This is a genomic window from Chryseobacterium antibioticum (genome assembly GCF_012927325.1).
Taxonomy (GTDB): domain Bacteria; phylum Bacteroidota; class Bacteroidia; order Flavobacteriales; family Weeksellaceae; genus Chryseobacterium; species Chryseobacterium antibioticum.
In genome coordinates, this window is record NZ_JABBGI010000035.1 from 1 (window position 1) to 42,972 (window position 42,972).

Consider the following 42,972-nt stretch of genomic DNA (forward strand, 5'->3'; position numbering starts at 1 on the left):
TTTTCTTCTCGATTTAACTGCTTGATTCACTGTTAAATATACAAAAAACAAACCAAAAAAACAATTAAAATAACTGATAATCAACGTATTAAATCCATAACTTAATGACATTGGGCTTTAGCCCGTTTTTTAATGATAATCAATCAAATGTGGCTTTAGCCAAAGCCTATAAAACATTTATTCCCATATTTTTTGGCTAAACCTTCCTGTTTTTTTACCTTTATACACTGGTTTAATAACCTTTTAAATTATGGAAAACATTATCGAAATATTAAAATCCGGTGGAACGATTCTTTACCCTACAGATACCATTTGGGGACTCGGATGCGATGCCACCAACATAGAAGCTGTTAACAAGATTTTTGACATCAAAAAAAGAGAAAAAAACAAATCAATGATCATTCTTGTAGAATCTGAAAAGAGACTTCAGGATTTGGTTGATGTTCCGGAAATGGCTTGGGAAATTATTGACCTTAGCGAAAAACCTGTAACTATTGTTTATGAAAATCCCCGCGGACTTCCAAAAGAACTTCTTGCGGAAGACGGAAGCATAGGAATCAGACTGATAAAAACGGATTTTTGCAGAAAGTTGATTACAAAACTTAACAGACCTCTTGTTTCTACCTCTGCCAACTTTAGTGGTGATAAGAGCCCATTGAAGTTTTCGGATATTTCACCGGAAATGATAAAGCTGGTAGATTATGCGGTAGAAGAAGACAGAGATAAAGTTTCAAAATATTCAGGTTCTTCAGTAATAAAAATATGGAGCGACAATAGGATTAAAGTTCTTCGTGAATAAAATCCTAAATAATTCCTTCATTTTAAAATCTTGTCAATGCATATCGGCAGGATTTCTTTTTTTTAATTTCTATCTTTGCACTATTCAACTGATAAAAGACATGCCATGAACCACCAAAAGTTTGCTGAAAAATGGATGAATGCCTGGAATTCTCATGATCTTGAAGATATATTATCCCATTACGCCGAAAATATCGAGGTGACAACACCAATGATTGCCTTGGCTACAGATGGAAAAGAGAGCACTTTGAAAGGAAAAGAAGCAGTCCGTGAATATTGGGAAAAAGCACTCAATAAATTCCCTGATTTGCATTTTGAACTGATCAGATCAACGGAGGGGGTAGATTCTGTGGCTTTATTTTATAAATCCATAATGGATAAATATGCTGTGGAAGTCATGTTTTTTGATGATGAAGGAAAAATTAATAAAATGTATGCCCATTATGATTAATGGAAAAAATATATTGCTACAAAAAAGACGATCTATTTATTAACGATGAAAATTAATCTTACCCAAAATAAAAATTTAAAACTATTCAAAATCATTGCAGATGCTGCGGAAAAAAATAACCAGTCGGTATACATTGTCGGTGGCTATGTCCGTGACCTTCTGATGAAGAGAACAGCGTCTACCGATATCGATTTTGTTACTGAACAAAGCGGTATTGAGCTTGCAGAAACGGTTGCGAAAGATATTGATCCTAAATTAAAAGTTTCTGTCTTCAAAACGTACGGAACAGCGATGATCAAATATAAAGATCTTGAGCTAGAATTTGTTGGAGCCAGAAAAGAAAGTTACACCGAAAACAGCCGCAAACCTGAAGTAGAAGGCGGAACATTGGAAGATGACCAGAAAAGAAGAGATTTTACCATCAACGCCATGGCAATTTCTTTAAATAAAGCTAACTTCGGGGAGCTTATAGACCCTTTCAATGGAGTTGAAGATCTTGAAAAAGGAATTTTAAGAACCCCTTTAGAACCGGCCCAAACGTATTCTGATGATCCATTAAGAATGATGAGAGCCGTTCGTTTTGCTTCAACATTAAATTTTGTGATTGAAGAGAAATCCCGGAATGCAATTAGGCAGGAAGCGGAAAGGATCAAGATCGTTTCTATGGAAAGAATCATGGTGGAGTTCAACAAGATCATGATGTCCAAAAAACCTTCCGTAGGACTTGGATTAATGGAAGAAACCGGACTTTTAAAACTGATCATTCCTGAGCTGATAGAACTGAAAGGCGTAGAAGAAGTAGAAGGACAAACTCATAAAGATAATTTCTACCATACATTGGAAGTAGTAGACAATATTTCCGAAAATACAGACAATCTGTGGCTGCGTTGGTCAGCATTACTGCACGATATTGGTAAGGCACCAACCAAAAAATTCGTAGAAGGAGCAGGCTGGACTTTCCATGGACATGAATTTTTAGGTTCAAAGATGGTAAAGACCCTTTTCCACAGACTGAAACAGCCGCTGGGAAGTGATATGAAGTATGTTCAGAAAATGGTAAAGCTTTCTTCACGACCGATTGCTCTGATCACTGATGACGCCTCAGATTCTGCACTGAGAAGACTTTTATTTGATGCCGGAGAAAATCTGGAGGATCTTTTTACCTTATGTAAAGCAGATATTACGACCAAGAATTCCAAAAAGCAGGAAAGATTCAAAAAGAATTTTGAATATGTGGCAGTGAAAATCAAAGAAGTGGAGGAAAAGGATCAGGTCCGTAATTTCCAGCCGCCAATCACTGGGGAGGAAATTATGAAGATGTTTGATCTAAAGCCCGGAAAAGAAATTGGAATCCTGAAAGAAAAAGTGAAAGAAGCCATCCTGGAAGGTGAGATCCTGAATGATAAGGAAGAAGCTGAAAAGTTTGTGATCGCTGAAGCTGAAAAATTGGGATTAAAATACAATTAAGCTTAAACTATATAATAATAGCTTCGGCGGGACAAAGTCCCGCCGAAGCTATTTTATGAAATCAGTGAAACAAAATCAGGCCGCTTCGAAGAAGCGGCCCGAAAAAAAACACAAATGATGAAAAAAAATAAAATTTATAGATAATACCGAAGTATTAATGTCTTAGTTTGGATACACTGAGTTTGAGCCTATACCTGTAGTAAATGCTCTGATGATAGCGCCTGAAGTATTGTAAACTACAATTTTACTCGCCTGGGTAAATCCATTTGAATCAGAAGTGAAAATTTTGTCATTAATTACACTGAATCCGTATAGAGCAGAGAAATTATCAACACTGTTCGCTACCGTGAATAGAGGCGACGTAGGTGCTGTTGTAGCACTCATATCCATTGTGTAAACGTTTTTTCCTGATGAGAAATAAAATTTACCATTTGAAATCTCAAGATTGGTAGCATTGGCGATACCGGTTAAAGTCGTTGTCTTTGTGATGTTTCCTGTACTTGAAATCTGATAAATATAAGAATCAGCAGTTCCGGCAGCAATAGCATAAACATTTTGGTTGCTTGAAATGATTTTGTTGATGTTTCCACTTGGCAACGTGATGGTAGACTGAACCTCGTTCGTAGAAGTATTGATATAAGAAATCTTATTCCCGTAACCGAATGAAGCATTCTGTACGAAGATGTTATTTCCAGCTTCCACAATTCTCTCAGCAGCATCTGTGAAAGTGATTTTTTTGATGAAAGAACCGTCTGAAACCTTATAAATACTTACAAATTTATCGCCGTTATATTTATCGTTTGTTACATACATATTGTTGTTGGCAAAAGCCATGTAACGAGGGTTATTAAGTTCAGCTGTAATTTGGCCAACCGCTTTAAAATTATAACGGTTTGCGATTTGGATTTTATTGGAATTATTCAGTAGCAAATAAGCATTTTCACCTTTGAAAGCAACCATCTGTAAAACATCACCTAATTTCGCTCCTCCGTTATTCAGTGCGAAAACATTGTCCTGTTTAAGGTTTAAGTCTGCACTTACAAACGTTACGTCTCCTTCAGGTTTTCCATAGGTACCTTCATTAGCAATTAAAAAACCATTGCCATAGAATATTTCCTGCTCATCATTATTATCATTGTTACACGATACAATGCCCATAAGAAGTGCAAAAGCAAAAAGATAATGTAGAAATTTGTTCAGTTTCATAATATTTTTAAGTTTAAAAATTAATAGTTGCATACATACTGTAATTTCTCTTAGGCATCGGATAAAGAGATACCGTCTGATAAACCGTATTGGTCACGTTGTTCACTTTAAATCCTAAAGTGTACTTCTTGAAAAGTGCGGCATAAATTCCTGTATTCAAAATAAAATAGGGATCAATGGCTGTCGACCTTTGCTGGTCGGTAGTAGTATAGGTAAGGCCATTGAAAAGCCCTTGAGCATACACCTTTAAGAAAGAATATCCATACTCTATATTTCCGACAGCTTTGTGAATGGGAACATACATCCGCTGCAGTTGAGTGTCTTTATTGACTGATTTTGAATAGGAATAGCCTGCATCCAGTTTCAAAGCATGTTGTCCAAAGGTTTTATTCCAGCTAACCTGCGATTCCAAACCATAAGACTCTACTCTGGTCGTATTGAACGGTGCCCAATATCCGAAAGAGGTCGGAAGCCAGTTGATAAGATTTTTGATGTCCATGTAATAAGGACTTAATGTCACTTTAAAATCTCCAAAACTGAATTCATGGTTCATGTCAATATTGGTGGAAGTTTCAGGAAGTAAATCCAGATTTCCTCCCGGTTGCCAGTAGAGATCATTAAACGAGGGGAATCTGAAGTTTCTTGAAAAGTTGGCCCCGACATGATACCATTTTAAAGCATTCCACTTTCCTGAAAAAGAATAAAGAAGGGGAGAAGATATACCTTCTACAAAATCCTTCTTAATTCCGGCTTCAAAACGAAGATCTTTTGTGGCAAAATACCTGATTAAACCAGCTAAGGAACCCACATTTCTGCTGATTACTCCCAATCCGGATTGATTGTCTTTTTCCTGTTGATAACCTTCACCCTTATTCACCTGAAATTCTCCAATGGCGTTAACATTGATCTTTGGCGTGATGAAATAATTGAAATCATTTTTAAAAATATAATTCTTTCCCTCTGCACCACTTGCTTTAGGAAGATTAAGATTTGAAAAATACTGAAAATTATCCTCCGTATAAGCTGCTTTTAAGCTGTTTGAAAGATTGTTTTTTTGAATATCCCATGCGATCAGACTTCTTAAAGTCTGCGCGTTGTATTTAGTCCTGTTACCGTTGTCCTCAAAAATAGGATAGTGCTGTGATGCATCAAAGATCTGATTCTGCCAGGAAATGGTCTGGTGATCAGCAATTTTATAAGAAGCCCCAATGTTCACTGAAGTATTGAAATATCTTCCGTTAACATTATTGAATCCCGTATTCCCTACAACAAACTCAGGAACTTTATAATCATTTTGGCTCGTTAAATAGCTGCCTGAAACCTTCACACTTAACTTTTCATTACTGAAAGAAGCCTGTGCAAAATTATTATACGTATCAAAAGAAGCCACTTCCGAATAAACAGAACCTTTAAAACCCCTGTTGAAATCTAAAATATTGTTTAAATGAATACTTCCTCCGATAGCCCCACTACCATAAACAACACTTCCGCCACCAGCTTTTACATCGATCTGATCATATCCGAATACCGGAATATTATTCACATCTCCCTGTCCCAAAAAACTTGAATTAATGTTGATTCCGTTCCATACAAAAGCCGTTTGCTGGGCAGTTGTTCCACGGAATGATGGAGAAGAAACAGCACCACGGCCGTTTTCTTTGATGTAAATGGAAGACTGATAGCGTAAAAGTTCAGAAAGGTTCGTTGAGTTTTTCTCCATATCTTTTGGAGTAATCGTACGTACCGGATGAAAAAGTTTTACTTTGCTCATCTGGCTGTCGAAAATATAAATAGTGTCAACGGCCTTCTCCTGTCCCAAAAGAAAGCTGCCATAAGACGTACAAAGCAGTAATAAAGATCTTTTTATATCCATACAATTTTACTTTTCCTCCGAAAGCAATGTGTTTTTAGTTATAATTTTGGCAGGTCTCCTGACTTTCGCGTTCTGCACCTTCCCGTATGAACAGTGGTTTTTTTGCAGAAACTCTTAATGCGATTTACAGTTGCGGGGACAGTTTGGGTATCTCACCCAATTCCCTATTATTTCCAATACACTGGAAACCAAAATTTTTGCAAAGATAACTTTTTAAATGTATTGCGCAAAAATGACAAAAAGTAAATAATGAATGGTGAATTCCGCTTAGCAAGGAATTTTTTTAAACGTATAATTATCAGTAACGGAAATGATACTATAAAAATTAAAAAATAGTTCTTTAAATTAACTATTCATCTGCAAAGCAAAATTGATAAAAAGCCTAAAAGTGAATAGGGAATCGTCAATTTTGCTTCGCAATTGAATGGTAAGGATAAACACCTTTAAAATTCATTTTTGACTTGCGAAGCAAAATTCACCATTGACAAAGCAGGCTCACTTTTCTCGGCTATAAAAACGTCGAATCAAAATAAAACGGTAGCAAATCCTTGATAGAATGTACCTTTACCACTTCATCATTCATACTTGAAAAATAAAGATCTATATTTTCGTTCTGTTTTGTTTCATATTCTATTAAACTCTGTCGGCAGGCTCCGCAAGGTGGAATTGGAGGGTTTTTCTCGTGAAATTCCTTAGGACCTCCCACAACAAAGATCTTTTTTACTCTTACATCCGGAAAGTTGGCTGCCACCCAGAAAAGAGTCGTCCTTTCTGCACACAATCCTGACGGATAAGCTGCGTTCTCCTGGTTGTTACCGGAATAAATTTCACCGTTTTCCAGCAAAACGGAACATCCCACAAGGAAATTAGAGTAGGGCGCATAAGCATTTTCACGGGCTTGTTTTGCTCTCTCAAATAATGTTTTTTCTATATCGTTCAGTTCACTGCTGTTTTTAAAGTGCTCGTAACTGATCTGTATGTCTTTTTTCATATATTAGTCAGGCTAAAAAGGGGGCCAAATTTACTTCTTTTTCATCAGTTGGACAATGTTTTTTTTGTTCACTATTAAATTGAAATTCAAAAAAATAAAATGCTATATACATCAATACAATTCCGAAATATAGAACTAAAAAACAGATGGGTAATGTCTCCCATGTGTATGTATTCATGCGAAAACGGGATCGCAAATGATTTCCATTTTGTACATTACGGAAGTAGAGCACAGGGCGGGACAGGTTTAATAATGGTAGAAGCTACCGGAGTAGAACCAAGAGGAAGAATTACCAATCACTGCATGGGAATCTGGAATGATCAGCAGGCAGAAGAGCTTAGAAAAATTGTTGATTTTGTCCATTCCCGTTCAGAAAGTAAGATCGGAATTCAGCTGGCCCATGCCGGAAGAAAAGGTTCCACCTGGAATAATCTGCAGATTCCTCTTGAGGAAGGCTGGGAAACCATTGCTCCGAGTGCTATTCCTTATCATCCATCTGAGAGAATTCCACACGTTCTTACCGTGGAAGAAATCAAAGAACAGGTACAGAATTTTAAAGAAGCAGCAAAAAGAGCCGTAAAAGCAGGTTTTGATATCATCGAAATTCATGGGGCGCATGGATATCTGATTCACCAGTTTTTATCACCACTTTCCAATATACGGACAGACGAGTACGGCGGAAGCTTTGAAAACAGAATCCGGTTCCTGCTGGAGATTGTAGATGGTGTCAACGAAGAACTTGATGAAAATACAGCCCTTTTTGTACGGATTTCCGGAACCGAATACGCTGAAAACGGATGGAATATCAATGACAGTGTTGAACTGGCCAAAGTTTTAAAAGAACATTCTGTAGATCTCGTAGATGTTTCAAGCGGAGGAAATATTCACGGAGCAAAAATATCCGTATTTGATGGTTATCAGGTTCCTTTTTCCTCTCAGGTCAGAAACGAAGCTGAAGTGAAAACCGGATCCGTAGGATTGATTACTACAACGGAACAGGCAGAAGAGATCCTGCAGAAAGGAGATGCAGATCTGATATTTGTAGCAAGAGCGATCTTAAGAAACCCATATATGGCTGTTCAGGGGTCATTTGAGATGAAAGAAGAATGCTTTTTTCCTCATCAGTATACAAGAGCTAAAATTTCGTCATAAAGATCCGGGATGAAAATCGAAGACTTTATGCTGACTTGTCCCAGTAAGAAATTTCTGGGAGTTGAGTGCTTAGGATGCGGTGCCCAAAGAGCCATTATGCTCGTTTTTGAAGGGAAATTTTCAGAAGCTTTTCATTTGTATCCGGCTGTTTATACCGTGTTGCTGTTTTTTTTTACATTAGGTTTGAGTTTTGTAGATCAAAAAAGGAAGTACGGGCGTATGCTGATGATTATGGTGGTTGTAAATCTGATCATTATGATAATATCTTACTATTATAAACATTTTTACATTCATTCTCATTGAAAAAGCAGAACCGAAACTATGTATTTTTTTAATGTTTATTTAAAATTAATAGAACAAAAGTCGTAGAATTACTACAAAATATGAATCTGTTAGATAAAAACTTTTTAAATTAGAGCTTGAAGTCTATCTTTGTTAGACAAACTTTGTGAAAAGTATAATCATTAATGATTAAAATGTAAGAATATGGCAGGAAATTCAAGAGGAATCTTAAAATTCAATGGAGGTGAAGGACAAAAACTATTAAAGCTTAATTACAGCGTATCAAGATCTACAGATATTTCAGGACGTGTAGCGTCCGATCCATCAAACGCTTTGATTAAAGTAACAATCGAAGCCACTGAAAAATCTGATATTCTGGAAAGTTTATTGAATGGCAAATACAAGCCCACAAGCGGTGAAGTTACTTTTAATAAATCTCATGAAGAAGGAACACTTATCACCCTAAAATGGGAAAACGGATATGTGATCCACCATGAAATGGATTTTGATGCCATCGACAGCAATAATATGCTGGTAAGTTTCGTAATAAGTGCAGAAAGTATAGCTTACGGAAATTCAATCTATGACGGATTCTGGCCATTAAGCTAAGTCTTGAGTAGTACAAATACAAAGAGACTGTCCATCAAGACGGTCTTTTTTTACCTGTTGTGAATGCTATTTTCTGGCAAGGAATATTTGTTTATTTTCAAAAATTCCCGATTGGATGAATAATAGATACACTTTTTTTTAACACACAAATCACTTTATAAAATATGTCTACTACACCTGAAAAATCAAAGGGAGCGGCTTTTCGCCCAGCACAGAATGCAGATGGGGTGTCCGAAAATCATCATACCGGCATCAACCGTCTCGTAAAGCTTTCCTTAGTCATAGAAGGAAAAATCATCAAATTTTATAAGCATTTTAAACTTAAACAGAGCACCCAGCGTCATCATGAATTCACGCTTACCCTGGCTCATGATACTTTGGGAGACCGCCAGACCCATTCGCTGGAAGAGGCCAATAAATTTCTCGGTAAGCGTCTTACGGCAGTCATTGCCTATAAAGATATTGAAAACAGCCCCGAAAGAACCTTTGTAGGAATTATCACGGGAGTCGCATTCAGCCAGGAAAAAATGAGCCTCGGAAATATTGTGCTTACCGGATGCAGTCCTACGATTCTGCTGGATGGTGCTTCCCATATCCAGAGTTTTGGAGGAGGCCAGCCTGTAAATATCGGGATCATTGCTGAAGAAGTAATCAAACAGGGAATCGATAAAGGCCGTTTTGATATCAGGGTGGATGCCAATAATTTTTCCCAGATCATTTACAGCAGTCAGTACGACGAAACGCATTACAACTACTTGGCCAGGATGGCTGAAGCATATGGCGAACAGTTCTTTTATGATGGAGAAGTCCTTCATTTTGGAAAACTGCCACCTCAGAACAAACCTATTACCCTGACCTACGGAAGCAGCGCCAATGATATAAAAGTGGAACTGAAAGCCGTGCATACGAAACCCCAGTTTTACGGATACAACAGCAACAAAAATGAAAAGCTGACGTCAGGATTTACTCCTATTCAGCATGTAAGTGACATTGCCAAAACAGCGTACGAGCACAACAATAATATTTATAAAACCCCTGCGCTTCAGGTAGCGCCTATCAAAGCATCAACCCATCTTGACGTTGAATATTCACAGAAAAGTGCTTCAGGAAGCGAGGCCGTCAATGTATTTTCCATCTCAGGAAATACCACAGTTCCCTTTCTTCATCCGGGATGTATAGCCGATGTTCAGATGAGAAAACCAGACTCGAATGAGACTTCATACTTCACAAGAATTATGATTACAGAGGCTGAGCATGAAATCGATACGATAGGCCATTACAAAGGAAGCTTTACAGGAATAGCAGCAGATACAGGATTTATCCCAAGACCAGAGTATAAGATTCCTAAAGCTGAACCTCAGACTGCGGTCGTCATATCCAATACAGATCCGGAAGGACAGGGTAGAATACAGGTACAGTTTGACTGGCAGACGAGCGATACAACACATTTTATCAGGATGATGAGTCCTGACGCGGGAGGAACCGATCAGATCACACAAAACAGAGGATATGTAGCCATTCCGGAAGTCGGAGATCAGGTGATGGTCAATTTTGTTCACAGTCACCCGGACAGACCTTTCGTCATGGGAGGAATGTTCCACGGAGGAATTGCTTTGGGAGGAGGAATCAATAATCACCTGAAATCTATCCAGACCAGAAGCGGGATCAGGATTTTGATGAATGATGAAGAAGGAAGTGTAAAAATTATGGACCCCAGCGGAAATATCTATTTTATGGATGGTGCAGGCAATATCAGTATGAAAGCGCCAAAGAATTTCACCCTGAATGCGGGAGATAATATCAACATCACTGCTGGAAAAGAAATTTCTGTCAGTGCAGGAGCAGGAATCAACACTTCTGCCAATGACAGTATTATCTCCACAGCCGGAAAAGATATCGTTCAGACTGCTTCCGGTGATATCCGGGAGTCTTCTGATACCAGAACGGAAATGGTGGAAAAAGAATTCAAAAGACAGTCTGAAACCTCTAATGAAATAGCCGGAGAAATATCCATGTTCAGCGAGCTGGAAAACATGACGATGCAAAGCGGCAAGATTGTAGAATTCAACAGTGCTGAAAAATCAAAACTTTTCTGATATGGCCATCATCAAAACAGCTAAAAATATACACATAAAAGTCACAGACTCTTATCATTTGAATGTCGGCAAAAAGGTTGAGAAAATTGCACAGAAAATTAATGTAGAAGCCCAGAAAAACAACCTTGTTTTGGCAAGCAATAAGAAAATAATGTCCCATGGAAACAAATAAATTAAGAATTCTGATTCTTTTTATTGTAGGTAGTTTCTCATTAATCGATTGTCAAAATAAAAAAATGGAAGAAAAATACAGCTGGTTAGGAACCCTCTCGGCACCGCAGGAATATCCGATGGAAATTTACAAAGGAGCCATTATTGCGGATGATTTTACCTACGGCTTTGATGCTATCTGGGGAACGCAGAATACAGGTTGGGGAAATGAAGGCGGAACAATGAGTGTAGAAACCCGACAGATGAACATTCCTTCTCAACTGGAATTTACCTGGTACTCTCTGGTAGAAAATAAATTTTATACCGGAAAATGGGACCTGGATAAAGAGAAAATAAAAAGTCTTTTTGCAAAAGGATTTATAGATCAGGACAATGGAAAGAAAACCACGTACACCAATTTTATTGTAGGACTAGCTCCAAAAGGACGCGTGGTTTTATGGATTAATGCTCCGGGTAACCAGAAAGAAGTAGGCGTTTTTCAAGCTAAGGATACCCTGATTACCAAAGAAAAAGCATACGAAAATGCACAGTATATGTTGAAAGAAGGTTTTGCAGACAGGATGCTTAAAGATCCGTCTTATGAAACATTTAAACCGGAAATCAGAGCTAAAATAGAAAAGGAAGGTTATCCTGATGCAGGTATTTATGATGTATACAGAGAAAGGTATAGCTGGAAACCCTCAGTGATCCTTCCGGAAGGTAGCGAATGGGTCGATTTCGGATTGACCAACTATAATGGCGAGCAGGAAAATCTTTTCGGTGAAAGCTTAGCCGCTGATACCTATACAAAAAGAGCGGTTCCAAAGTTCTGTGGTTTTTACTGGAAAGACAAAAATAAGAACAGATACGGAGTATGGATAGATTTTTTTGACGAGAAAGAAATTTTTGAATTGTTCCAAAAGTTCGGAAAGGAAAAGAATATAGATTTTACAATCAAGGTTAATGCCGATAATACAGGCGCCGTTGTATCATTAAAGAGCGAAAATGAAGAACTGCCCGTTACAAAAGCAAAAATCAGATTATCCCGTAAAATAGACTAATTATATTTTATTGTTATTCTGTCACTCAAATTAAAATAAGAACGATGCACAATAATAAATTTGGAGAGTACACACCGGAAATAACCAAAGAGGAAGTATTAGACATTACTCTTGGGATGTTTTTTGACGGAACTTTGAATAATAAAACCAATACTACCGAAAGAATAGGGAAGACTCCTGAATATAAGAAAAATGGAGGCTCACCCACAGATAATAACAGTTATAATAACGACTGGAGCAACGTAGCCCGTTTGTGGAACAATTACGATAAAAACTTTGGCATCTACATAGAAGGGATAGGAACTGAAGATAAAGAAAAAGATTCTATGCTGGGATATGCTTTTGGAACAGGGGCTACCGGGATCCGGAGTAAAGTGAGAAAAGGATGCGAAGAGATCGTAAAAAAAGTAAAAAATATCAAGAACGCCAAAAAAGCAGATAAGATTGCAGTTCTTACTTTCGATGTTTTCGGTTTTAGCCGTGGTGCAGCAGCAGCCCGTAATTTCGTTCATGAAATAGGAAAATCAAAATATAAAGCAACCACCACTACCGTTTCACATGAAGGGATGACGGTAACCTCCCGCTATGACAGTGATGGTACCGGAGTAGAAGGTGAAGAACTTCCGAAATGGGGACATTTGGGTCTGAAACTGCAGGAAGCCGGAATTACAGTGGACGTAATAAAGGTGAGATTTCTGGGTATTTATGATACTGTTTCCTCTTATTCGAAAAACTTTTCTGCCACACCAAACTTTCACAATGATGTAGAAGAATTGAGTCTGAATGATATCGGAAGAGCACAAACCGTTATTCATTTTGTAGCAGAAAATGAGCATAGAGAAAATTTTGACCTTACGAATGTGCATGTGGGAATAGAGAAAATATTTCCAGGCGTCCATTGTGATGTAGGAGGAGCTTATGAAGATGGCGTAGAGACCTGGGAGGAGATTGAAACATCTTGGACCACCAGTGCAAAATTAAAAGCATTAAGAAGCCAGCTTATAGCAGATGCCTGGTACAAAGAAGATCAGCTTACCATTAACCCGGGCTTTTATCTCTCCTTAAAAGGAACCCGTAAATTGGTAAAAAGATACAGCTATGTTCCTTTGCATTTTATGGCAGAATATAGTGTTCAGAAAACAGTACCTCTGACGATAAAAAAACTTACAGACGAAACCTATTCTATTTCAGGAGATCCTTTGCTGGTAAGGGTAAAAGACAGGCTGAGATCTTATGCAATGGCAGACGGGAAACAATATGTTTTTAAAAGGTATAAAGATGTTGAGACTGCATACGGAGGAGCATCAATACCAGAACAGAAATATGCAGACTACCAGAAAGAAATGAAAGAACAGGACGACCTGAGAATCCTCAGAAACGAATACCTGCACTGGTCGGCAAGAAGAGAAGGAATAGGAATGGATCCTACGTCAGACAGAGTAAGAGTCCTCCATTAATCCTTTATCCAATGAATAAACATCTGACATTAAGAATCGGAATTTTAGTAGCAGGATTTATACTGATTTACGTGTGTGATCACTGGGATTCATGGTTCCATCCGGTTCAGTCAATAGGGGGAAACAGTGGCATGTCAATTCCTATGAATCTTGTTTTGAATGTCTGCTGGATGGTTTTATGGTGTTTATGGCTTTTGATAGAGATTGTGGTAAGTTTTTTTAGCAAAAATAAAAAGAATAGAAGTACAAATTTAATATTGATACTGTCGGGGATCACTTTGCTGGTCATTTATATCCTGAATATTAAGTAAGATAGACAGACAGAGAATCGTGATGCCGGATCATTTTTATGCAGAAATTTAACATACATACCATTCAGAAAGGAGAAAGCTTGAAAAATATAGCTTCACTGTACAGTTTAGATACAGATGCTTTAAAGTCATTTCATAACAATCATTGTGACGTAAAGGATATGATCCTGATTGATCTTACCGGTCAAAAGGAACTATTTCTTCCCAGAACAGCGGTCACGGATAAAAAGAGGCTGGTACAGTTCGGGAGAGGAAACAGTCTCGTTTTCCAACCTGAGCATTCATTTTACAGATATGGAGTTGCCATTAATATCGAAAATGATAATCATAAAAATGAACTGAAATATGAAACTTCTGTACGCTGGCTGAAAACAGAGAATAAACTTCATTTTTTTGAAATAGACAGAACATCAAACCTTTATCTGAACGAAGAAGAAGTCAATGAAATTGCCGATCTGCTGGCGTATAAGACCTCTAAGGTTTTGTATCCGCTACAGGTCAGTGTAGATGAAGAAGGAAAATTCAATGCTGTAGAAAATCTTTCGGTGTTTAAAGAAAGATGGCCTGCGGTAAAGGAGGAGGTTTATAAAGAATTTGAAGGAGAAACGGTAGACAGCTACTGTGAAAAAATAGAAAAAGTAATATACGAAACTGATGCAATGAGTCTTTATCTAAAAAATGATTATTTCATCAGGACCTTATTTTTCGGGATTTATCATCGTTTCGGACCTCATTATGAAACCAGTATAGCGGAAAGTTTTCCTATTGTAAATAATCCTGTGGAACCGAAATATGAAGTAAAACTGGAAATCGACCCGCTAAAAGATGAATATGACCTGGTGAATATAAAAGGAGAAGGAATCTTAAACGACGAAAGAAGCGTCTATGATTTTATCAATGGAGCTCCTTTTTCATTTATTATTGAAGATCATCCGGAAATGAATCATGAGGGAAGTTTCAGATTGGCATATTATCTGAACGGAGAAACTTTGCTGTCAGAATCATTGTATTTGGAATGCAGTATAGACCTTGAAAAAGAAAAGAAAATATCAGTAGTCATTGCGGCTCTGACAGACTAATTGATAAAAACGTAACAACATGAAAATTAAAACCAATCACAAATTATCCATATTGATCTTTCTATTAAGCTTTAGCCTGTATTTCGGGCAAAAAGTGGAGTTTAATGTTCCGAAAGACATCCAAACCTTACAGAATTCCATTTTTGATTTTAAAAATGATTTCACAAAAGATGAAGCTAAAGCCGCTGCCGCATCAGACACGGACTTCTCAACGACTGTTGAGCTTTATGATTTGAAATATGAAGGAACCCAAAAAAATCCTTATCTGGATTTAGCGTTGAAAACCGGAGCAAAGCCTAAACAATTTATCCAGCAGGCAGTTTGGAACGTCAATATGAAAAAGGTTTCTTCTAAAAGCACGAAAGTCACTGTTTTTCTTGAAAAAGTTGTACTGGACAGTTGGTCTAAAAAAGAAGTGGATACAAAACTCACCAAATCCACAGGCAAACTTGAGAAAGAGATCAAAGAATTTCTATTAAACCACAAGCCCGCAGAACATTCAAATGACCTAGTAGCTGTTGAAGCTTCGTCCACAGATGAGGAAACCGAAGCACAGGCAACGGCTCAGGTAGCCGCCTTTGAAGCAAAAACCACTCAAAAAAAGACCGTATCTAAAAAGTTGCAAAGTCTATTTAGTAAAAAACAATTTGTTGCATTACCTGCCACATCAGGAACTTTTACAAAACTTTTACAGACAAGTTCAAGTGAATTGGAATGCAAAGATTGCAAAGGTGGGAAATATTCCAACTGGGATTTTGAAGATTTTAATATGATTTATGCCAATATGAATGGTGGAGAAGAGTACTATGCCATTCAGTATTACGGGGAGAACAGTGTTTCAGGATTACCATTTGGCTTAGTATTCAATGACAGCTCACCCTCTGAGTGTAAGCAAAAGTTTGCACGGTACAATGCACAGCTTTACCAGACAACCGTTGATACAGATGAGAATTCATCAAAAGCGTTAACAGTGGTTACTTTCAAGATGAACTCCTCTTTTGTTCGTCTGGAATTTGGGAATGAATATTTAAGCAGACTCGTAATTTCAAATAAAGAATTTTAGCCATGGCAGAAAAACATATTGTAGTACAGGGTGCTATGTGCAAATGCCAGTTCGGACAGCTTCCGGACAAGCTTAAAGTACTCTCGCACCAGAAAGAATACGCAAATGATAAAAATGCTTCACAAAAATTAATTGTGACCACAAAGGAAATTGGAGCGGCTACATTTGAGAAGAATACATTCGGTAACTGTACGAAATTTGTACCGCCGCCACCCTGCAAAATCATGGTGACCGAGTGGAAAGATTTTTATGAAAAAGTTCAGCTTAATAACGGAGGATATATTATTCTGGAAACCAGCAAGGCCATCTGTGCCATTGCCGGAACACCGTGTATTGAAATCATAGACCACGGGCAAAGGACGGAAGGCAGTGCACAGAATTTTAAAAATGCTGATCAGGATGTGCAGCAACAGATCAATCCGCTTGTAAGTTCTGAGGAAATGTACAAAGAGCAGCCCACACATGAAGGTTTAGAAGCCGGAGAATCCCCAAAATTGTAAGTTATGCCAAAAGGAATAAAAAAAATAAAATTTGTATCCATAGCCAACGAAGCTAATAATTCAAATTCCAAATTTAGTCCGGATAGATGGGCGTGCGTTCCAGCCAATAAAAAAGCACATTTTCATATTAAGGATTGGCATAATGAAACAACGGATGCCCAGAAGAAAGGAAAGATTTACTGGATTGTTTTAGACAAGGATAGAAAAAATATTGTTGACCGTCTTCAATGTATGACGGATAAACTGTTCTCTTATAAGATCCCTAAAAACCTTTGTGGTTACCCTTACTACATCGAAGCAAGTATGACAGGAAAACCAGACTCCAACTTTACAGGGCTGTTCTTAAGCGGATACTGTGATCCGCTTATTGTTTCCAGTGCGTGGAGCAGAACCAGAGGAGGCAAAACCATTAAAAATAAAAATAGCCAAAACTTCGGTTTATCATATGGAGAGGTCGTACATTTTCATGCCAGAACAGAAGGTATTAATGGAGAAATAGTGATCATAGAAGTTCACAATGAAATGTGGAACGGAGACTACAAGGTGCGTACATTATATAATGTAGAAGTGAAGGACGGGCAGATCAATCTTGAAATTCCAAATACTTCACAGTGGAAAGCCCATATAAAACAGATTCAGGATAATGAAGAGTTTTATGTGAAAATTAAAAGAAAAAACGGGCCTTATCTTAAAGACAAGGAAGGAAATGAAAGACATGGTCAGTATCTGAACATCAAAAATCAACTTAAGGCAGTCAATAAAACAAAACCTTCCAATCAGACTCCTCTGATCATAGGACAACCGAAGAATAATATTGCAAGAGTAGGATCCTGTACATTTAAACAGATCAAGATTACTGAAACCGATGAATTTCCTGTTTTTGTTGATGGGAAAACTAAGGTTAAGCCTATTTCTACCACACCATTAGAAGAAAAACATTTTGTCCATTTTGATTTTGGTAAACCCGGATTGAGAGGAGATGCACAAAGTGTATTGAATCCTTTAATTTCCTTACTGAAAGCCAATCAGCATTCCAGAATAATAATAGACGGACATGCGGATGAAAGAGGCCCCGGAAATTATAATCTGAAACTGTCCCAGGATAGATCAGAAGCCATTATGAACTTTCTGAAAAGTAACGGACTGGGAAGCTCAAAATTTGAATGCCACGGACATGGAGAAAGCCAGTTGAAACATAAAGGAGCAAACCTCACTGAAGCCCAGCATCAGGAGAACAGACGCGCCTCAATTCGATTCAATTACTATGAAAATACCTTTTCACCTATTGTTTTTGAAACGATTGCCCCATTTGACGGGAAAACAAAGAAATTGACAGTAAGTGCAGTAGGCAAAGAAAGAAAAGGTTGCCGCGGCAGTCATAAAGATGAAATAAAAGTATTGGATGGAACTATTTCCAAAACAGAGCCGAAAAACACGATCACTTATCCTGTAAGTGCCAATATCGGAGATGATTTTATCAAAAATTATGTACTTTATTTTGGAAAATACATCAACTACTTTTCCTCTATACACAAAAGCTATTATTTCTATATCAACAGTTGTACCTATTATCCACAAAAGGATAAACCGACAATCCACCTAAAAACTTATCCCGACATTGTCTGGCTGGCTCACGGAAAATATGATTATGAAGAAGATTATTTCTTCCATAATCACAGTCTGACCCTGCAAAAAGGCCTCGCGCCGGAATTTGAATCCTTGATAGATAGTATCTATAAATGGACTTCACTGAGTATGGTGGATTATATGGCCAAAAGAGTCCTGCTGGATTATATAAAAGCAGAAGCTCAGAAAATTGAGATAGGGCTGCATGCCATTCACAACCGTACCCAGGAAAAGAAAGGTGCAGCTTTAAGTCTTACAGGAACTACCGTAGATTTTATTGCTCAGACAAAATATACAAAATATGCCACAAGTGCAGCCATGTATGGTTTTGTCTGCCTTCAGATTGTAGTGGAAATCCTTATTCTGATTCTTACCAGAGGAAGAAGTGGAATCAGCAAGCTGAAGAAAATCAAGAAGATAGCTAAAGAATTGAAAAAAGTCAAGAAGCTAATGGACAGCCTGCCTGAGGATGTGGAAATATTAGGCCCCTCTATGGCATACAGAAGCGGTCTCTACTATTATAAACAGGCAGACGGAAGAATTGCCCTGATATGGGAAGCTGATCTGAAAATAGAACCTGTGGTGGCGGTAGAGTATAAAAAGGAATTTGACCTTTTAGATTATATTACCGACAAGACTGTAAAAGATAAGATTACCGGTAAACAAAAACAAAAAGACTTTGAAGATATACGGGATAAAGCAAAGGGAACCTACGAGGATAAGCTCAATAATATTGCGGCTTCCATATCGATTGTGGGAGGGATAAGCATAGAACAAAACATAAAATATAATTTCCTCACGAAGTCTTATGGTTTTTCAAAACAAGCCGGAAATTTTTATGATGAAGCGAGGGGAGTTGTTGCCTATGGCCAGTATGTAAAGTTAGCAGCGGAAGTAAAACTGAAAATGGCATATGAAGATTTCATTTTTGGTCTAATTTATCATAAATTTGAAGGAAATCTTGAATTTAAAGGCAGTGCTTTAATTGGTTTGTATCAATCATATGGTAAGGATAAAGAGGGTTTTTACATAGAGAATTATATCTCTTTTTCAGGACTTAAGGTAACTTTGAGTGCAAAAGCGAAATTGATGATTATTAAATACACAATTTTTGACGTTAGTACAGACGATGAAAAAGGTAAACCCAAAGAATATGAACTGCTAGCTCCGGATAGAGTTAGATTATTTAAAATTTATTTATTGAAAATATAATGTTATGAAAAGATATATTTTATTATTAACCATCTTATTAACAACTTTAAGCTGCTCTCAAACTTCTAACAATCAATTAAATATGAAACAGAATTCAGAAATTAATTCTAAAAATATAATAGAAAAAACCCTTCAGAATATAAAGCACTACCCAAAAGAGCCTAAATATGTTATTTACCATACGAATGGGATGTGCAATTTTGAAATTTTTATAAATGATATTAAAGTTACAAAAAGCTTTAATAATGAATCATTTAGTACAGGAAATGAGATCAATCCATATCTTACTGGAAATACCAACACATTAAAGGTCGTTCTTTATCCACGGGAAGATTTAGAAAAATTAGACGGTCAGACAGAGTTTGATGTAAAAGTGGAGTCTTATGAAAATACGGACAAGCTTTCAGCTGAAAAACAGCAGGATAACTTATTTGTCTATAATGCACCAAAGGATAAGGATAAATTATTTAAAGATGCAGGAAAAGACCGTTTTGAAGAAACAAAAACATTTAAGCTGTCCAATGTACCTTATACCATAGAGGGCTGGAAAGACAGCCAGGATCTGAGAAATCTTGACAAAAAAATATTGGAAGCCAAGGTACTTGAAGCGTATAAAATGATTGAGGCTGCTTTTAAAGCAAAGGATATGGATAAAATTGCACAGTTTTCTTACAATAAAATAAAAGACCAGGCAGTTTCCCAGTATTTTGATAAAGATGAAGTGCAGGAAGGCTGGGATGAATTGATCTCTATTGCAAAAGCCGAAAATTTAGAATTTATGCCGTTGAGTAACTACGAATTGGTTTTCTATGGAGATGGAAAGCTGGTAGGATTAAAAAGCATCAAGAAAGAGAAAGGCTTCAGAGGTGCTTCTGCTTTACTGTGCAAATTTAAGAAAGATGGAAGTTGGACCGGAGCTGAATTAGATTATTTATTACATATCCCAAAGGGAAAAACAGAATTTGAGATCTATTAATGTTTAAATATTTTTTAATCTACGAAGAAAACTGTGAGACCACTCTTTCTGAAGAGGAGTTTTATAAGCGGTTTACATACATGAGCTACCGATACATCAATATGAGAAGAGAAGGTGGGATCAGGTATGTGTCATTTCATTTTAAAAATAATGGGTTTTCCAAGTCTCTTTTTTACCTGTCCACAAAAATATCTTTTATTCCATCAGGGAACAGGTCAAAAGTAACTATTCGTTATGAACCTAACTATTTTTCGATAGCTTTATGCCTTGCGGTTGCATTGGGGATAAGCATATTGCCTGCTCTATTTGTTGAGGTAATAAAAATTGATCATAAGCCCCATATCGTTGGTTTTACAGATAGACTTCTGATCGCTTCCATTTCAATAATACCATTAGGCTTTTTAGTAGCTGATATATTCAACTATCATAAAGCTAAGAATTGGATGAGAAAAGAGCTGTCGTTGCACTGTCATTGAAGATGCTCATTTGTTTTAAAATAATAATAAGAAATACAATGAAACATATTTTAATTATTTTAGGCTGTTTTCTTGCGTTGAGCTGTCATTCACAAAAAAAGAAAGATCCCCAACTTATAGGGAAATGGGAAGGCGCGCTGAAAGATTCAAAAACGGGAAGTTCAATAGACAAGATTGTTCTGGAATTCACAAAAGAAGGTAAATTTCGTCAATACCTTGGAGAAGGTAAAATGCAGAATACAATAGAATCAACCTTTGAAGTTCAAAATGATAAAATAATCACCGTGGATCAGGACACGAAGGAGAAATCTGAAAGTAAATACACCATTAAAAACGATACATTAACCATTCTCTATGAAGGAATGGAAAATAAATATATAAAACTTAAATAGGGAATGGACGTAAGCACCTTTCCCTATAAAAAGATCCACGCATGACTTTTTTTGGATACTTTGTTCTGATAGTTGGCCTATTATCAGTGTATTTAGCCTACAGAATATTTGATAAAATACGGAAAAAGAAAAGCTCGGTAAAGGGAAAAGAAGGTTTTGTGGAAAAAGGATTTGTCTTTCTTTTTATCTGTCTTTTAATGATTTCCATCAACTCATTAACGATGATCCTGTCCTACACTTTCTTTTGGGAAAAAGCATACAGAAGTGTAAGTGAAAACCAGTATGAAGCAGTAGTAATCGGTTATAAAAAAGAGATCACAAGAACTCAAAATTTCAGAAGCTCATCCTATCATAATACGGCAATCTACTTTCCCAAAGTGAAATATGTGAATTCAGAAGGAAAGGAAGTGATAAAAGTAGTGAATATGACGAGCAATCATCCTCCTTCTCTCGGACAAACGCTGAACGTTACAGATAGCACAACCAGAGGAAGTGCCAATAATACCGACATAAATGGGCTCGTGTTTATTGTCGGTTGTATTTTCACCGGAGTTGCCGCATTTTTTGCCGTTTTAATAGCTACTTACGCCACAGAATATTCCCTGAAAAAAAGAATGACTGTATCTGCATATAGTGCAATTATCTTGTGTGTGATTAATGGGGTAGGTGTACTTCTGATTTATCTCAGACAGTGAAGGTAAAAAAAGTTTTTGATTTCTGTAAAAAGCATGTTGTAAATACTGACCTCATTCTAAAATAAAATGTATTTTTGAATGTATAACTACGAAATCTTAAACTAGCACACAAAATACATGGAGAATAAAAATAGAGCATCGAAAGCAGTTTACGTCTTTTTAGGAGTTGTATTATTCTGTTTTCTCTATTTTATCTTATGGCTCATTTTCAAAGAAAAAATGCCTCTGCACCTGTATTTGTATGAAATTTCTAAAAATTACGACCGCTATGCAGAACGCGCTTTTGTTATCCTGCCTTTAATGTTTTTTGTAGCTGTAGTGATACAGTTGCTCCGGCCTACGTCGGCTAAACGTTTTCTGAGACTTCAGTCGGCAATTCCTACCTCAAAAATAAAATCTCTGGCCAAAGGATTAGTAGAGATCGAAGGAGCCCTGATCATCAGGCAGCCCCTCATCTCACCTGTAGACCATGAAGAATGCATCGGGTACTATTATACCATTGAAAATATCAGTCAGGATTCTGACGGCAAAAATTCATATTCTACCATTCATAGAGAAACCCAATGCAATGCTTTTCAGATCAAAGATGATACAGGAATTATAGATGTAATACCCGAAGGGATTGAACTGGTACTTTTGAACGAAACAAACGTAAGAAGCAGTGGTCATAAACGCTATACAGAAACCCTCTTAAAAAACGGACAAAAAATGCTTCTCGTAGGATATGCAGATTCAGATAACGGAGTTCCATTCATCAGAAAGGATGATCATTACAAGGTTTTAGGCATTACTTCCGCATCGGGAATTTCTGTCTGGAACAATTATCAGCCGCTTTTACGGTCATTCATGTTTACCTGTTCAGCAATTATTATAATCATTATATACATACTTATACAATAATGAATCAGACTACTGCAATGGCATTAGCCGTACTGCTCGCTGTAGCCGTAATCAGCTTTTTCATCAACCTGTATAACAAGTTGGTGATGATGAAATTCAACGTGGAAAAGGCCTACAGCAATATAGATGTTGTTCTTAAACAAAGGGCAGATGAAATTCCCAACCTTGTAAGTGTCGCCAAACATTTCATGAATTACGAAAAAGAAATCCTCACCCGCCTTACGGAGCTGAGGGCTTCTTACCATAATGCATCCGGTTCCAATCAAAAAACAGGGCTTGCCAATGAAACCTCAAGAGCTCTGAAATCATTCTTTGCCGTATCAGAGAATTATCCGGAACTGAAGTCTAACAATAACTTTATGGAACTTCAGAAAAGAATTTCTGAGCTGGAAAATAAAATAGCAGACCGGAGAGAATTCTTTAACGAAAGCGTCAATCTTTATAATATTGGTATTCATGAATTTCCCAACGTGATTTTTGCCAAAATGTTCGGGTATAAAGACAAAACCTTACTGGAAATCCCCAGCTCAGAAAAACAGTATGATGGAGTTCAATTTTAATACCTTTTTCGGATTCGAGCACGATCTTACAGCTCATCCCGAAGCTGCCATATTCGGAGCCATGTTTGCACCGATAGTACTCCTGATTCCAATATCGGTCATAGGCTGGATATTCAGAAAACTCAAACTTAATATGTACATCATCCATGCCCTTTTGTATACGCTCATGTTTACATTTGTACTCGGATCTTTTTCTATGCTTATCCTTTTCTTTATAACGGATAAAGATGGAATTAAACTGGCCTACTGCTGGCTGGCCATTCTTGCAGGGATGTTCTTTTTTAGTTTGATGAACGCGAATACCATCACCAAAATGTTCACAGACTGGCTAAAAGTCACCAAGGAAAAGGACAATTCACACAGTTAATTTTGAAAAATTTACGTCAAAAAAAATAAAAAAAGCCGGTTCAACAATATTGAACCGGCTATACATTATAGTTGAAAATTAATTATTTCACAATAAACTTCAGCGTAGACTGGTCAAGCTTTAAAATATAAATTCCCTGCTCAAGATTTTTGATCTTCATGGAATTTCCATTTTTAAAAGGACTGTTAATCGTCTGAAGAGTTTTCCCCTGAAGATTATAGATCTCCGCCTTTTTGATATGCTGGGTATCGCCTTTTACAAAAATTTCCTGTCCTGAAATCGGGTTAGGGTAGACCTGAAGCTCCTGAACAGGACTTTCGTCAACTGCTACTTTTTGAGCCTGTCTGGCAGTTCCCGAATAACATGTCCATTTAAGATCATCAATAGCCACTCTGTTGCTGGATGAACTGTTAACAAGACTTACCGTAACATTTCCTGAAATATTGATATTATTAATGGTTGTAGTGGCCACAGTAGCGCTGTAAGGTACGGTACCTACCGTTGTACCATTTACTTGTACATCAAAAGTTCCGCTGGTTCCCGAAAACTTAAGCTGGGTAGTCACCGTCAGTGATCCGATACCGTTGGCCGAGCTTCCCGAAGTTAAAGAACCGTTTCTTACTGTAATAGACTGGCTGTTGATGGTCTGGTCAGTTCTTGAGTCTGTGGCCGTCCATGAAATACCGCTGCCCGTCCAGGTTCTTGTCAGATAAGAAGCACTGCTGGCAGTAGGAATTGTTCCGAATGTTTCATGGATACATTCTGTTCCTGGAGTAGGAGTTCCGGGATCAGTGGTTCCAGGATTGGAACCCCAGATCTGACCTACATAACTTGGATTGTCAATAAACGGATTTCTATTGCCCTGATAAGTGTAAGAGGTATTATTTCTATTAATTTCAGCTTGTGAAACAGGATCTTGGCTGTGCCATGCCAGAAGGACATTCAGTTCCCAGGTCTGTAATCCTGGAAATGTTGAATTCCCCAGCATATTACCTGAAGAAAAAGATGAAAGTTTGCTTTGATAACGCGTTACAAAATAGAAGATCATTCTTGCCACATCTCCTTTAAACTCGTCAATAGGTTCAAAAACAGTCCCTGCATATCCTGAAGAAATAGAGCTGCCCAGCTTGGAGCCATTTAGAGAGGTAAATGTTGCTGTACCTACTTTTCCAAAAGGATAATTGCTTCTCATTCCATTCACTTTCCCATCTGTAGCTCTGATGAAATGAATATCCGAGACCATAGGTGCAGCCTCACTGAATAAGCTTTGAGGAACAATATGCTCCCTGTTATAGCAGTTGCCCTCCGTAGAGTATGTGCCACATTGGTTCGTACCCGGTGTATATTTGTAAGGATCGGTCCCGGAAGGTTTCTCGGAATAAATATCCATGATAGAACCGTCATTTTCATAATTTTTATCAATATCAGTCGTTTTGTAAGCGGTCCAAAGTCCACTGTACCCTTTGTCCTGATGTCCGTTTGTGATGATAGAACTTAATGCCGTTTTCAACGCTGCACCACTCAGTCCGTTCGCTGAGCTGTAGTATCCTGCAGGAGCTTGGGCATTGGCAAGCCCTGCTATTACAGTAAATAAGATAATTTTTTTCATACAAATAAAATTTCTGTAAGAATACTATATTTTCACGAATAAGAAATTACATTATTGTTAATTTTAACATGTACAGCATGCAGTTTATGAAAACCAGAATTTACTTCCAATCATTGAAAAGCTATTCAATGGAAACTGATTTGTTTAGAGGGGAATCTAAAAGACCTAGGAAGATGGAGCGTTAAGAAAATTAATTCTATGAACGTTAAGAAAATTCTACTGTTTGAAGCGCGACAAAAATATTGAGTCAAAAACAAATATTGAAATCGCGCAAGTTTTAGAATTTTTAGAGAATAGAAATAATTTTTAGCGGAAGATTCCAGTCTTGAACTTTTCGTTCTTTTGTTTCAAGACAAAAGGACAGATAAAAAGAAATTAGGGAAAGCTTAATGTTCAAAAAAAAGGGTATCGAAACTTTCAACTTTTTGAACGAAAAAAATCCGGCACAGTTTTCTGTGCCGGATTATATATCAAATTGATTTAAAATAAATCTTATTTTCTCTGAGGAGGGTAGTTTTTCATGATCTCAGCCATAATTTCAGGAATTTGTCTTTGTTTGGCTTTTGGAGAATCCACGGAAATTCCGCTTCCGATACCCTGCCAAACCAGTTTGTTTGTTTTAGAATCGATGAGGTCAACGATCAGTGCTCCTTCATTGTAATTGCTGGTCCATGTTCTGCTCATCCCAACGCCCCATCCGAAAGGACCGCCCCATCCCCACATTCCATATGGAGAACTGCTGTTGATATCTGTTACCTTTTTATGATTAGCTTTTACATTGACGATCAGATCAGGATTTTCACCGGACTGAAGTCCTTTGGTCTGAAGCTGTCTGGACAGTTCGTTTAAAACTCTGTCTTTATCAATATCATTCAGTTTCAGATCGTCAATTCTGATCTTATACGTTTTATAAGTCGTAAAATTGGCAGTTTCAGCATAATCTGAACGCACCTGGAAAGGACTGCACGATGTAAGGACTAATGCAGCCGATGCTAACAAAATAAAAATATATTTTTTCATTTTATTTATTTTTTTTTATCGTTTTTAATGAATGTATCAGTCTTTTTATCGTACCCGTAAGGACAGTGTCTGCAACCGCTTTTACAGCAATGCCCCCTTTTCAGATGGAATTTTTCTGTAAAAACCTTGTATCCCTGTTCATTGTAGTAGAAGTCTTCACCTTCTTTGATGTCATATTGGGCCATAAGTTAAATCTCTAAGTCAAAAAAACTTTATATTTGTTAGTATGATAATTATATGCCAAAAGCCATTAAAGAAATTAAAAATTAACGGCATTGCTCTATTTCCCTTTATCTTCATTAGGAAATCCGAAGATAAGGAAAATAAAGTACTTATCAATCACGAAAAAATTCACTTGAGACAGCAGCTCGAAATGCTCGTTATTTTCTTTTATATTTTTTATGTCATCGAATATTACTACTGGTTTTTCAAGCTCAAAGACGGTTTTCTGGCCTATAAAAGAATTTCATTTGAAAGAGAAGCATACGCCAATGAACGCGATCTGAATTACCTGAAAAAAAGGAAATTTTGGAACTTTAGGAAATATTTGTAGATGAATGATGAATGATGAATGATGAATGATATGGTCATTAAACATCAATAGGAGTGGGTTTTACCCAGCTAAAGCCTGAAAAATGAAACACAAATGACACAAATATTTTCACAAATGGTCACGAAACATCTGCTGTGCTTTATAAAAAATAAGACTCAAACCATTGCTAAGTGTTAACGCCTTTGCGATCTTATAAACAGTTACCTTATCAAAAATCGCTGCGCTCGTAGCGTTAAAATAAAAAGTACAATTCATGTAAATTGATTCATCAAAATTGATAGCCAATCAAATGTAATCTTTTACTAATTTTGCAGATAATAGTTAAACCATAAAAATGCTATTAAAAGCTCCGGCAGAACCCATTCCAATTCAGGAAATATCTATTCATCATAGGAATATTAAACTCTTCATCAAAAGAGAAGACCTTATCCATCCCCAGATCTCGGGAAATAAGTATTGGAAACTTTTTTACAACATCAACAATTACCTGGATGAAAATCCGGAAAACCCATATCTTATTACGTTCGGAGGAGCATTTTCCAATCATATTGCCGCAGTTTCTGCCGCTGGAAATTTATCCGGTATTCCAACACTGGGAATGATAAGAGGAGAAGAACTGGAAAATAAATGGCGGGATAATCCCACCCTTCTTTTTGCAAAGAGAAACGGAATGAACCTGAAATTTGTGACCCGTGAAGAATACAGGCATAAAGAAAAATTAACCGAATTTCTACAGAACGGGTTCCCGGAAGCCCTGATTATTCCGGAGGGAGGAACGAATGAAGAGGCTGTAGAAGGCATTAAAATGATGCTGAATGACCAAACAAAAGATTTTGATTATCTTTGCACCGCAGTTGGTACCGGAGGAACGGTTGCCGGAATTGCAAAATTTTGTGAAGACAATCAGAAAGTTATAGGATTTAAGGTCGTAGACGATGCTTCACTGGAGAATAAGATCTTGGAATTAACTTCCGGACGAAATTTTAATCTAATAGATTCATATTTTGGAGGTTATGGTAAAATAAAAGATGAAAACATCCGTTTTATCAATGATTTTAAAGTGAAATACGGTATCCCTTTGGAACCGGTGTATACAGGAAAGATGATGCAGAAAGTTTTCGAACTGATAGATGAAGATTATTTTCCTGAAAACAGCAGAATTTTGTGCTTTCATACCGGCGGATTGCAGGGGATTGAAGGAGCCAATCTGCTTTTGGAAAAACAGAATAGAAATTTAATTATATAAGTAAAAATTGAAAAACATGAAAAGACTTTTCTTACTCGTAAGCCTTTTAGTTTTATCAAAATTCTCGGCCCAGGCTTGGGCTACTGAAGACCAGTATATTCAAAAATTCGCTAAATATGCGGTAGAAGAAATGGAAAAATACAAAATTCCGGCTTCTATTACATTGGCCCAGGGACTCTTAGAGACCGGAGGTGGGCAGAGCAGACTGGCTCAGGAAGGCAAAAATCACTTCGGAATAAAATGTAAAGAAGACTGGACCGGAAAAACGATGAAGCACACCGATGATGCTCCCAATGAATGTTTCCGTGTTTATGAAGATCCGAGGCAATCTTACGAAGACCATTCTATATTTTTATCTACAAGAAAATATTACGCGAATCTTTTCAATCTGAATATGAAAGATTACAAAGCCTGGGCGCATGGTCTTAAAAAAGCTGGGTACGCAACCAATCCTCGTTACGCTTCGATCCTCATCAGCAAAATTGAAAAGTACAGATTGTATGAGTATGATGATACCAGCTCAAAAGAAGTATTGTATGCCGTTCTTAAAATGTATCCTGATCTGAAAGACGACAGAGCATTCATGGCTCAGCTGGAACCTTCAAAAATGATCACTAAGAAAGCTAAAGACGCAGTCACTGTTGAAGTTCCTTACAAGCAGACTTCTTATGCTCAACAACAGAAAAGGGTGGAAAGAATCAAAACAAAAGCCGAAATTCTTAATTCAATCCTTATCAAAACTCACCCGAACGAAGGTTTAAGATACATCGTGATTCCTGAAGATACTAACGTAAAATTCATTGCAGACAAATTCCGGGTAAGCGAAAGCAGACTGATCAAATGGAATGAGCTGGAAAGTGATGTTCTAAAGAAAAACGATATTGTATTTCTTGAATCTAAAAATTCTGCGGGAAATACGGCTATTTACAAAGCTGAATCCGGTGAAGATATGCACGATATCGCTCAGAAATTCGGAATCAAATTAAATAAATTATATGCAAAAAACAGAATGGATGAAGGACAGAAGCCGTCTGCAGGCCAGCTGATTTATTTAATTGATAAAAAACCTAGAAACTAATTTTTTGTTGCTAGTTTCCGGTTGTCAGTTGCAAATTAACTGGTCATCTATAAACTCCCAACACTCAACTAAAATATGAAGTATCAAAGAAGTTCGGCTTTATTCGATGAAGCCTACAAATACATCCCGGGAGGCGTCAATTCTCCGGTTCGGGCATTCAAATCAGTAGGAGGTGTTCCTGTATTCATGAAATCTGCAAAAGGGGCTTACCTTACCGACGCAGATGACAATACCTATATTGACTACATCAATTCATGGGGACCGGCTATTTTAGGACATACCCATCCTGAAGTTCTTGAAGAGCTCAAAATACAGGCTGAAAAAGGCTTTTCTTTCGGAGCGCCTACAGAGCTGGAAACAGAAATTGCGAAATTCATTGTAGAAAACGTTCCGAATATCGATCAGATCAGAATGGTTTCTTCAGGTACAGAAGCTTGTATGAGCGCTGTAAGATTGGCAAGAGGATTTACAAAAAGAGATAAGATAGTTAAGTTTGAAGGTTGTTATCATGGCCATTCAGATTCATTTCTGATCAAAGCGGGAAGTGGTGCTGCTACTTTTGGAAACCCGAATTCCCCGGGCGTAACAGAGGGAACGGCTAAAGATACTCTTCTGGCCCGTTACAATGATTTTGAGCAGGTAGAAGATCTGTTCCGTCACAACCAGGGAGAGATTGCGGCGGTTATTATTGAGCCTGTTGCCGGAAACATGGGCTGTGTACTTCCTGAAAATAATTTCCTTCAGAATTTGAGAAAAATCTGTGATGAAAACGGAGCTTTATTAATTTTTGATGAAGTGATGACCGGTTTCAGACTGGCTTTCGGAGGAGCTCAGGAACTGTATAATGTAAAAGCGGATTTGGTGACTTACGGAAAAGTAATTGGCGGTGGCCTTCCGGTAGGTGCTTTTGCAGGGAGAAACGAAATTATGGACCACTTGGCTCCAAAAGGAGGCGTTTATCAGGCAGGAACATTAAGCGGAAATCCGTTAGCAATGAGAGCTGGATTGAAAACATTACAGCTGATCAAAAATGATCCGGAATTCTTTAACAGAATTAATAAAACGGCAGAAACATTGGATTTCGGAATAGGAAAAATTCTGAATGAAAAAGGAATTGCCCATAAGATCAACAGAAAAGGATCCATGATGTCGATATTTTTCCATATCAACAGCGTGTCCAATTTTGATGAAGCAGCAGCTTCCAACCATTCTTTGTTTAATAATTTCTTCCACCAGATGCTTCAGAATGGAATCTATCTTCCACCAAGTGGTTATGAAACGTATTTTATCAGTGATGTGATCAAGGATAAAGAAATTGAAATGACGCTGGAAGCAGTAAGAAAATTTGATTACTCTTAAGATTTAATACATCAATTATAATAGGACCGGGTTTTATAATCCGGCCTTTTTTTGCCCCAAAAGGAGAATTTTTTTTAACTCTTTAGTTACTTTAAAGTAAAAGTATTGAGAAGAGCACTTATGAAAATCGATATTCCCATCCTTTGGAGGGGTGGCGAAAATTCAAAGAATTTTTGACGGGGTGGTTAAAACTTCTTTTGAAATGTTTCGAAACAAAAGAAATTAGGCTATCCAATAAATCATACAGACATTGTGATAAACCATACACCTTCATCCTTTCCGTTCTTTCTATTTTTGTATGAAATAGATTGGAAATGAAGACCCCCGACAATACAATATCCCGTAAAGATTTTATAAGAAATTCAGCACTGGCAGTGGCCGGACTTACCTTAATATCCAATAGTATGACAGCATCTCCATTTTTTGATGAGCAGAATATTTCGGCTAAAGGAAAATTAAGCCTTAAAAATGTCCGTCTGGAAACCGGTTTTGAGTACGAAGAAGGAGAAGTTGTTTCGACTAAAACTGATCTGTTTTATATAGAAATTGAAAACGGGAAAATTAAAAGTATAGCTCCGAACCAGCCCGGTTCAAAAGCGGTCGATGCCAAAGGAATGCTGATGCTTCCTGCATTTAAAGATATGCATATTCACCTGGATAAAACGTTCTATGGAGATCAATGGAAAGCCGTGAGAAAAAAAACAGGTAGCGTAAAAGGAATGATCGCACTGGAACAGAAAATGCTTCCGGAAATGCTGAAAAACTCAACATTTAAGGCAGAGAAAATGATAGAGCTGTTGCAATCAAAAGGAACTTCTTTTGCGAGAAGTCATGTCAATATTGAACCGACTTCAAAATTAGACTCATTAAAAAACCTTCAGAAGGCTTTAGAAAATAAGAAAACAAGTTTTGGTGCTGAGCTGGTTGCTTTTCCACAGCATGGCGTATGGTATACAGACTCGGTGCCTTATCTTAAAGAGGCAGCTCAGATGGATATTGATTTTATCGGTGGAGTAGATCCCTTTACCATTGATGGAGCGATAGAGAAAACAATCGATTTTACGGTTCAACTGGCTTTAGATCATAAAAAAGGAATTGATATTCATCTTCATGAAACGGGTGAATCGGGATTGAATACGGTGGAATATCTTATTAAAAAAGTTAATGAAAACCCTTCCCTAAAAGGAAAAACATACCTGAGCCATTGTTTCATTTTAGCCAAATTAGATAAGACAAAACAGGAAGAAATCGCTGAAAAACTGGCAGAAGCCCAGATCGGGATTGTTTCTACGATCCCTTTTGGAAACCTTATCATGCCTATTCCTACTTTATACAAGCATAAGGTAACGGTTCTTACGGGTAACGACAGTATTGTAGACCATTGGAATACTTTCGGGACTGGAAGTGTTCTTCAGAAGGCCAATCTTATGGCTCAGCTGTATGGGTATTCCACAGAGTTTTTATTGTCAAGAAGCCTGAAGCTTGCAACAGCAAATATTCTTCCCCTGGACGATAAAGGCAACAAACAATGGCCAAAAGAGGGAGATCAGGCTGATTTTGTGCTGATGAATGCAAGCTGTTCTGCAGAAGCCGTATCCAGAATTTCTAACGTGGAATCATTGGTTCATCAAGGGAATGTAATTTATTAGAATGAAAATATCTTCATGCGTTCAAATTTCTCACATAAATTTCACTAATTTTAGGAGAAAATCAGGATACGTGGGTTATCATACAGATCATTTTCCCGTCTTAGGCATTCAGGAGTTCAGTGAGAATCAGCTTCAGGGCTGTCATCTGCTGTTTAATGAACTGCATGGGGAACGTTCTATTGATGAACCCCATAAACATGATTTTTTTATCATTAATCTATTTGAACACGGAAAAGGGAGCCACACAATTGATTTTACGGAATATGAGGTCGGAAATAGTCAGATTCATCTTGTTTTTCCGGATCAGGTACATCAATGGGTGATTGAAAAGGAAACGGTTGGGTATCAACTGATGATCAGCAGAGACTGGTTTGAGAGTTTTTTGCCTGCGCTGAGATTTTCTGCTTCTTATTATCAGAATCATCCTGTTATTCATCTTTCCAAAGAAACTTTTCAGACGTTCCTGTATGAATTTCAGGCCATCCAGAAAGAGATAAGTGAGGAAAATGTATTCTGGGAAGTTATTCAGAAGCGGAGTGAACTGATTGGACTGTTGGTCAGCAAATCGGTAGAAGGGACTTTTAAAGATTTTGAAATGTACCATTCCAATCCTATTATTTCTAAATTTTTACAACTTATTGACGAACATTTCAGAACGGAAAGATCCGTTTCTTTCTATGCAGACAAGCTTAATATTTCTGCCAATTATTTAAATATCGTCTGTAAAAAGAATCTGAATGCTTCTGCTTCCTCTCTGATCCAGGATAGGATTTTGCTGGAAGCGAAACGTCTTTTAAAAGTGTCGGAAATGTCGGTAAAAGATATCGTGTATGATCTGGGTTTTTATGATCATGCCAGTTTTTCCAAATTTTTCAAAGCACAGACGGGAATGACTCCGTCGCAATTCAAAGAATAATAATCCGTACAAAACAAAGCATAATTGATACATCATCTCTGGAATAGAGCTGGCGTAACTTTGTCCTGTTAAAATATAAGTTATGCAGTTTCCCTATCAATTGGCCGCAAAAGGAACATATTCACTCAAAAATGTCCGTCTCGAAACGGGATTTGAATATGATGAAGATGAAGTGATCATGACAAAAACTGACCTTTTCAGTATTGAAATAGAAAATGGAAAGATCAGAGCTGTAAAAGCTAATGATCCTACTTCCGATGCTTTGGATGCCAAAGGTTTTTTAATGCTTCCCGCATTGAGGGATTTGCACATCCATCTGGATAAAACGTTATATGGACTTCCATGGCAGGCACTGTCGCCGAAACGGAGAACGGTAAAGGATATGATCGCCTATGAACAGGAAATCATCCCCAAACTCTTAAAAACATCCGTGGAAAGGGCAGAGCAGTTGATCAGCTTGCTGCAGCATTACGGAACTCATTTTGCGAGGACGCACTTTAATATTGATCCTACTTAAGGTTTAAAATCATTGGAAATCTTGAAAAAGCATTAGAGCATAAAAAAGATTCTTTTAAAGCAGAGCTTGTGGCTTTTCCACAACATGGTTTGTATTATACAGATACTGCTCCCTTGATGAAAGAAGCAGCACAACTGAAAAGTGTGAATTTTATCGGAGGGTTGGATCCTTTAAGTATTGATGGGAACATTGAAAAAGTACTGGACTTTACGGTCCAGCTGGCTTTAGATCATAAAAAAGGAATCGATATCCATTTGCATGAAGCAGGGGAGTCCGGGATGAAGACGATCAATTATCTGATCGATAAAGCAATTGAAAATCCAATGCTCCAGGGAAAAACATTTATAAGCCATGCTTTCGCTTTAGGACATCTTTCCCCAAAAGAAACAGAGAAGATTGCAGAAAGACTGGCAGAAGGAAAAGTGGGAATTGCATCTTCCGTACCCTTCAGAGGAACGGTAATGCCGATTCCTGTATTGAAAAAGTATGGGGTTAATGTTCTGATTGGAAATGATAATGTGCAGGATTACTGGAGTACCTTCGGTTCGGGAAATATGCTTCAGAAAGCGAATCTGATTGCTGAGCTTTACGGATATGAAACTGAATTGGAACTGTCCAGAACACTTCAGTTTGCTACCCAAAGTATTCTTCCTCTGGATGACAAAGGAACCCAGCAATGGCCTAAACCAGGTGACGAAGCTTCCATTATACTAATCGATGCCTCATGTTCGGCAGAAGCGGTTTCCAGAATATCCAAAATAGAAGCCCTGATGAATGATGGGAACTTATTCTGGAGATATTAATTGAAATATATTTTTTAATATACTTGTTTTTTGTGAATAAAGCCATTGGATTTTCTGCTGGCTTTTTCGATGAATTGATTTGAGCAATAAAAAGCCACCAGAAAAAATTCTGATGGCTTTTAAAAGTAGATATGAAGAAACTAGTTACTTATTGTAATCCTGCTAAAAGATTAACTCCGTCTACTGTAGCCCAAGCTCCAGGAGTTAGAGATACTTTAGCAACAGTAGCAGTGTTAGTGAAAGTTTTAGCACCGTTTGGAGTGTATGCATACCCCCAAACACCTGCATTATCAGAGTTTAGGTAAGTAAGAGGAGCAACTACCACTTTACCGGTATTTACCTGGCTTGTTTCTGTAGCTGCATCCTGGATCAGCACGGCATAACCTTTCTGAGTTCCGATGTTTTTATAACCGCTGATATAAACGTTTGAGAAAATCCCTGTTCCCTGCTTTTTAAACTGGATAGCTGTAATTTCAGGGGAATTGGCTGTTTCAGGAAGCGTATTGGTATCTCTGATAAGAGTAATATTTGATATTTTTGGTGCAACATTATCAGCATTACCAGAAGCTTCAATCTCCATTCCGAAGTTACCTGTTCCTGTCTGGAAAGCATACCAGTTGGTATTGTTCTGCCCGCTCCATGCATCCTGCCAGTCGAAAGAATCATCATAGTTACCGTAAGAAACGATATTCTTAGCACTTACAGTACCTCCGAAGAATTCATACCCGTCATCAGTTCCTTTATAAGTTACAAGATTCTCTAAAGTAGTTCCAGCTCCTACAGCGTAGAAAGTCATAGAGTTGGTTTCAGAAGTACCGTCACCGATCTTTTTACCTGCATATTCAACTCTTACAAACTTCATGGTACCTGAATTGGAGTTGGCATCACTTCCTCCGTAATATACGTTGTTTCCGTCTTCAGAAAGAGCTTGTGTATTTCCATTGACAGCTTTGATTGGAGCTGTACCATAGATTGTAATACCGCCCCAGTCTCCAGGAACTTTACTAGCTGTTGTGAATACAATTGGCTCAGCAGCTGTACCTACAGCGTTGATTTTTCCATCCTGAAGAATCACTAAACCACTTGTTTTAGAAGTCACTACATTAAAAGTAGCTCCAGCTTCAATGGTAATGGTAGCGTTATTCGTAATTTTTACGATTCCGTCTAATGTATAGTTTCCTTTTTTGATAAGGATATCTTTTGTAATCGTTCCTGATAATGTTCCGCTTCCGCTTAATACACTTTCAGTAGTTCCCGGAGTAGTAACTGTAGTACCGTCTCCTAGGCCATCATTTACCTCGATAGTACATGAATTTAAGGCTAATGTTAACACGGCTGTTAACGATAATAATGATAAAACTCTTCTTTTCATTTTTATACTTTATTTTATTTTTTATTAAATTATTTTTAGAATGTATACCCTACAGTAAGATTGAATGTAGTTCCTCTGTAATAGTTTGTAAGCGTGTTATTACCTTGTTCAAAATTAGTTGGTAGGTAATTTTTGTCACCAATTAAGATTTTATATTTGCTGTCTAAAAGATTCTGTACAGCAAATTTTACATTCCAGTTTTTCGTTAATTGCCCCTGATATACAAAATCTATCTGATTGAATGGTTTTTCATAGTAATTGTCTGTACCTGCACCTCCTGTTGCATAGATTTTACTTCCAGATACATTATAAACAAGAGAGAATGTATGGGCTAAATTATTGCGGTTTTTTAATTCATATTTTAAATCAGCATTGATGGTATAAGGAGATGCTCCCTGTAAACCTCTTTTGCGTAATGTTTCACCTGTAAGCGCAAACCAGTCTGGTCTTTCCATATTTAACTGATCCTGGCTTCTTTCTACATCCGAATGCATGATGGTTGCATTAGCTCCCAAAGTAAAGCTTCTTAAAGCTTCGGATATTCTACCCAAACTGAAGATTCCTTCTAACTCTATTCCGAATAAATCTGCTTTTTTGGCATTGAAGAAAGTAATGGTTGAACCCGTTGCGTTTCCTGAAGCGACTAATGAACGTTCAATGGCGTTGTCGATTCTTTTTGCAAATAGGTTAACAGCAAACATTTCTTTGTTAGTAGGGAAGTATTCCCATTTCAAATCAAAATTGTAGTTTTCACTGTTTTGAATTGCCGGGTTACCAACAATATTTACGTTATCCGGGTTGATATAAGTAATAGGCATAGTCTCAATAAGGATAGGACGTGTAACGGTCTTACTGAAAGAGAATCTTAAGTTATTCTTATTGTTAAGAGCCTTTTTTACTGATATTGATGGTAAGAAGAAATTCTTATTCTTATCCAGATTAATTTTATTTTCGGCACTCTGTTCAGAATAACGAATCAGAGTCATATCATTCTCATATCTTGCTCCCAATAAGATATCCCAAGAATCGCTTGGTTTAAGGTTAACATTAGCATAACCACCATTAATAATTTGATAGAAGCTTGAGTAATATTGTGAAACATCTGAACCCTCCTGATAATATAAATCTCCATTTCTAAGAGAGGCATTAAAAATATCCTGAGGAGTATCAATGTTGATCACAAAAGGTGCTGATGAAGTGGATGTACGCCCAAAAATAAATCGGTAAGATGTTTTTCTGAAATCTGAAAAGCCATTATAACCTACAGCAATCTGAATAGGAAAGTCTTTTCTGTCACCTTTTTCCCCTAACGACAATTGATATTCTGCAAAGGCTGAACCATAGAATCTGGAGTCTACATCTAAATACTGACGGATAATGTTATTTCCTCCATAACGCATTGCGATATTGTCATTGGAAAGTGTATTTCCGGTAGTTGGATCAATACGGTTACCTTCTATGATTTTTCTGTCCGGTTGTTGATAATTATTGATGACATAACTGGCTCCGGCTTTTACTTGATGTCTTTCATTTATTTTTTGAGAAGCCGTTAGCTGCAAATCTAAAAATCTTGAAATATCTAATTGGTTAGTTCTAAAGAAGGTAGTCTTGTTAAGAACCTGTCCGTCTTTGTAGCCATAGTTATCCTCAATGATATTATTGACGTTCTGTAAATAAATAGCGTTTAGATTTACATTTGTTCCCTTGTTTTTATATCCTAAACCTAGTAAAACTGAAGATTCTGTTTCGTAATTATATTGCTTACGATTAAGATAATTCATGTTTTCGATAAATGAATTTTTCCCCTGTCCTTTAAACTGGTTATTATCACCATCTTTATATTCAAATTTGCTTCCCTGGTTCAAAGAGAATAGAATTCCTAAATTCCCAGTTTCACCCATTTTTACTTTCTGTGCAGTCGTAAATCCAATGCTGGTATTAGGCATTGATTTTACGTTGTCAACGTTCCATGAATCTTTAAAAGAATTTAATGATTGATCCGGAGTGAATTTATAGTTATCTGGTCTTGAGTTTCTAATCTCATCCGGAAGTCTTCTATCTCTGGAATTCAAACCTAAATATCCATTCATTCCGTCTGCCCCTTCAGCTATTTTGAAATTGTTTCTGAAGGTACTCAAAGTATTTACCCCTACACTGAATTCTATTTTTGTAAAAGGCTTATCAATTGTAAGCGTTTCAATATCAAAAGTAGCTCCCGCGAAATCTCCGTAAAGGTTAGAGTTGAAAGTCTTGTAGATATTTAATTTTCCTACCACATCCGTTGGGAACTGCTTCAGGGCAATGATCTTTTGGAATGGGTTGTTGGAAGGTGATCCAAGACCGTTGATTAATAAATAATTGTATCTTTCTTCAAGACCTCTTACGAAAAGACCTCTTCCTTCTACCGTAGTGATTCCTGTTACTTTCGTAAGTCCTTGCTCTACATTGGAAATTCCTTTTCTCGAAATCTCTTCAGCACTTATAGCCTGTTTTTGAATAATCGCTTTTTTTTGTTCTCCTAATACAGCAGTTTCAGTTTTCTTGTTACTGCTTCCCTGGATTACTACGCCATCAATTTTTTTCTCCTTAATGATCGTGTCCTGCTTCGTTTCCTGAGCGTAAAACATTGATCCGGATAAAAATACCACTGCAATGCTAAGTTTATTAATTTTCATTATCTTACTTACTTTATTTACTAGATTCTTTCGGTGCAAAGGAATAAAAGATAAACGGGGTAAGTGGTTTAGTGAATTTTAATTTTTTCTTAACTAAACATTAAGAAAAGACCGTTATTGTTAACTTTATGTGAACGATAATAGATTTGTTCATCTGTGCTTTAAAATTTATTAACTTTGACTCAGTAAAAAATGAAAATGAACCAAAAGAAAATACTCTTAATAGACGACGAACTGGATATTTTAGAGATTCTGTCTTACAACCTGGAAAAAGAAGGCTACGATATCTATACGGCTACAAACGGTAACGAAGGGATAGAGAAAGCTAAAGAGATTATACCAGATCTTATCCTATTAGATGTGATGATGCCGGAAAAAGACGGTATCGAGACCTGTCAGGAACTCCGTAAAGTAAAAGAACTTCAGAAAACACTGATTGTTTTTCTTTCCGCCAGAAGCGAAGAGTTCTCACAGCTAGCAGGATTCCAGGCCGGAGCCAATGATTATATCGTGAAGCTGATCAAACCGAAGATCCTTACTTCCAAAGTGAATGCTTTACTGCAATTGACTTCTCAGGTGTCTGATAATGCAAAATTAATTGAGATCGGGGATTTGGTCATTGACAAAGACAATTTCAGAGTTTCCAAAAGCGGACAGCAGTTCCTTCTTCCTAAAAAAGAGTTCGATTTGCTTTATCTTCTGGCTTCAAATACCGAAAAAGTATTTAAAAGAGAAGAAATTCTGGAAAAAGTTTGGGGCAATGACGTAATCGTAGGAGAGAGAACTATTGACGTACACATCAGAAGATTAAGAGAAAAACTGGGAATTAATACCATCCAGACATTAAAAGGAATCGGTTATAAGCTTATCGTTTTATAATTTAAACTCCCACCTTTACATAACCTATAAAAACTTGTAAAATTGAAATTTTACAGACTTACACTCGTCGCCTCGTGTCTCCTGACACTGGTGATGTTTCTTTTAGTAATCATCTTTGATTCACTGAAGGATATCTATTACCGGACCCCTTTTTTTAAAATAGGCCTTTTTATCTGCCTGGTCCTCATTTTTATCATCAACTACGTGGTGTTGGAGCTTCTTTTCAACTACTATGGTAAAAAGCAGGTTCGTGGACTATCACAAATGCTTCCGCAGGAAATTGTTAATGACAATAACGAAAACATTACCATTAGAGAACTGGGTGAAAGATTTTCGGATCTCAATCAGCAGCAGGTAACGGAGATCGATATGATGAAGGAAATGGAAAGCTACCGTAAAGAATACATCGGAAACGTTTCCCATGAACTTAAAACACCGTTGTTTTCCATTCAGGGATATGTAGAAACCCTAAGAGATGGTGGTGTTGATAATCTTACGATCCGGGATAAATACCTGGAAAGGATTGATAAATCTGTAGAAAGACTTATTGCGATTGTGACGGACCTTGATATGATCAATCGCCTTGAAGCGGGGGAGATCAGCATCAACACTTCAAAATTTGATGTCAACCTTCTGATTAAGGAAATTTTTGACCTTCTTGAATTTGAAGCAGAAAAACACAATACCACACTGCAGATTCAGACTCTTCATCCGCAAATCTTTGTAGATGGCGATAAACAGAAAATTTCACAGGTCTTTATTAATTTAGTTTCCAATGCCATTCACTATGCCAACAGACAGGAAGCGAAAGTAGTTGTGAAAACCAGCGTTCTCAAAAATAAAGTACTGATCGAAGTTATTGATAACGGAATGGGAATTAAAGCAGAGATTCTTCCGAGGATCTTCGAAAGGTTCTACCGCGTGGAAACCAGCAGAAGCAGAAGAGAAGGAGGATCGGGACTTGGACTGGCTATTGTAAAACATATCCTTGAAGCCCATAACGAAAATATAACAGTAGAAAGTGTTTATCTTGAAGGAACTAAATTTAGCTTTATGCTGGAAAAAAGTAAATAATTCCGGTAAAATGTATGAAAAAAAAATATTTTAAAAAATCGTGAAATATTTTTTTGTCCCCTGTCATTTATTATATATTTGCAATAGATATTTATCATAATAATTAAGGCAAAAAAGTAATTTAAGAAACTGATATGGTTTACAAGATCCGCGTAATATTAGATGCGAAAGAGGATATTTTCCGTGATATTGAAGTAAGAGGAAAACAATCACTATGGAACTTACATTTGGGAATTAAAAGTGCGTTCAATCTTCAGGGAGATGAGCTTTCCACTTTTAATATGTTGGAAGACGACGGAACAATAGTTAAAAGTGTTCCCCTGGAAGATATGAGTGACGATGGTGATGGCGAAATCATGTCGGATGTGTATATTGATGAAGCTTTTGGAAATGTGGGCGACAAAGCTCAGTTCCAGTACGGGCTTCTTGATCTTTGGGAATTTTTCTGCGAGCTTGTAGAAATCATCGAAGAGACCAAAGGAGTTAATTATCCTATTACCGTATACAGATTTGGAAACGTTCCTTTAAAAGCACCAAGCAGAAGCGGGAGTGGTGGAGGATCAAAGAAAAGATCAGCAATGCCGCTTTTGGATGATGATTTCAGCTTTGATGATGACTTTGCAGTAAGCACCAGTTTTGAAGATGAGGATGACGACAGTTTCGATGATGAAGAAGAAAACTACGACGATGATGTTTTCGAAGATGAAGAAGATAACGACGATGAGAGATAACATCTGAATACAATATACAGCCCTGGATTTACGGTCCGGGGCTTTTTTTTTATGCCAATGACGAATTTGCTTCACAAGTCAAAGCTGAATTGTAAAGCCTTCCGTAAATTTGAATAACTTTATTCACTATTCACTATTCACTATTCACTATTCACTATCACCTTTCTCATCTTTCATAAAAAAACATTCCTTACTTTTGTTAAAAATAGATGAATGAAGAAATTAATTCTGCTAGCAATAATTGGTCTGGGAATTGTTTCCTGTACCACTCAAAACACAATAAACACTATGGATTTGCCGAAAGAATGGAAGCGCACAACCAATATATACGAAGTAAACGTTAGACAATATACCCCTGAAGGAACATTCAAAGCATTTGAAAAAGAAATGCCCCGTCTGAAAAAAATGGGAGTCAGAACACTTTGGTTCATGCCTATAACGCCCATTGCCAAGCAGAACAAAAAAGGAAGTCTGGGAAGCCCTTATGCTGCCTCAGATTATACTTCCATTAATCCTGAATTTGGGACAATGAATGATTTCAAACATATGATCAATGAGGCCCACAGATTGGGATTCAAAGTGATCATAGACTGGGTTGCCAATCATACAGGATGGGATCATGTCTGGACAAAAACACATCCCGAATTTTACTTGAAAGATCCCGATGGAAAATTTCATATTGCTTCCGGAATGGATGATATCATTGAACTGGATTATAAAAATCAGGAGATGAGGCTCGCCATGATTGATGCGATGAAATTCTGGGTGAAAGAAACCGGTATAGATGGTTTCAGATGCGACCTTGCTTCCTGGGTGGAAGTCGATTTCTGGCAGCAGGTGCGTCCGGAAGTGGAAAAAATAAAACCGCTCTTCTGGTTGGGGGAATTTGACGAACTGGAAAGCCCTGAATATGGAAAAGTATTTGACGCGAGCTATTCATGGAAATGGATGCACAAATCTGCAGATTATTATAAAAAAAATGAGCCTCTTCAGGAACTTAAAGATCTGTTATTACAATATTCGAAGATTGGCGACAACTCAATGAGAGCCTGGTTTACGGCCAATCATGACGAGAATTCCTGGAACGGAACTGAATACGAAAAATATGGAGTGATCACGAAACCAATGGCTGTATTCTCCGCAACCTGGAACGGCGTCCCATTATTGTATTCCGGCCAGGAACTTCCCAATATGAAAAGACTGGAGTTTTTTGAAAAAGATGCGATCAAGTGGACCAATACCTACCAGATGGCTGAATTTTATAAAACCTTACTCGAGTTAAAAAGCTCCAACCCTGCATTAAGAGGCGGAGATCCCAATGTTTCGACTTATCTGCTGAACACAACAGCTAATGACAAAATCCTGGCTTACGTAAGAAAGAACGGAAAAGACGAAGTGCTGGTCGTTTTGAATATGTCAAAAGAACCGGTCAACTTCAGCATCGAAGATCAAAATCTTTCAGGAACATTCAGGAATATTTTTGACCGGACAAAAAGAGATTTTGGCGACGGAAAAGATTTCACATTTAAGGTCTCAGATTACGCAGTTTTTGAAAAATAAAGAGGCATGAAATGCAGGTTGAAATATTCAAACTGTTATAAATAATCAATAGGGCGGGCTAAAGCCCAATGTCATTAAGTTAGTAAAATATCACAAGCTATCCTTTTGATTTTTAGAGACTATGGGTTTAGCTCTTGCTCTATATTTACCTATATTTCTTTTGTTTGATCTCTGAGGTCTT

41 protein-coding genes and 1 riboswitch are annotated in these 42,972 nt (G+C 37.3%); of the genes, 33 read left to right on the plus strand and 8 right to left on the minus strand.

The genetic code is table 11. The annotated features are described in order from the left end of the window. Window positions 1-250: 250 nt before the first annotated feature. The 3 genes from HHL23_RS19920 to HHL23_RS19930 all read left to right on the plus strand — a co-directional run bounded on the left by HHL23_RS19920 (window position 251) and on the right by HHL23_RS19930 (window position 2,716). Window positions 251-799 carry an L-threonylcarbamoyladenylate synthase gene (locus HHL23_RS19920; protein ID WP_169236500.1) on the plus strand — a complete coding sequence of 183 codons (549 nt, stop codon included), beginning with the start codon at window positions 251-253 and terminating at the stop codon, window positions 797-799. 105 nt (window positions 800-904) lie between these two features. Continuing rightward, complete coding sequence (locus HHL23_RS19925) at window positions 905-1,249, plus strand: nuclear transport factor 2 family protein (protein WP_169236501.1); 345 nt, start codon at window positions 905-907, stop codon at window positions 1,247-1,249. A gap of 45 nt (window positions 1,250-1,294) precedes the next feature. Continuing rightward, window positions 1,295-2,716 carry a CCA tRNA nucleotidyltransferase gene (locus HHL23_RS19930; RefSeq protein WP_169236502.1) on the plus strand — a complete coding sequence of 474 codons (1,422 nt, stop codon included), beginning with the start codon at window positions 1,295-1,297 and terminating at the stop codon, window positions 2,714-2,716. Between the two features lie 162 nt (window positions 2,717-2,878). On the opposite strand, the gene HHL23_RS19935 is transcribed toward HHL23_RS19930, so the two are convergent. The 3 genes from HHL23_RS19935 to HHL23_RS19945 form a co-directional block, all read right to left on the minus strand. After that, complete coding sequence (locus tag HHL23_RS19935; protein ID WP_169236503.1) at window positions 2,879-3,922, minus strand: YncE family protein; 1,044 nt, start codon at window positions 3,920-3,922, stop codon at window positions 2,879-2,881. A 13-nt stretch (window positions 3,923-3,935) separates the two neighbouring features. Next, window positions 3,936-5,795, minus strand: coding sequence for a TonB-dependent receptor plug domain-containing protein (locus HHL23_RS19940; RefSeq protein ID WP_169236504.1), 1,860 nt, complete (start codon window positions 5,793-5,795; stop codon window positions 3,936-3,938). Window positions 5,796-5,826: 31 nt separating this feature from the next. Then, window positions 5,827-6,003: riboswitch (cobalamin riboswitch) on the minus strand. A gap of 300 nt (window positions 6,004-6,303) precedes the next feature. Next, on the minus strand, window positions 6,304-6,786 hold the full coding sequence (locus tag HHL23_RS19945; RefSeq protein ID WP_169236505.1) for a cytidine deaminase: 483 nt from the start codon (window positions 6,784-6,786) through the stop codon (window positions 6,304-6,306). A 99-nt stretch (window positions 6,787-6,885) separates the two neighbouring features. On the opposite strand from HHL23_RS19945, the gene namA reads away from it, so the two are divergent. The 18 genes from namA to HHL23_RS20035 all read left to right on the plus strand — a co-directional run bounded on the left by namA (window position 6,886) and on the right by HHL23_RS20035 (window position 23,750). Further along, a complete protein-coding gene (gene namA, locus HHL23_RS19950; protein WP_169236506.1) occupies window positions 6,886-7,938 on the plus strand; it encodes an NADPH dehydrogenase NamA in 1,053 nt (350 codons plus the stop codon). A gap of 9 nt (window positions 7,939-7,947) precedes the next feature. Beyond that, a complete protein-coding gene (locus HHL23_RS19955) occupies window positions 7,948-8,241 on the plus strand; it encodes a DUF2752 domain-containing protein (RefSeq protein WP_169236507.1) in 294 nt (97 codons plus the stop codon). Window positions 8,242-8,424: 183 nt separating this feature from the next. Next, on the plus strand, window positions 8,425-8,829 hold the full coding sequence (gene tssD, locus HHL23_RS19960; protein WP_169236508.1) for a type VI secretion system tube protein TssD: 405 nt from the start codon (window positions 8,425-8,427) through the stop codon (window positions 8,827-8,829). Between the two features lie 164 nt (window positions 8,830-8,993). Then, window positions 8,994-10,925, plus strand: coding sequence for a type VI secretion system Vgr family protein (locus tag HHL23_RS19965; RefSeq protein ID WP_169236509.1), 1,932 nt, complete (start codon window positions 8,994-8,996; stop codon window positions 10,923-10,925). Between the two features lies 1 nt (window position 10,926). Then, on the plus strand, window positions 10,927-11,097 hold the full coding sequence (locus HHL23_RS19970; protein WP_169236510.1) for a hypothetical protein: 171 nt from the start codon (window positions 10,927-10,929) through the stop codon (window positions 11,095-11,097). Then, window positions 11,084-12,136: a DUF2931 family protein gene (locus HHL23_RS19975; RefSeq protein WP_169236511.1), complete on the plus strand. Its 1,053-nt coding sequence runs from the start codon at window positions 11,084-11,086 to the stop codon at window positions 12,134-12,136. The genes HHL23_RS19970 and HHL23_RS19975 overlap by 14 nt, the downstream gene beginning before the upstream one ends. A gap of 44 nt (window positions 12,137-12,180) precedes the next feature. Beyond that, window positions 12,181-13,593, plus strand: a complete 1,413-nt coding sequence (locus HHL23_RS19980; protein ID WP_169236512.1) for a T6SS phospholipase effector Tle1-like catalytic domain-containing protein — start codon at window positions 12,181-12,183, stop codon at window positions 13,591-13,593. 349 nt (window positions 13,594-13,942) lie between these two features. Beyond that, a complete protein-coding gene (locus HHL23_RS19985) occupies window positions 13,943-14,983 on the plus strand; it encodes a hypothetical protein (RefSeq protein WP_169236513.1) in 1,041 nt (346 codons plus the stop codon). Between the two features lie 19 nt (window positions 14,984-15,002). Next, a complete protein-coding gene (locus HHL23_RS19990) occupies window positions 15,003-16,046 on the plus strand; it encodes a hypothetical protein (RefSeq protein WP_169236514.1) in 1,044 nt (347 codons plus the stop codon). A gap of 2 nt (window positions 16,047-16,048) precedes the next feature. After that, window positions 16,049-16,546, plus strand: coding sequence for a DUF4280 domain-containing protein (locus HHL23_RS19995; protein WP_169236515.1), 498 nt, complete (start codon window positions 16,049-16,051; stop codon window positions 16,544-16,546). 3 nt (window positions 16,547-16,549) lie between these two features. Next, window positions 16,550-19,384, plus strand: coding sequence for an OmpA family protein (locus HHL23_RS20000; RefSeq protein ID WP_169236516.1), 2,835 nt, complete (start codon window positions 16,550-16,552; stop codon window positions 19,382-19,384). Window positions 19,385-19,388: 4 nt separating this feature from the next. Beyond that, a complete protein-coding gene (locus HHL23_RS20005) occupies window positions 19,389-20,360 on the plus strand; it encodes a hypothetical protein (RefSeq protein ID WP_169236517.1) in 972 nt (323 codons plus the stop codon). Further along, the gene (locus tag HHL23_RS20010; RefSeq protein WP_169236518.1) at window positions 20,360-20,836 is read left to right on the plus strand and encodes a hypothetical protein; all 477 of its coding nucleotides are present in this window, start codon (window positions 20,360-20,362) and stop codon (window positions 20,834-20,836) included. The genes HHL23_RS20005 and HHL23_RS20010 overlap by 1 nt, the downstream gene beginning before the upstream one ends. Before the next feature lie 38 nt (window positions 20,837-20,874). Further along, on the plus strand, window positions 20,875-21,228 hold the full coding sequence (locus tag HHL23_RS20015; RefSeq protein WP_169236519.1) for a hypothetical protein: 354 nt from the start codon (window positions 20,875-20,877) through the stop codon (window positions 21,226-21,228). A 41-nt stretch (window positions 21,229-21,269) separates the two neighbouring features. Further along, window positions 21,270-21,923 carry a hypothetical protein gene (locus HHL23_RS20020; RefSeq protein WP_169236520.1) on the plus strand — a complete coding sequence of 218 codons (654 nt, stop codon included), beginning with the start codon at window positions 21,270-21,272 and terminating at the stop codon, window positions 21,921-21,923. 117 nt (window positions 21,924-22,040) lie between these two features. Beyond that, the gene (locus HHL23_RS20025; RefSeq protein WP_169236521.1) at window positions 22,041-22,823 is read left to right on the plus strand and encodes a hypothetical protein; all 783 of its coding nucleotides are present in this window, start codon (window positions 22,041-22,043) and stop codon (window positions 22,821-22,823) included. Then, a complete protein-coding gene (locus HHL23_RS20030) occupies window positions 22,823-23,383 on the plus strand; it encodes a LemA family protein (RefSeq protein WP_169236522.1) in 561 nt (186 codons plus the stop codon). Before HHL23_RS20025 ends, HHL23_RS20030 begins: the two co-directional genes overlap by 1 nt. After that, window positions 23,364-23,750 carry a hypothetical protein gene (locus tag HHL23_RS20035; RefSeq protein WP_169236523.1) on the plus strand — a complete coding sequence of 129 codons (387 nt, stop codon included), beginning with the start codon at window positions 23,364-23,366 and terminating at the stop codon, window positions 23,748-23,750. The genes HHL23_RS20030 and HHL23_RS20035 overlap by 20 nt, the downstream gene beginning before the upstream one ends. An 82-nt stretch (window positions 23,751-23,832) precedes the next feature. Here the strand turns inward: HHL23_RS20035 and HHL23_RS20040 are convergent, their stop codons facing one another. The 3 genes from HHL23_RS20040 to HHL23_RS20050 form a co-directional block, all read right to left on the minus strand. Beyond that, window positions 23,833-25,359 (minus strand): endonuclease, encoded by a 1,527-nt coding sequence (locus HHL23_RS20040; protein ID WP_169236524.1) that lies wholly within the window; start codon window positions 25,357-25,359, stop codon window positions 23,833-23,835. Window positions 25,360-25,851: 492 nt separating this feature from the next. Next, a complete protein-coding gene (locus HHL23_RS20045; protein ID WP_169236525.1) occupies window positions 25,852-26,379 on the minus strand; it encodes a DUF4136 domain-containing protein in 528 nt (175 codons plus the stop codon). A 5-nt stretch (window positions 26,380-26,384) separates the two neighbouring features. Continuing rightward, window positions 26,385-26,564 carry a DUF5522 domain-containing protein gene (locus tag HHL23_RS20050; protein ID WP_073333242.1) on the minus strand — a complete coding sequence of 60 codons (180 nt, stop codon included), beginning with the start codon at window positions 26,562-26,564 and terminating at the stop codon, window positions 26,385-26,387. Window positions 26,565-26,605: 41 nt separating this feature from the next. Between HHL23_RS20050 and HHL23_RS20055 the strand changes: the two genes are divergently transcribed. From HHL23_RS20055 to HHL23_RS22950, 8 genes are all read left to right on the plus strand, one after another. Beyond that, window positions 26,606-26,932 (plus strand): hypothetical protein, encoded by a 327-nt coding sequence (locus HHL23_RS20055; protein WP_169236526.1) that lies wholly within the window; start codon window positions 26,606-26,608, stop codon window positions 26,930-26,932. 334 nt (window positions 26,933-27,266) lie between these two features. Then, complete coding sequence (locus HHL23_RS20060) at window positions 27,267-28,178, plus strand: 1-aminocyclopropane-1-carboxylate deaminase/D-cysteine desulfhydrase (protein WP_169236527.1); 912 nt, start codon at window positions 27,267-27,269, stop codon at window positions 28,176-28,178. A 16-nt stretch (window positions 28,179-28,194) separates the two neighbouring features. After that, entirely contained in the window at window positions 28,195-29,256 is a 1,062-nt protein-coding gene (locus HHL23_RS20065; protein WP_169236528.1) for a glucosaminidase domain-containing protein, read from the plus strand. Between the two features lie 75 nt (window positions 29,257-29,331). Then, window positions 29,332-30,615, plus strand: a complete 1,284-nt coding sequence (hemL, locus tag HHL23_RS20070) for a glutamate-1-semialdehyde 2,1-aminomutase (protein ID WP_169236529.1) — start codon at window positions 29,332-29,334, stop codon at window positions 30,613-30,615. A gap of 314 nt (window positions 30,616-30,929) precedes the next feature. Next, window positions 30,930-32,264: an amidohydrolase gene (locus HHL23_RS20075; RefSeq protein ID WP_169236530.1), complete on the plus strand. Its 1,335-nt coding sequence runs from the start codon at window positions 30,930-30,932 to the stop codon at window positions 32,262-32,264. A gap of 70 nt (window positions 32,265-32,334) precedes the next feature. Further along, a complete protein-coding gene (locus tag HHL23_RS20080; RefSeq protein ID WP_169236531.1) occupies window positions 32,335-33,180 on the plus strand; it encodes an AraC family transcriptional regulator in 846 nt (281 codons plus the stop codon). 82 nt (window positions 33,181-33,262) lie between these two features. Further along, window positions 33,263-33,697 carry an amidohydrolase family protein gene (locus HHL23_RS22945; protein WP_394354161.1) on the plus strand — a complete coding sequence of 145 codons (435 nt, stop codon included), beginning with the start codon at window positions 33,263-33,265 and terminating at the stop codon, window positions 33,695-33,697. 68 nt (window positions 33,698-33,765) lie between these two features. Next, entirely contained in the window at window positions 33,766-34,500 is a 735-nt protein-coding gene (locus tag HHL23_RS22950) for an amidohydrolase family protein (protein ID WP_394354162.1), read from the plus strand. A gap of 148 nt (window positions 34,501-34,648) precedes the next feature. Here the strand turns inward: HHL23_RS22950 and HHL23_RS20090 are convergent, their stop codons facing one another. Together HHL23_RS20090 and HHL23_RS20095 are read right to left on the minus strand one after the other, a co-directional pair. Next, window positions 34,649-35,872: a hypothetical protein gene (locus tag HHL23_RS20090; protein ID WP_169236532.1), complete on the minus strand. Its 1,224-nt coding sequence runs from the start codon at window positions 35,870-35,872 to the stop codon at window positions 34,649-34,651. Between the two features lie 35 nt (window positions 35,873-35,907). Beyond that, the gene (locus HHL23_RS20095; protein WP_169236533.1) at window positions 35,908-38,547 is read right to left on the minus strand and encodes a TonB-dependent receptor plug domain-containing protein; all 2,640 of its coding nucleotides are present in this window, start codon (window positions 38,545-38,547) and stop codon (window positions 35,908-35,910) included. A gap of 198 nt (window positions 38,548-38,745) precedes the next feature. Here HHL23_RS20095 and HHL23_RS20100 point away from each other — a divergent pair, with 198 nt between their 5' ends. The 4 genes from HHL23_RS20100 (at window position 38,746) to HHL23_RS20115 (ending at window position 42,791) form a co-directional block, all read left to right on the plus strand. Then, a complete protein-coding gene (locus HHL23_RS20100) occupies window positions 38,746-39,426 on the plus strand; it encodes a response regulator transcription factor (RefSeq protein WP_073175137.1) in 681 nt (226 codons plus the stop codon). Window positions 39,427-39,468: 42 nt separating this feature from the next. Next, entirely contained in the window at window positions 39,469-40,500 is a 1,032-nt protein-coding gene (locus tag HHL23_RS20105; RefSeq protein WP_169236534.1) for a sensor histidine kinase, read from the plus strand. A gap of 134 nt (window positions 40,501-40,634) precedes the next feature. Continuing rightward, entirely contained in the window at window positions 40,635-41,231 is a 597-nt protein-coding gene (locus HHL23_RS20110; protein ID WP_169236535.1) for an IS1096 element passenger TnpR family protein, read from the plus strand. Window positions 41,232-41,444: 213 nt separating this feature from the next. After that, the gene (locus HHL23_RS20115) at window positions 41,445-42,791 is read left to right on the plus strand and encodes an alpha-amylase family glycosyl hydrolase (protein ID WP_169236536.1); all 1,347 of its coding nucleotides are present in this window, start codon (window positions 41,445-41,447) and stop codon (window positions 42,789-42,791) included. Window positions 42,792-42,972 lie beyond the last annotated feature (181 nt).

Coding starts and splice junctions, on each gene's coding strand:
- HHL23_RS20095 (WP_169236533.1), bottom strand. CDS start 38,547: ATGAAAATTAATAAACTTAGCATTGCAGTGGTATTTTTATCCGGATCA.
- HHL23_RS19990 (WP_169236514.1), top strand. CDS start 15,003: ATGAAAATTAAAACCAATCACAAATTATCCATATTGATCTTTCTATTA.
- HHL23_RS19945 (WP_169236505.1), bottom strand. CDS start 6,786: ATGAAAAAAGACATACAGATCAGTTACGAGCACTTTAAAAACAGCAGT.
- HHL23_RS19955 (WP_169236507.1), top strand. CDS start 7,948: ATGAAAATCGAAGACTTTATGCTGACTTGTCCCAGTAAGAAATTTCTG.
- HHL23_RS20005 (WP_169236517.1), top strand. CDS start 19,389: ATGAAAAGATATATTTTATTATTAACCATCTTATTAACAACTTTAAGC.
- HHL23_RS20050 (WP_073333242.1), bottom strand. CDS start 26,564: ATGGCCCAATATGACATCAAAGAAGGTGAAGACTTCTACTACAATGAA.
- HHL23_RS20065 (WP_169236528.1), top strand. CDS start 28,195: ATGAAAAGACTTTTCTTACTCGTAAGCCTTTTAGTTTTATCAAAATTC.
- HHL23_RS20110 (WP_169236535.1), top strand. CDS start 40,635: ATGGTTTACAAGATCCGCGTAATATTAGATGCGAAAGAGGATATTTTC.
- HHL23_RS19965 (WP_169236509.1), top strand. CDS start 8,994: ATGTCTACTACACCTGAAAAATCAAAGGGAGCGGCTTTTCGCCCAGCA.
- HHL23_RS20090 (WP_169236532.1), bottom strand. CDS start 35,872: ATGAAAAGAAGAGTTTTATCATTATTATCGTTAACAGCCGTGTTAACA.
- HHL23_RS20010 (WP_169236518.1), top strand. CDS start 20,360: ATGTTTAAATATTTTTTAATCTACGAAGAAAACTGTGAGACCACTCTT.
- HHL23_RS20115 (WP_169236536.1), top strand. CDS start 41,445: ATGAAGAAATTAATTCTGCTAGCAATAATTGGTCTGGGAATTGTTTCC.
- HHL23_RS20000 (WP_169236516.1), top strand. CDS start 16,550: ATGCCAAAAGGAATAAAAAAAATAAAATTTGTATCCATAGCCAACGAA.
- HHL23_RS19925 (WP_169236501.1), top strand. CDS start 905: ATGAACCACCAAAAGTTTGCTGAAAAATGGATGAATGCCTGGAATTCT.
- HHL23_RS20030 (WP_169236522.1), top strand. CDS start 22,823: ATGAATCAGACTACTGCAATGGCATTAGCCGTACTGCTCGCTGTAGCC.
- HHL23_RS22945 (WP_394354161.1), top strand. CDS start 33,263: ATGCAGTTTCCCTATCAATTGGCCGCAAAAGGAACATATTCACTCAAA.
- hemL (WP_169236529.1), top strand. CDS start 29,332: ATGAAGTATCAAAGAAGTTCGGCTTTATTCGATGAAGCCTACAAATAC.
- HHL23_RS20100 (WP_073175137.1), top strand. CDS start 38,746: ATGAACCAAAAGAAAATACTCTTAATAGACGACGAACTGGATATTTTA.
- HHL23_RS19980 (WP_169236512.1), top strand. CDS start 12,181: ATGCACAATAATAAATTTGGAGAGTACACACCGGAAATAACCAAAGAG.
- HHL23_RS20055 (WP_169236526.1), top strand. CDS start 26,606: ATGATAATTATATGCCAAAAGCCATTAAAGAAATTAAAAATTAACGGC.
- HHL23_RS20015 (WP_169236519.1), top strand. CDS start 20,875: ATGAAACATATTTTAATTATTTTAGGCTGTTTTCTTGCGTTGAGCTGT.
- HHL23_RS19940 (WP_169236504.1), bottom strand. CDS start 5,795: ATGGATATAAAAAGATCTTTATTACTGCTTTGTACGTCTTATGGCAGC.
- HHL23_RS19985 (WP_169236513.1), top strand. CDS start 13,943: ATGCAGAAATTTAACATACATACCATTCAGAAAGGAGAAAGCTTGAAA.
- HHL23_RS20020 (WP_169236520.1), top strand. CDS start 21,270: ATGACTTTTTTTGGATACTTTGTTCTGATAGTTGGCCTATTATCAGTG.
- HHL23_RS20045 (WP_169236525.1), bottom strand. CDS start 26,379: ATGAAAAAATATATTTTTATTTTGTTAGCATCGGCTGCATTAGTCCTT.
- tssD (WP_169236508.1), top strand. CDS start 8,425: ATGGCAGGAAATTCAAGAGGAATCTTAAAATTCAATGGAGGTGAAGGA.
- HHL23_RS19920 (WP_169236500.1), top strand. CDS start 251: ATGGAAAACATTATCGAAATATTAAAATCCGGTGGAACGATTCTTTAC.
- HHL23_RS20060 (WP_169236527.1), top strand. CDS start 27,267: ATGCTATTAAAAGCTCCGGCAGAACCCATTCCAATTCAGGAAATATCT.
- HHL23_RS20040 (WP_169236524.1), bottom strand. CDS start 25,359: ATGAAAAAAATTATCTTATTTACTGTAATAGCAGGGCTTGCCAATGCC.
- namA (WP_169236506.1), top strand. CDS start 6,886: ATGCTATATACATCAATACAATTCCGAAATATAGAACTAAAAAACAGA.
- HHL23_RS19930 (WP_169236502.1), top strand. CDS start 1,295: ATGAAAATTAATCTTACCCAAAATAAAAATTTAAAACTATTCAAAATC.
- HHL23_RS20075 (WP_169236530.1), top strand. CDS start 30,930: ATGAAGACCCCCGACAATACAATATCCCGTAAAGATTTTATAAGAAAT.
- HHL23_RS20035 (WP_169236523.1), top strand. CDS start 23,364: ATGATGGAGTTCAATTTTAATACCTTTTTCGGATTCGAGCACGATCTT.
- HHL23_RS19995 (WP_169236515.1), top strand. CDS start 16,049: ATGGCAGAAAAACATATTGTAGTACAGGGTGCTATGTGCAAATGCCAG.
- HHL23_RS19935 (WP_169236503.1), bottom strand. CDS start 3,922: ATGAAACTGAACAAATTTCTACATTATCTTTTTGCTTTTGCACTTCTT.
- HHL23_RS19970 (WP_169236510.1), top strand. CDS start 10,927: ATGGCCATCATCAAAACAGCTAAAAATATACACATAAAAGTCACAGAC.
- HHL23_RS19975 (WP_169236511.1), top strand. CDS start 11,084: ATGGAAACAAATAAATTAAGAATTCTGATTCTTTTTATTGTAGGTAGT.
- HHL23_RS20025 (WP_169236521.1), top strand. CDS start 22,041: ATGGAGAATAAAAATAGAGCATCGAAAGCAGTTTACGTCTTTTTAGGA.